Raw genomic sequence first — 57,671 nt, 5'->3', positions numbered from 1 at the left:
TTCCGCACCATCGAGGAGGCCGTCGGCCACGCCGAGCTCCTCGACACCGAGCGCGCCGTCAAGCACTGGAAGGCGCAGGGCCTCGACCTGGAGCCGCTCTTCCACGTGCCGTCGCTGCCCGGCGGCGCCGTGCGCCACCAGATCGCGGTCCAGGACCACGGCCTGGAGAAGGCGCTCGACAACGAGCTGATCAAGCTCGCCGCCGACGCGCTCTCCGCCTCCGGCGCGAGTGACGCCCAGCCGGTCCGCGCGCAGGTCGCGATCCGCAACATCAACCGCACGGTCGGCACCATGCTCGGCCACGAGGTGACGAAGAAGTTCGGTGGCGCGGGCCTGCCCGACGACACCATCGACATCACCTTCACCGGCTCGGCGGGCCAGTCGTTCGGCGCGTTCGTGCCGCGCGGCGTGACCCTGCGCCTGGAGGGCGACGCCAACGACTACGTCGGCAAGGGCCTCTCCGGCGGCCGGATCATCGTCCGCCCGGACCGCGGCGCCGACCACCTCGCCGAGTACTCGACGATCGCGGGCAACACCATCGCGTACGGCGCGACCGGCGGTGAGCTGTTCCTCCGCGGCCGCACGGGCGAGCGGTTCTGCGTCCGCAACTCCGGTGCGACCGTCGTGTCCGAGGGCGTGGGCGACCACGGCTGCGAGTACATGACCGGTGGCCACGCGGTGGTCCTCGGCGAGACGGGCCGCAACTTCGCGGCCGGCATGTCGGGCGGCATCGCGTACGTCATCGACCTCGACCGGGACAACGTCAACGCCGGTAACCTGGGCGCCGTCGAGGCCCTGGACGACTCCGACAAGAAGTGGCTGCACGACGTCGTGCGCCGCCACCAGGAGGAGACGGGCTCGACCGTCGCCGAGAAGCTGCTCGCCGAGTGGGACTCCGCCGTGGAGCGCTTCAGCAGGATCATCCCCAGCACGTACAAGGCAGTGCTCGCCGCCAAGGACGCCGCCGAGCGAGCCGGTCTCTCCGAGACCGAGATCACCGAGAAGATGATGGAGGCGGCGACCAATGGCTGATCCCAAGGGCTTTTTGAACCATGGCCGCGAGGTCGCGCAGACCCGCCCGGTCGGCGAGCGCGTCCGGGACTGGAACGAGGTCTACGTTCCCGGCTCCCTCCTCCCGATCATCTCCAAGCAGGCGTCGCGCTGCATGGACTGCGGTATCCCGTTCTGCCACCAGGGCTGTCCGCTGGGCAACCTGATCCCGGAGTGGAACGACTTCGCGTACCGCGAGGACTGGTCGGCCGCCTCCGAGCGGCTGCACGCCACGAACAACTTCCCGGAGTTCACCGGGCGCCTGTGCCCGGCGCCCTGTGAGTCGGCGTGCGTGCTCGGCATCAACCAGCCGGCCGTCACGATCAAGAACGTCGAGGTCTCCATCATCGACAAGGCGTGGGACACCGGCGACGTGCTGCCCCAGGCGCCCGACCGGCTCTCCGGCAAGACCGTCGCGGTCATCGGCTCGGGCCCGGCGGGCCTCGCCGCCGCCCAGCAGCTGACGCGGGCCGGTCACACGGTCGCCGTGTACGAGCGCGCCGACCGCATCGGCGGCCTCCTGCGCTACGGCATCCCCGAGTTCAAGATGGAGAAGCGCCACATCAACCGCCGCATCGAGCAGATGCGCGCGGAGGGCACCAAGTTCCGTACGGGCGTGGAGATCGGCCGTGACATAGACGCGGTCAAGCTGCGCAAGCGGTACGACGCGGTGGTCATCGCCGCGGGCGCCACGATGGCACGCGACCTCCCGGTCCCCGGCCGTGAGCTCAAGGGCGTCTACCAGGCGATGGAGTACCTGCCCCTGGCCAACAAGGTCCAGGAGGGCGACTACGTCACCACCCCGGTCTCGGCCGAGGGCAAGCACGTCGTCGTCATCGGCGGCGGCGACACCGGCGCGGACTGCGTGGGCACCGCCCACCGCCAGGGCGCGGCCTCGGTCACGCAGCTGGAGATCATGCCGCGTCCGGGCGAGGACCGCAGCGCCAACCAGCCGTGGCCGACCTTCCCCATGCTCTACAAGGTGACCTCCGCGCACGAGGAGGGCGGCGAGCGGGTCTACTCCGTCTCGACCACCCACTTCGAGGGCGACGAGGACGGCAACGTCCAGTTCCTGCACCTCACCGAGGTGGAGTTCATCGACGGCAAGCTGACCCCGAAGCCGGGCACGGAGCGCAAGATCCCCGCCCAGCTGGTCACCCTCGCCATGGGCTTCACGGGCACGGACCGTGAGAACGGTCTGGTGGACCAGTTCTCCCTTGACCTCGACGAGCGCGGGAACGTCGCCCGTGACGCCGAGTTCCAGACGAACGTGCCCGGCGTCTTCGTCGCCGGTGACGCGGGTCGCGGCCAGTCGCTCATCGTCTGGGCGATCGCCGAGGGCCGTTCCGCCGCGCGGGGCGTGGACCGCTTCCTGACCGGTGCGAGTGACCTGCCGTCACCGATCCGCCCGACGGACCGTTCCCTTATGGTCTAGTACGCACCCCTATACGTCCCGTACAACGGCGTACGGAACTGAGCGACGCCCGCCTCGTCCCCGACCGGACTTGGGCGGGCGTCGTGGCGTTTCAGGCCGCGACCCCCGGGGGAATCCGTTGCAGCCAGTGCAACGTGCATTGCTTGCAACGCAAATCACGTTTCGGACCCCTTAGCCGAATGGGTCTAGACCGCGCCCTGGGCCTGTGTCCACAATCGCTCCCACAAACGGATCGGCGCAGTGACAGCACGTACCCATGAGGGGGCCGGTATGAAGCGACGGGTCATCGCGGCAGGTATCGCCATGACGCTCGGACTGACCGCGACGGCATGCGGCGGCGATGACGGGAGCGACAGCGGCGGCAAGGCGACGGACGGCAAGGGCAAGACGCTCACCGTCTGGATCATGGAGGGGACCAACCCCGACGCCAGGCCCTTCTTCAAGGAGGCCGAGAAGGCGTTCCAGAAGAAGACCGGCGCCAAGATCCACGTCGAGTACCAGCAGTGGGCCACCGCCCAGAAGAAGTTCACCACCGCCATCGAGGGCGGCGAGGACCAGGTCCCCGACGTGGCCGAGGTCGGCACGACCTGGGTGCCGCAGTTCGCCGAGACCGGCGCCCTCGTCGACGTGACCGACGACGTAAAGAAGTCGGGCCTGAACGACGACCTCGTCGAGGGCCTCGCGGACGCGGGCACGCTCGACGGCAAGCAGTACGGCATGCCGTGGTACGCGGGCGTACGCAGCATCGTCTACCGCAAGGACGTCTTCGAGAAGCACAAGCTGAAGGCGCCGACCACCTGGAAGGAGCTTCAGTCCGCGGCCAAGACGCTGAAGGACAAGGAGCCCGGGATGATCCCCTTCCCGGTCGCGGGCGGCGCCGAGATGTTCGCCACCCCCTTCATCTGGGGCGCCGGAGGCGAACTCGCCACCGAACAGGGCGGCACGTGGAAGTCCGGCATCAACTCGCCCGAGGCCGTCAAGGGCATCGAGTTCTACACGGGCCTCGCCACCAAGGACAAGGTCTCCCCGGCCAAGGTGAACACCTGGACGGAGAAGGAGGTCGGCGACGCCTGGGGCAAGGGCCAGGTCGCGATGTCGGTCAACGGCAACTGGACCCCGAAGGCGATCGTCGAGGCCAACCCGGACCTCAAGGGCAAGCTCGGCGCCGTGCCGATCCCCGGCCAGACCGGCGGCATGAGCAAGTCCTTCCTCGGTGGCTCCTACCTGTCCACGTTCAACACGGACAAGAAGGACCTCGCCTGGGAGTTCGTGAAGATGCTCACCACCGGTGACTTCGCGGCCAAGTGGGCGGCCGAGACCAACTACTTCCCCGGCCAGAACTCCGAGCTGAAGAAGATCGAGGCGAAGAAGGACCCGCTGGTCGAGCCGTTCGCGAAGCAGATGCTGGAGGCCGGCGCGACCGTCCCCAAGACCAAGGCGTACGGCGAGATCCAGGCGTCGAAGGTCATCCCCGGCATGGTGCAGTCGATCCTGACCGGCAAGTCCTCCGTCCAGGAAGCGGCGGACAAGGCCGCCAAGGACATGGACGCGATCTTCGCCAAGGACAAGTAGGCAAGGGCGAGTCGACGCCATGAAAGACACGCTGGTGGGGGACGGGCCGAAGGTGACCGAGATCCGTCCCCCCTCCTCCCCCCGACCGGAACACGAAGCGGCCCTCCGCAAGAAGAGGCTGGTCGGTCTCGCCCGGCCGTGGCTGCTCCTCGCGCCCTCCCTCCTGGTCCTCGCGGGCCTGCTGCTCTGGCCGCTGATCCAGGTCGGCAAGCTCTCCATGCAGGACTACGCCGTCAAGTTCGGCGGCGGAGTGGGGGCCTTCACCGGATTCGACCACTACACCGACCTGCTCGGCAGCGGACTCCTGTGGAAGACGGTCCTGCCCAACACGGCGTTCTTCGCGATCGCCTGCGTCGGCCTCACCGTCGCGCTCGGCACGCTCGTCGCGCTGCTGCTCAACCGCCTGGGACCCGCCTGGCGGCTGATCTGCTCCATCGCGATCCTGGCGGCGTGGGCCATGCCCGCCGTCACCGGGACGTACGTCTGGATCTGGCTCTTCCAGCCGCAAGACGGCATGGTCAGCCAGATCGCGGGCTCGATCGGACTCATCGACCCCGAGACCACCAACTGGTTCACCGAACGCGGGCCGTTCTACGCGATCGCGACCTTGAACGTCGTGCACCACGGCTTCCCGTTCGTCGCCATCACCGTCCTCGCGGGCCTGATGACGATCCCCAAGGAGCTCTACGAGGCGGGGGAGCTGGACGGCGCCAACGCCTGGCAGCGGTTCTGGAAGATCACGGTGCCGACGATCAAGCCCGTCTTCCTCGTGGTGACCATCCTCTCCACCATCTGGGACTTCAAGGTCTTCACCCAGATCTATCTGATGCCGGGAGGCGACGGCGCCAACGAAGAGGTCTACAACCTGGGCGTCTTCTCCTACATCCAGGCGTTCGCCAAGAACGACTACGGCACGGGCGCGGCGGCAGCGGTCCTGCTGACCCTCCTGCTCCTCGCCATCACGATCGTCTACATCCGCACGCTGTTCCGGCAGGGGGAGGAGGACCTGTGAGTACGCGCCGCACCACACCCGCCGCACGTATCGGCCTGCCCGTCGCGGTCGCCGCGCTGTTGCTCTTCACGCTCTTCCCCGTGTACTGGATGATCTCCACGGCACTCGACCCGAAGGCGGTCACCCGCGGTTCGGACGTGCTGCCCAGCGGCCTCAGCTTCGAGCACTTCACCTACGTGTTCGAGAAGGGCAACTTCGGCACCTACCTGCTGAACTCGGCGCTCGTCGGCTTCGGCACGATCCTTGCCGCCGGGGTGCTCTCGCTCTTCGCGGCCATCGCCGTGGCCCGCTTCAAGTTCCGGTTCCGCACCTCTGTGCTGATCATGGTCCTGATAGTGCAGATGGTGCCGCTCGAGGCGCTCGTCATCCCGCTCTTCATCCAGATGCGGGACTACGACATGCTCAACTCGCTGCTCGGCCTGACGATCGTCTACGTCGCGCTCTCGCTGCCCTTCGCGATCTGGACCCTGCGCGGCTTCGTCCAGACCGTGCCCAAGGAGGTCGAGGAGGCCGCGTACATCGACGGGGCGTCCTGGTTCCGGATGTTCCGGTCGGTGCTGCTTCCGCTGGTGGCGCCCGGACTCGTCGCGACCTCGATCTTCGCCTTCATCACGGCGTGGAACGAGTTCGTCTTCGCGTACACGTTCATGAAGGGCAGCGACAAGTACACGGCCGCCGTGGGCATCTACCAGTTCTTCGGCGAGAACTCCACGGCCTGGGGCCCCGTCATGGCCAGCTCCACGCTGGTCACCGTGCCGGTGATGATCTTCTTCGTGATCGTGCACCGGAAGCTGGGCTCGGGCCTGGCGGCGGGTGCCGTGAAGGGCTGAGCGGCTGGGCGACCGGGGGACGTTCAGGGTTACGGGACCTTGAACGTCTCCCCGTACACCTTCCAGGTCAGCGGCGTCTTCAGGGCCAGATTGCCGTCGTAGAGGAACTGCCGCTGGGCGGTCTCGACGCGGGTCGTGTCGCGGTGGGCCTTCTTCTCCTTCATCGCCTTGGTGCGGACGTCGAGGAAGATGTCCAGGTAGGCCTTCTCCTTGCCGCCCTGCGCGGGCGTGTTCGCCTCCTTCAGCGCCGCCTCGCGCAGGCCGTAGAAGCCGCGCGGCCCGGTGCCGGGGCCGTGCAGGACCATCGCGTCGTAATAGATGAACTGGCCCAGCGTGCCGAGCCCGTCGAGCTTGGCCAGGCGCACCGCCGGATCGAAGTAGACGCGGTCGCGCGTCCTGTCCTGGGCCTTCTGGAACGCGGGCTTCTGGGCCTCCGCCTTCCACGCCTTGGTGAAGCCTGGGTCCAGGCCCTCGTGCGAGTCGCTGCCGTCCACCTTGCGCAGGGCGGGCAGATAGCGGGCCAGGCCGTTGTCCGGGTGGTCCTTCGTGTAGCGCTCGACGAGGGTCAGCAGGTCGTTGGTGCCGGTGCAGAAACCGATGATGCCGGCGGTGTAGCCGTTCCCGTCGCCTATGTCCTCGATGTAGCCGTACTGGCCGCGCCAGTTCAGCGTGGAGTTCTCCGCGCTCGTCACCAGCTTCTGGGCCAGTTCCTTCTTGGCCGGCGTCGCGAGGCCAGGGGGCAGGCTCGCGATCAGCTTGTCGTCGGCCTTGATCTCGTCCGCCGACTTGTCCTTGTCGTAGGGACGCTGGGTGCCGGGCCCGTGCGGACCGGCGGCGGCATCGCTGTCCGAGTCCCCGCCCAGGAGATAGACGGCGACCGTGGCGACCGGGGCGACGGCGAGAAGGAGGAGGCCTGCACGTTTCATTCGCACAAGAGTACGTGCGGTTTCGCGGTAGCGCGCCTTCCGCATCCGACTCTATTGACTATTAGTCAATTTCGCATCAGTCTCAGTGGCCCTACCCGGCCGGCCATGGGAGGCCCGATGAGCACCGAAGCGCGGGAGCGGCTCGGCAAGGAGCTGCGGGACGCACCACCGAAATCCTTCGACCAAATGAGCCCGGAGCAGCTGACCCTGCTGGCCGACGCCTTGCGGCGCGAACGCGAGAGCCGGGCGTCAGGCCTGAACGAGGCCGCGGAGGAGGCGCTGAAGCTGGTGCCGGCGCTGGCCCGAGGTCCCGTTCGCCGGATCTTGTTCCGGTAGATCCGTCGAAGCCGATAGATCGGACAGGGAGGGGCAGGCCATGGACAAGCTGCGGAGCAGGGCGGAGACCCTGAAGATCGCGCGACTGCTGAACGTGGAGCCGGACGAGCTCGCCTTCGTCGCGGCACTCCCCGTCGAGGACGTACGCCGCTTCCGCGAAAGCTGCGTCGCGGCGCTCTTCGACCGTACGCCCGAGATGCTGGACCGGATCGCGTCGGCGACGAAGCTGGTGCCGTCCGGGGTCGCGGCCGCGATCTCGCAGAAGGCGCTCGGCCCGCGGCTCGCCGCCGGGGTCGCCGGGCGCCTCGAACCGGCACGGGCCGCGGACATCATCGAGAAGCTGCCGGTGCCGTTCACCGCGGAGTCGTGCGGGCATCTCGACCCGCGCAGGATCAAGGGCATCGTCGACCGGCTCGACGAGGGCCTGATGGTGCGGATCGCGGTGGCGCTCGCCGAGCGCGGCGACCACCTGACGATGGGCCGCTTCGTCGGCCACCTGTCGGACCCCGTGCTGCGCCGGATCCTGCCGCAGGTGGACGACGCGGCCGTCCTGCGGACCGGCTTCGCGATCGACGTGCCCGAGCGGCTCGGCCAGATCATCGACCTGATGGGCACGGAACGGCTCGCGTCGGTCATCGCCTCGGCGTCCGGGGAGGGGCTGTGGCCGGAGGCGCTGGCCGTGGCCGGGATGGTGACGGGGGAGCAGCGGGGCCGTATTGCCTCGCTCGCCGCGGCGCGTCCCCAGGATGAGCTGGACTCCCTGGTCGTGACGGTGAGCGAACAGGACCTGTGGGAGTCGCTGCTGCCGCTGGTCGCGTTGCTGGGGGAGGGGGAGCGGCGGGTGGTCGCGGGGCTTCCTTCCCTGCGGGACGCGGGGGTGCTGGGTGGGGTGGTGCGGGCGGTGGTGGCGACGGGGCTCTGGGCGGAGTTCTTGCCGTTGGTGGGGGTGCTGCCGGAGGAGTCCCGGAAGGTTGTCGCCGATGCGGCGGGGGCGTTGCCTGTGGCTGACTTGGATGCGCTTGCCCTGGAGGTGGACAAGCGGGATCTGTGGGAGCTGGTGATGCCGCTGGTGGAGCTGATGGACGACGACGCGAAGGTGCGGATCTTTGAGTTGCCGGCGTTTCAGGGGCAGGTGGGGTAAGGACCTTTTTCCTTCCCCAACCCCGCCCCTTCCCGAAAACTCGCTCTGGCGCGAGGGCCTTGGTGGCGCCAATCACCGGCTTCGCCGAGTTCGTCCTCAAACGCCGGACGGGCTGGAGATTCAGCTGCGGGGCAATCGGGTGGGTGGGCGGGAAATATAGCCCCTCCGGCGTTTGAGGAGCGGGGTCTGGGGCGGAGCCCCAGTATCGGGAAGGGGTGGGATTGGGGAAAGCCCCGCAGGGAACGCCCCTACCCCGCCGTGGACCCCCCGTCCACCGCGAACTCCGCCCCCGTGACGTACGAGGACGCCTCCGACGCGAGGAAGAGGATCAGCTCCCCCACCTCCTCGGGGCGTCCCATCCGCCCCAGCGGTAGATGGGACCAGTCCCGCCCCGCGGACGCCGAGGAGATCATCGGAGTGTCGATCGCCCCGGGGTGAACGGAGTTGACCCGTACCCCATACTCCGCGAGGTCCAGCGCCGCACTCCGCGTAAGCCCCCGAAGCCCGAACTTCGTGGACCCGTACGCCGCATGCCCCCGAATTCCCACCAGCCCCGCCGTCGAGGACACGTTCACGATCGCCCCGCCCCCCACCTCCCGCAGCGCAGGCAGCACCGCCTGGATGCCCAGGAACGGGCCGAGGAGATTGACCCGGATCAACGCGTCGAAGTTCTCGTACGTCTCCTCCTCCACGGAAGCCGTCCGCCACAGCGCCGCGTTGTTCACCAGCGTGTCCAGGCGGCCGAAGGCCTCGAGGCCGGCCGTCACGGCCGACGCCCAGCTCGCCGCGTCCGTGACGTCATGGCGTACGAAGAGGCCCTGCGAGCCAAGGGACTTGGCGACGTCCCGGCCCTCCTCCTCCCGGACGTCCGTCACCACGACCCGCGCCCCCGCCTCCGCGAAGAGCCGCGCCTCCGCGGCCCCCTGCCCGCGGCCCGCGCCCGTGATGAGTACCGTCTTGCCCGCAAGCCCGTATGAGATCACGTGACCGCCAAGAGCGGACCGGAGCCGAGAGAATGGGGCCGCACATGGGACCGGCGATCAGCCTGAGCAAGGTGGAAGAGGCGGCGCCCGCCCTCGTGAACCTCTACAAGACCGCCGGGGCCAGCCTCGACAAACACGGACTGCACGGCGAACGCGCCGCCGTCTACCTCGTCGTCGACTACTCCGGCTCCATGAAGCCGTACTACAAGGACGGCACCGTCCAGGCCCTCGCCGACCGCGTCCTCGGCCTGTCCGCGCACTTCGACGACGACGGCACCGTGCCCACGGTGTTCTTCTCCACGGACGTCGACGCCGTCACGGTGATCGCCCTCGACCGTCACCACGGGCGCGTCGACGAGATCGTCGCCGGGCTCGGACACATGGGCAAGACCAGCTACCACCTGGCGATGGACGCCGTGATCGACCACTACGTCGACAGCGGTTCCACGGCGCCCGCCCTGGTCGTCTTCCAGACCGACGGCGGCCCCATCAACAAGCTCGCCGCCGAGCGGTATCTGTGCAAGGCGTCGAAGCTGCCGCTGTTCTGGCAGTTCATCGGCTTCGGGGACGCGAAGAGCAAGCAGTTCGACTACCTCCGCAAGCTCGACGAACTCGCCGTCCCCGCCAAGCGCGCCGTCGACAACGCGGGCTTCTTCCACGCGGGGCACGACCCGCGCAGCGTCCCGGACGACCGGCTGTACGACCAGTTGGTGGCGGAGTTCCCGGCCTGGCTCGCGGCGGCGCGGGCGCAGGGGATCGTGACCACCTGATCCCCGCGGCGCCCGCCCGCCGGTGTGTCTAGCCGACCATGCGCTGCCGCAGCGCGAGCATCGTCCGCGTATCAAGCCCGAGTCCCTTCCTCAGATAGCCGTTGAGGCTGCCGTACTCCTTCTGCACCTCGGTCAGGGCCGCCTCCAGGTAGCCGGTGCGGACCTCCTGGAGCGGGATGAGCAGATCGGGGTTCTGCATCAGACCGCCCTGCTTCAGGCCCTCGCGCACCTTCGCGTCGTACGCGGCGCGGTAGGTGTTGGACGCCAGGAAGTCGCGTACGACGGTGTGCTCGGGGACGCCGACGGCGCGCAGCAGCAGATAGCTGCTCCAGCCGGTGCGGTCCTTGCCGGCCGTGCAGTGGTAGAGCAGCGGTGACGCCTTGCCGCCGTGCGCGATGTCGCGCAGGGTCGCCGCGAACTGCGCGCGGTTGGGGCCGTCGGTGACGAAGGTGCGGTAGACGTCGCGCATGAAGGCGTCCGCCCTGCCGTTGCCCAGCATCTCCTCCTGCTTGACGGGGTCCCGCGAGCCGATCACGGTCATCAGGGTCGTGAAGAGGCCGTTGTCGCTGACGGGGCGGGCCGTGGGGGCGAGTCCGGCGGGCAGCCGGTCGGGCCCGTCGTACTGGACCTCGGCGGGCACCCGGAAGTCGACGACCTTCTTCAGGCGGAGCCCGGCGAGGGTGGCGACATCGGCATCGGTGAGCTTGGTGAGGGCGTCGGCGCGGAAGACCTGGCCGTAACGCACCTGCTCGCCGTCATAGGTGCGGTAGCCACCGAGGTCTCGTACGTTGACGGCGCCCTGGAGGGGGATGTGGCGTACGCCGTCGTACGCGGGCCCGGGGTGGTGCGGGGCGTGCCGGGCCGTGCCGCGCTCGGGCGCGGCAGGACCGGCGTGGGCCGCCCAGGCGGGCAGGGTGCTCAGCGTGAGCGCGGAGACCGCGACTCCGACTGCCGTACGGGTTCGGGAGATGCGCATCGGGCCGCCTTCCTCGGTAGCGGTCGCCATGGCCACACGTCGCTCAACCAAGCGATTGTTTGGTTGAAGGTAGCGGGGTGATCTTGCAGGAGGAAGGTGCGTGCGGCAGGTATCTCGCGGACCGGGGCGGACGGGGGGTCCCTCGTCCGTGTTAGGCTTATGCGTCGCAGTTTTGGTACCCATGAACTTTATGTGCGCCTGACGGGAATGCTCCGAAGGCGCACTATTGTTTTTTTCCGGTTCTCTCCGGGATGGGGGTCATTGCAGCGCTTGGAAACCACAATTCCGTGGCTTTCCTTACTCTGCCCCTGTTGAGGAGATTGACATGGCAACCGGCACCGTTAAGTGGTTCAACTCGGAAAAGGGCTTCGGCTTCATCGAGCAGGACGGCGGCGGCCCCGACGTCTTCGCCCACTACTCGAACATCGCGTCCTCGGGCTTCCGTGAGCTCCTCGAGGGCCAGAAGGTCTCCTTCGACGTCACGCAGGGCCAGAAGGGCCTGCAGGCCGAGAACATCGTTCCCGCCTGAACGTCGTAGCACGCGAACCTCATAGCCGGGGCCCGCACCAGAAAGGTGCGGGTCCCGGCTTGTGCTGTCACCAGGTCCAGGAAGGCATTTCCGTATGAATCGCTCCGAACGCCCTGCGCGTCCTGCCCGCAGGCGCTCCACGAACGCACGCGGAAAGGCCCCGGTGGCCGGCGGCGGCCAGGCGAAGGGCGCCGCGAAGAAGCCGGGCCGCGCCAAGCCGAGGCCCGTCGGCGGTGAATTCGCGCTGCCCGAGAGCATTGAGCCCGCGCTGCCCGCGGTCGAGGCGTTCGCCGACCTGGACATGCCCGAGGCCCTCCTGAAGACGCTGGCCGCGCAGGGCGTGACCGAGCCCTTCCCGATCCAGGCAGCCACGCTCCCCAACTCCCTCGCGGGCCGCGACATCCTGGGCCGTGGCCGCACCGGCTCCGGCAAGACCCTCGCCTTCGGCCTCGCGCTCCTGGCCCGCACCGCGGGCCGCCGCGCCGAGCCGCGCTCGCCCCTCGCCCTGGTCCTGGTCCCCACGCGTGAGCTCGCCCAGCAGGTGACCGACGCGCTGACGCCGTACGCGACGTCCGTGAACCTGCGCATGTCGACGGTCGTCGGCGGCCTGTCCATCACCAAGCAGGCGGGGACGCTGCGCCGCGGCGCCGAGATCATGGTGGCGACGCCCGGCCGTCTCAAGGACCTCATCGAGCGCGGCGACGCCGATCTCTCGCAGGTGCGCACGACGGTCCTCGACGAGGCCGACCAGATGGCCGACATGGGCTTCATGCCGCAGGTCACCGCGCTTCTGAAGCAGGTGGAGCAGGGCGGTCAGACGATGCTCTTCTCCGCGACGCTCGACAAGAACATCGACCGCCTGGTGCGGATGTTCCTCACGGACCCCGTCGTGCACTCGGTCGACCCGTCCGCGGGCGCGGTCACGACGATGGAACACCACGTCCTGTACGTGCAGGACGAGACCGACAAGAAGGCCGTCGCCCTGCGCATCGCCGCCCGTGAGGGCCGCGTGATCATGTTCCTGGACACCAAGCGCGCGGTGGACCGCTTCACCAAGCGGCTGCTCGCCAACGGTGTACGGGCCTCCGGGCTGCACGGCGGCCGCTCGCAGCCGCAGCGCAATCGGACCCTGGACCAGTTCAAGACCGGGCAGGTCACCGCGCTCGTCGCCACGAACGTGGCGGCCCGTGGCATCCACGTCGACGACCTCGACCTCGTCGTGAACGTCGACCCGCCCACCGACCACAAGGACTACCTCCACCGCGGTGGGCGTACGGCGCGTGCCGGTGAGTCCGGCAGCGTCGTCACGCTCGTCCTGCCGGACGAGAAGCGGGAGATGACGCGTCTGATGTCCGACGCGGAGATCAGCCCGAAGACGGCGCGGGTGAAGTCCACGGACGAGGAGCTCTCCCGTATCACCGGGGCGCGTGAGCCTTCCGGGGTGCCCGTGGTGATCGAGGTTCCGCAGCAGCAGCAGGCCTCGCCGCAGCGGGGGCGGCGTCGCCCTGCCGGGCAGGGTGGCGGTCAGCGCCGCTCGCGTCCCCAGGGGCAGTCGCAGTCCCAGGGCGGCCAGGGTCAGCCCCGGTCCCAGTCCGCGTCGCGGTCCCAGCCCCCGGCCCAGGGCGGCAGGCCGTCCGCCGGTGGGGGCCGCCCCTCCGCCGGTGGCGGCGCCGGTGGCGGCCGTGCCCGGCGTGGTGGTCGCCCCTCCGGTGGCGCGGGGCGCAAGGCGGCGTAGTGCGTGACCCTGGCGGGGGGCTTGGCCCCCTGCCGGGGCGGGCGCTCGCAAGGGAGGATCTGATGACTGACAACGAGAAGCATCCCCGGCGTCAGCTCCTGCCCGTCGTGGAGGGCGACGGCCGGCGGGATCTGCGCGCCGACTGCGGGAGTTGCTTCGGGCTCTGCTGTGTGGCCCTCACCTTCTCCAAGTCGTCGGACTTTCCCGTCGACAAGGCGGCCGGCACCCCCTGCACCAACCTCCGGCAGGACTTCCGCTGCGGCATCCACGAGAAGCTGCGCCCGAAGGGCTATGCGGGCTGCACGGTCTACGACTGCTTCGGTGCCGGGCAGAAGGTCTCCCAGGCCACGTACGGCGGCGTCGACTGGCGGCAGGACCCTTCCACCGCCCGCCAGATGTTCGACGTCCTCCCGGTGATGCGCCAACTGCACGAACTGCTCTGGTACTTGACCGAGGCGATCGCCCTGCCCCGGACCCGCCCGATCAGGGCGGAGCTGCGGAGTGCGCTGGAGCAGACCGAGCACCTCACCCAGGGCACCCCGGCCGAAGTGGCCGGGACGGACGTGGCCGCACACCGTGCGGACGTCAACGTCCTGCTCCTGCGCACCAGTGACCTGGTGCGCGCGGACATCCGCAGGAAGAAGAAGGACCGCAGGGGAGCCGACCTCTTCGGCGCCCGTCTGCGCGGCGCCGACCTCCGCGGTGTCACCCTCCGCGGCGCCTGCCTCATCGCCGCCGACCTCAGCGGCGCCGACCTGCGGGAGAGCGACCTGATCGGCGCGGACTTCCGGGACGCGGACCTGCGGGGCGCGGACCTCACCGGCAGCATCTTCCTGACGCAGTCGCAGGTGAACGCGGCGAAGGGCGACGCGGAGACGAAGCTCCCGCCGGCCCTGGCCCGCCCCGCGCACTGGGGTTAGGCCGAACCCCGGCCTGCGCTCAGGGCTTCACGTGTCGCACTCGAGGACCGTCCGGCACAAGGTGCACCGCGCCCGCATCCGTCCCCGGGCGGGCAACCGGATCCGCTGGTGACACGTGGGGCAGGGGAACGACACCCGCAGCGGCTCGGCGGCTCCGCCTGACCCGCGGGAGAAGGAGTACGTTCCGCCCCCGGCGGGAGTCCCCGGTCCACCGGAGCCGAGCGCATGCCGCCGGTCCTTCGCGTACCGCCGCCGGCCCGCCCATCCCGCCGCCGTCAGCGGTGGCTGCTGTTCGTCGCGCCGGGCCTGCTCGAGGCCCTTCGTGTAGGCGGTGTACGCCTGCGCGCTGGTGAACCACGTCTCCGGTGCCTCACCGAAGGCGATGGCCCGCTTGGCCAGGACGTACCCGAACTCCTCCGGCGTGAGATAGCCGAGCTTCTGGGACGAGGCGCCGTCCTCGCGGTAGGCGTCCAGAAGGAGCCAGCCCGCCCCCAGATACGTGGTGGCGGTGTCCGTGAGGATCTCGTTGTCACGGGTGCCGGGGAACGCCAGATCAAGCCGGTGCAGATACACGTGCATGATCTCGTGGGCGAGCGCCGCGCCGATGTCCCTGCGGTGCGTGCGGAACCGGTCGTTGAGTTCGATGAAGTACTCGGGCCCGGCGGTGAGTTCGACGTTCGCCGCGTGCTCCATCCCGCGGAAGCTGACGATCACGCGGGCGTCCGGGAGCCGCAGGTGACGCACCATCTCGCGGGCCACGCGCTGCACGCCCAGATGCAGGTCGTCCTGGTCGGAGAAGGCGACGTCGGCGGGGGCGACGCTGGTGCCGAAGGTGTGCACGGTGTCGTACGACAGGCGTTTGTAGAGCGCGGTGATCGCGGAGCGCACCGTGTCCAGGTGGGGGTAGCCGTGCACCACCGGCCCGCCGTCCGTCATGCCGGCACCCCCTGGAGACGTCCTCAACTCGCCTCCACTGTAAGGCGGGTCACCGTCGGCGGAACCAGACGGCGCGGACGGTGCTGGCCGAAAACCGCCCCTTGCTCTATGCGGACACCGATCTCCATAATCCGCAACAACGCTTTGGCGGGCTCATGCCATTTCCGCCGTCGCGTGCAACCCCCCACGAGACCCCCCACGAACCCCCCACGAAGGAGTACCCGTTGAACACCAAGCTGCGTGGAGTCAAGAGAGCCGCCACCCTCGGTGCCATCGCCCTCGCCGCCGTCAGTCTTCAGCCCTTCGCCGCCTCCGCGGCCCCGCACCCGGGCCCCACCCCGGGTGAGCGCGTGGTCGGCGGCACCCCCGCCGAGCAGGGTGAATTCCCGTTCATGGTCCGCCTGTCGATGGGCTGCGGCGGCGCGCTGTACGCCCAGGACGTCGTGCTGACCGCCGCCCACTGCGTGGACGGCTCCGGCGACAACACGAGCATCACCGCCACCGGTGGAGTCGTGGACCTGGAGAGCCCGGACGCCATCAAGGTGAAGTCCACGAAGGTCCTGCAGGCGCCGGGTTACGACGGCAAGGGCAAGGACTGGGCGCTCATCAAGCTGGCGAAGCCGATCGACCAGCCCACGCTGAAGATCGCCAAGGACACCAAGTACAACGAGGGCGAGTTCGACATCGCCGGCTGGGGTGCCGACAAGGAGGGCGGCGAGCAGCAGCGTCACCTCCTCAAGGCGAAGGTCCCCTTCGTGAGCGACGCGGACTGCGAGGCCGCGTACGGCGCCGACCTCACCCCCGGTGAGGAGCTCTGCGCCGGGAAGCTGGCGGAGGGCGGCGTGGACACCTGCCAGGGTGACTCCGGCGGCCCCATGTTCCGCAAGGACGAGGCCGGCGAGTACATCCAGGTGGGCATCGTCAGCTGGGGCAACGGGTGCGCGCAGCCCAAGTTCCCCGGCGTCTACACCGAGGTGTCGACGTTCGCCGGTGACATAGAGAAGGCGGCGTCGGAACTCTGAGGTTCCGCTGGACGCGGGGTCCGACCAGTGCTGGTCGGGCCCCGCGTTCGTATGGGCGCTCCCGGCCGCCGGGGCCTGAGGGACCCCGTTAGTCCAAGACCTGCCTCCCCTTTGTCCATGGGCGCGCCAGTCCCTTCCGGCGCAGGGTGACCGCACCGAATTCCGTCCCACGGAGGGGTGCCATGCAGCCGTCAGACACGTCCGGACCGAGCCGCAGAGCCGTAGTCGCCACGGGCGCGCTGGCCGGGGTCGGTGCCGCCATCGGCCTCGGGGGCGCCGCGACCGCCGCGGCAGGCGAGGTCGTCCTTCGCTCCGCCGAGCTCGAGGTACGCGTCGCCACCGACTTCCCCCGCGTCGTCTCGTACACGGACCGCGCGTCGAAGGCGGTCCTGCACGCGCAGTCGGAGGCCGTCACCACGCTCCTGGTGGACGACGTGACGCACACCCCGAAGGTGACCTTCAAGGACGACGGGGGCGGCCGGGCCGAGTACGTCCTCGCGCTCGGCGGCGGGACCACCCTCACCGTGGAGATCGTCGTCGTGGGGCGCCAGGTGCGGTGGCGGGTGACGGAGATCGACGACACCGACGCGCTGCGCGTGGGCACGCTGCGCATCCCCGGCCTCGCCCTCCTCGCCGTACGCAGCGATCAGCCGGGCGCCACCCTGCTGGCCGCCAAGGTCCAGCTCGACAAGGCCAAGAGCGGGGACACCGAGGTCAAGCTGTCGTCGGGCACCGCCGCCGAAGCGGCCACCGGATGCGCGTACGCCGTCGTCGCGCACGACACGCTGGGCGGCGCCGTCGAGACCAACACCGTCTACGACAAGCCCACCGGCGAGGCCGGGACGACCTGGGACAACGGCCGCCTCTGGCGGGAGACCGTCAGGAAGAGCGGGTACGTGGAGGCCAGGCTGACCCCCGGCCAGTGGACGCACCGCGCGGCCACCGCCGCCGTCGGCGACACCGAGCCCCTCCCGTATGCCACCGTCGTCATCACCGGCGACCGCAACGGCGACGGCAAGGTCGACTGGCAGGACGCCGCGATCGCGTTCCGCGACATCATGGTGAAGCCGCTCGGCGCGGACGAGCAGCATCTGCGCGTCGTCCCGCACATTCCGTTCAACTTCGCCTCGCAGGCGACGAATCCGTTCCTGACGACGCTCGACAACGTCAAGCGTATCCATCTGGCGACGGACGGGCTGCGCCAGTACACGCTGCTCAAGGGCTATCAGTCCGAGGGGCACGACTCCGCGCACCCCGATTACGCGGGCAACTACAACACGCGTGCGGGCGGCCTCGACGACCTCAACACCCTCGTCAGGGAAGGCAAGAAGTGGAACAGCGACTTCAGTGTGCATGTGAACGCCACGGAGTCCTATCCCGTCGCGAACGCCTTCTCCGAGAAGCTCGTCGACAAGGCGAACGAGCAGTGGGACTGGCTGGATCAGAGCTACCGCATCGACCAGCGCAGGGACCTGGTCTCCGGTGACATCGTCAAGCGGTTCGCCGATCTGCGGGACGAGGTCGACGGCGGACTCAACGCCCTCTACATCGACGTGTTCCGCGAGTCGGGCTGGACGTCCGACCGGCTGCAGCGCGCACTGCGCGAGCAGGGCTGGATCGTCACCAGCGAATGGGGGCACGGCTTCGAGCGCTCGTCCGTCTGGTCGCATTGGGCGACGGAACCGGATTACGGCCCCGACACCTCCCGGGGCATCAACTCGCGGCTCATCCGCTTCATCCGGAACCATCAGAAGGACGTGTTCGCCGACAAATGGCCGACCCTTCTGGGAATTGCCCGCATGGGCAATTTCGAAGGGTGGGTCGGTAAGACGGACTGGTCGTATTTCTACGATCTGATCTGGACGGATTCGCTGCCCGCGAAGTATCTCCAGGCTTATCCCATCAAGTCCTGGGGCGAGCACGAGATCAGTTTCTTCGGGGAGAGCGGGACGACGGTTTCCGACGCGGACGGCACCCGCCGGATCGTGACCGACGGCCGTGTCGTCTACGACGGGGGCAGCTATCTGCTGCCCTGGGAACCCCGCAAGGCCACCGACCCCGGCAAGCTCTACCACTACAACCCCCAAGGCGGTAAGGGGAGTTGGCGCCTGCCCCGCGGCTGGGCCGGGCTCTCGAAAGTCGCGCTGTACCGGCTCACCGACCAGGGGCGGGTCTTCGTCGCCGATGTTCCGGTGCGCGGCGGCAAGGTCACTCTGGACGCCAAGGCCAAGCAGCCCTACGTCCTCTACCGCCGGCGCGCCGCCGCGCTGCCCGACCCCGGCTGGGGGCAGGCCACCCCTCTGCACGACCCCGGCTTCAACTCCGGGTCCCTGCGGGGGTGGAAGGTCTCCGGGCCCGCCTCGGTGGAACTCAGCAAGCTCGGTGACCACGAACTCGTCATCGGTCCGGGCGGCAAGGCGGCCGTCGGGCAGCGGCTGCGCCGTCTGAAGGCGGGAGCGTACGTGGCCTCCGTGCAGGTCGAGGTCGGGGAGAAGGCGGGCGACGAGCGCAAGGCCGTCCTCGAGGTGCGCACCGCCGACGGCGTCACCGCCGCCAACTGGACGCGGACCTCCACGGCGGGCAACTACGTGGCGGCCGACCGCAAGCACGGCACCCGCTTCCAGCGGATGTCCGTCCCCTTCACCGTCCCCGAGGGCGGCGGCCCCGCCGAGCTGACGCTGCGGGCCGACGCGGGCCACGCACGCGTGCGCTTCGACAACGTACGGATCGTCGCCACCACGCGAGCCGGCGCCCCCGGAGAGGGCAGCCTCGTCTCCGAGGACTTCGAGCACGTGCCGCAGGGGTGGGGGCCGTTCGTGAAGGGCGACGCGGGGAACGTCACCGACCCGCGCACGCACATCGCGCAACGCCACGCCCCCTACACGCAGCGGGGCTGGAACGGCAAGGTCATCGATGACGTCATCGACGGCTCGCAGTCCCTCAAGTCACGCGGTGAGAACGCCGGGCTCGTCTACCGCACCGTCCCGCACACCGTCCGCTTCGAGGCGGGCAAGCGCTACCGCGTCTCGTTCCGGTACGAGAACGAGAAGGCGGGGCAGTACGCGTGGATCACCGCCGTCGACGAGCCCGGAGCCCGTGAGCTCGACCGCAAGGAGCTGCCCGTCGCGACCGGACCCACCGCCTTGACCTACGAGTTCACGGCCCCCGCGCAGGGTGAGGCGTGGGTCGGGCTGCGCAAGAGCGGCGACGACGGGACCGCCGAGTTCGCGCTGGACGCCTTCGAGGTGCGAGAGGTGGGGGAGGCCTGATGCTCCGCCGGGCGGGCCGATCTCCCGGCCCGCCCGGCGTCGAGGCCGCTGCTCACCGTCCGGCGTAACCGACCTCGGGAAGGGGCGGGAGGGGGGAAAGGGAGACCGTCCCCGCCTCGGCCGCCCCCGCCTCGGCCGTCCCTGCCTCGGCCGCCCCCTCAAGCTCGAGCACCCACACCTCGTTCTCCCCCTCCCGGAGCACCGCTCCGGGGACGTACAGCGAGGTCTGCGGACCCACAGCCCAGTACCGGCCCAGGTTGAAGCCGTTCACCCACACGAACCCCCGCGTCCAGCCCGGCAGTTCAAGGACCGCGTCCCCGGCGCCACGGACCACCGCCGAGCCCCGGTAGAGCCCCGGGCGCCCGGCCTCGGCCCCGGTGGCGGGCACCCCCCTGACGGCCTCCGCCGAGCAGAACGCGTCGAGCCGCAGCCCCCGGGCCCGCACTCCGTGCAGATACTGCCGCTCATGCAGCACCCCGCCGGTGATGCCCTTGGCCTCGCCGGTCCGCGGCCCGTAGTTGACCCTCCCCAGGGACTCCACCCAGAGATCCACGCGCGCGTGCCCCGCGACAGGCTCGGCCAGCGCCGGTTCCTCCTCGGTCAGGACCCCGGCCCGCACCCCGTCCACGTACACCACGGCCAGGTCCCGCAGCCCCCGCACCCGCAGCGGGTAGGGCCGCCGCGGGCCCGGCACGGTCAGCGCGTACTGGACGAGGCCGCGGTCCACGTCGAGCTCTTCGAAGGTGGGCGGTACGGCGTACTCCGCGAACGGGCCGCCGAGCGCGTCCATGACGGCCGACAGCGGCGCCCACCGCGGCAGGCCGACCGAAGCGCGCTCCCCGAGTACGGGCAGCGGCGCGGGCGGCTCCGGCAGCGGACCCTCCGCGTACGGGGCGAGCACCTCACGGAAGAGCCAGAACTTCTCCGTGGGGCGCCCGAACTCGTCGATGGGCGCGTCATAGTCGTACGAGGTGACGTCCGGCTCCAAGGCGCCGTCGTGCAGGGCGCCGCCACCGCGGTTCGCCCCCGCCCACCCGGCGAAGTTCGTGCCGCCGTGCGCCATGTAGAGGTTGACCGAGGCCCCGCACTCCAGGATCTCCCGCAGCGCGTCCGCGGCGTCGGCCGCGTCCCGCACGACATGCTCGGCGCCCCAGTGGTCGAACCAGCCGCACCAGAACTCCATGCACATCAACGGCCCCTTCGGACGGTGCCCGCGCAGCGTCTCGAAGCCCGCGCGGGCCTGCGAGCCGAAGTTGGCCGTCGCCAGGACACCGGGAAGGGAGCCGCCGGTCAGCATGTGGTCCTCGGGGCCGTCGGAGGTGAACAGGGGCACGGTCACACCCTCGGCCCGCAGCAGATCGGCGAGATGGCGGAGGTAGACCTGGTCCGAGCCGAAACTGCCGTACTCGTTCTCCACCTGCACCATGATCACGGGGCCGCCCCGGTCGTGCTGACGCGGGACGACCTGCGTCAGGAGACGGCCGAACCAGCGCTCCACATGCCCCAGATACTCCGCGTCGCGGGTCCGCGCGCGCCGGCCCACCGCGCCCGTCAGCCAGTGCGGAAGCCCGCCGTTCTCCCACTCGGCGCAAATGTACGGGCCGGGCCGCACGATCGCCCACAGGCCCGCGTCCCGGGCGGCGTCCAGGAAGCGGCCGAGCGCCTCGACGTCGCTGAACTCCCCGGGACGCGGCTCGTGCAGGTTCCACGGGACGTACGTCTCCACACAGTTGAGCCCCATGGCGCGCAGCATCGCCAGGCGGTGGCCCCACTGCGCCTCGTGCACCCGGAAGTAGTGCAGCGCACCGGAGAGCAGCCGTACGGGCCGCCCGTCCAGTTCGAAATCGTCCTCGCCCACCCTGAAGCCGTTCATCTTTTCCCTGTGTCCCTCTCGCTCACATGACCCCTCCACCACGATCACCTCTGGCGGGTGGCAGGGTCCATGGACAAAGATCTAGGCGGGTTGGACGCAGCGAGCAGGCCACGGCCCGGACGGAAACGGACGAAGGGGGCACCAGCGGATGTACCACACGTGGATGCGGTATTTCACGCCGAGCCCGGCCCACCACCGCCTCGGCCTCGCCTGCCTCGGGGTCGGACTGCAGCACGGCCTCCTGCCGACCGTGGGCCCGCGCACCCTCGACCACCACGTGGCCGTCGTCATCAGCGCCGGCGGCGGCTGGTTCCAGAACCCCGACGGCAGGCGTTCGACGGTGACGGCGCCCGCCCTGATCTGGCTCACCCCCGGGGTGCGCCACCACTACGGGCCCGACCCGGAGACCGGCTGGGACGAATGCTTCGTCGACTTCACCGGGCCCGCCACGACGACGTACACCGAACTCGGCTACATCGAACCCGACCGGCCCGTGGTGCCGCTCTCCGACGCCACCGGGGCGCGGGCCGCCGTAGGGCGCATCGCGCGCGCGGCACGGCGCGGCAATCCGCTCCTGGAGGTCGAGACGGGCGCCGCCGTCCACGAACTGCTCGTCGCGCTGCGCAGGGCCCGCGCCGACATCGCCCCCGACGGCGACCCGGTCCTCCAGGCGCTTGCCCGCGACGCCTTCCAGCCACTTTCCGTCGCGGGGCACGCGGCACGGCACGGCATGACGCCCGCGGAGCTGCGCACGGCGGTGCGCAGGGGCGCGGGCTGCAGCCCCAAGGACTACCTTCTCGGCATCCGCCTGGGACGTGCCAAGGAACTCCTCGCGGCCACGGAGCTCCCGGTCGCGGCCGTCGCGCGCCGTGTCGGCTACGACGACCCCGCGTACTTCTCGCGGCTCTTCACGCGCCGCGTGGGCATGGCACCCGTCCGCTTCCGTGAGCAGCAGGGACGCGCGGTCCCCGGCGGCTGGTCGCAGCAGATTCCCGACCCGGACCACCCGCCGATTCTGCGCTCTTCCGCCGTCGGCGGCGAAGGACCGGCAACGTAGGCTCGTGGACCATGACCACCAGCCACACAAGTGACGCGAACGGCGCCGACGCCGCGTCCGCCACGGACGCAGCCGTGCGCGCCGAGCTGTCCCGCCTGCGCGACAGCATCGACAACATCGACGCCGCCGTCGTCCACATGCTCGCCGAGCGCTTCAAGTGCACCCAGCAGGTCGGCCACCTGAAGGCCAACCACCACCTCCCGCCCGCCGACCCGGACCGCGAGGCGCGGCAGATCGCCCGGCTCCGCCAGCTCGCGGAGAGCGCGAAGCTGGATCCGGCGTTCGCCGAGAAGCTGCTCAACTTCATCATCGCGGAGGTCATCCGCCACCACGAGACCATCGCCAAGTCGTCGTGAAGCGGACCACCGGGACTGCTTGTCGGTGACATCAGGCAGCATGGACCCATGCCCGTACTGACGCGCGACGAAGCGCAGACCCGAGCCCGGCTCATCGACGTCCAGCGGTACACGGTCGAGCTCGACCTGACCCAGGGGGCCGAGACCTTCGACTCCCGCACCGTCATCCGGTTCACGGCGCTCGGCGAGCCCGCGGCCACGGTGGACACCTTCGTCGAGCTGAAGCCGGCCGAGCTGCGCTCCGTGACCCTGGACGGGCGGGCCCTCGACCCCGGGGGCCTCGTCGAGAACCGGCTCGCGCTCACCGGGCTCACCCCGGGCGAGCACGAGCTGCGGGTCGACGCGGCCATGCGCTACTCGCACACGGGCGAGGGCATGCACCGCTTCACCGACCCCACGGACGGCGAGACGTACACGTACACGCAGCTGTTCATGGAGGACGTGCAGCGGGTCTTCGCCGCCTTCGACCAGCCCGACCTGAAGTCCGTCTTCGAGCTGACCGTCACCGCCCCCGAAGGCTGGACGGTCCTCGCGAACGGCGTCACCGAGCACCTCGGCGACGGGACGTGGCGCGCGGCGGCCACCCCGCTGATCTCCACGTACCTCGTCGCCGTCGCCGCGGGACCCTGGCACTCCATCCGCACCGAGCACCGCGGGCTGCCCTTCGGCATCCACTGCCGCCGCTCGCTCGCCCCCTTCCTGGAGGCCGACGCGGACGAGATCCTCGACGTCACGCGCGCGTGCTACGACCGGTACCACGAGAAGTTCGAGGAGCCCTACCCCTTCGACTCGTACGACCAGGCGTTCGTCCCCGAGTTCAACGCGGGCGCGATGGAGAACCCCGGACTCGTCACCTTCCGCGACGAGTTCATCTACCGCTCCGCCGTCACCGAGACCGAGCGGCAGACCCGCGCCATGGTCATCGCCCACGAGATGGCCCACATGTGGTTCGGCGACCTCGTCACCCTGCGCTGGTGGGACGACATCTGGCTGAACGAGTCCTTCGCCGAGTACATGGGCTTCCAGACCACCGCCGAAGCCACGCGCTTCGCGGACACCTGGACGGACTTCGGGGTCGCCCGCAAGGCCTGGGGGTACGACGCCGACCAGCGCCCCTCCACGCACCCCGTCGCCCCCGACCCGGACGCCGTGCCCGACACCGCGTCCGCGATGCTCAACTTCGACGGCATCTCGTACGCCAAGGGCGCCTCCGCCCTGCGCCAACTCGTCGCCTGGCTCGGCGAGAAGGACTTCCTCGCCGGCATCAACACCCACATCGCCCGGCACAAGTTCGCCAACGCCACCCTCGCCGACTTCATCGAGTCCCTCGCGCACCACACCGACCGCGACGTGCACGGCTGGGCCGACGCCTGGCTGCGCACCACCGGCGTCGACACGCTCACCTCGACGGTCACGCACGACGCCCGGGAGTGGAGCCTGTCCGTCGACCGCGACGGCAGCCGCCCCCACCGCGTCGCCGTCGGCGTGTACGACCGCGACCTCACCGACCCCCAGGGCCTGGTGCTGCGCGAGCGGTACGAACGGGACGTGCCCCACGCCGGGACCACCGCGCCGCGTGACGGCGGGCGCCCCGCCCTGATCGTCCCGAACGACCAGGACCTCACGTACGCCAAGATCCGCCTCGACGAGAACTCCATGGAGACGGCCCTGCGCAGCCTCTCCCGCGTCCCGGACGCGCTCACCCGCGCCGTCCTGTGGAACAGCCTGCGCGACATGGTCCGCGACGGCGAGCTCGAAGGCATGGCCTACCTGGAGACTGCCCGCGCGCATCTGCCCGACGAGACCGACCTTGCCCTCGTCCAGGGCGTCCTCGCCTTCGCCTCCACCTACGTCGCGGACCGCTTCCTGCCCCCGGCGCTGCGGCCGGTCGCCCTCACCACCCTCACCGAGCTGTGCCGCGACCTGATCCGGCGCACGGAGGACGGCTCCCACGCGGGCCTGCGGCTCACCGCCGTGCGCGGCCTCATCGACGTGGCGTCGCGGCCCGACCCGCTCCAGGAGTGGCTCACCGAGGGCACCGTCCCCGGCGGCCCCGAACTCGACCCCGAGTTGCGTTGGCGCGTCCTGACCCGCCTCGCCGTCCTCGGCGCCGCCGACGAGTCCGCGATCGCCGCCGAGCTGGAGCGTGACCCCAGCGCCACCGGGCAGGAGGGCGCGGCCCGCTGCCGTGCCGCGCTGCCCGACCCGGAGGCCAAGCGCCGCGCGTGGGAGGCGATGTTCGCCTCCGACGACCTCTCCAACTACCTCCTCACCGCCACCGCGCAGGGCTTCTGGCAACCCGAACAGGCCGATCTCGTACGGGAGTACATCCCCCGCTACTTCACGGACGCGGTCGCCGTCGCGTCCCGCCGCGGCCCCGCCATCGCCGACGTAGCGGGCCGCTGGGCCTTCCCCGCCTCCGCGGTAACCCCCGAAACACTCCGCCTGGGCAAGGAATGCCTACGCGACGCCGCCCCCATCCCCGCCCTACGCCGCAAACTCACCGACCAACTGGACGACCTGGCAAGGGCGCTGCGAGTACGGGGATCGAACCAGGCGCCCCGCTAGAGGCGCGGACAACGGCGCACCAAGCCACAACGCACTCGCGCCCCGTCAGGGGCGCGAGGAACGGCGCGCCAAGCCAGGACGCACCCGCAGGGTTGAAGCAGCACCCGGGCCCCGTCAGGGGCGCGGGGAATGGCGCGCCAAGCCAGGACGCACCCGCAGGGTTGAAGCAGCACCCGGGCCCCGTCAGGGGCGCGGGGAACGGCGCGCCAAGCCACGACGCTCCCGCAGGGCTGAGCAGCACCCGGGCCCCGTCAGGGGCGCGGGGAACGGCGCGATAAGCCCCCACGCACCCGCAGGGACAGAGCGCCGCGGCCCCGTCAGGGGCGCGAGGAACGGCGCGGCAAGCCCCCACGCACCCGCAGGGACAGAGCACCGCTGCCCCCGCGGCGGCCGCTGCCCCGCAGGGGCAGTACACCGCCAACCCGCGAAGCGCCTAGCACCCCCGCCCCCGCCAACACGCCCTCTCCACGCAGCAGTACCACTTTCGGGTTCGGATCGTTGAGCTCTTCGGGCGTGCCGTCCGCTCGGCGGACAGGCTGGTTGTCCCCGCCCGCGCGCACCCGAAGGACGTCGCCCCATGAGCACTCCGCCGCCCCTCGCCGGAGGAGCCCGTGGCCCGGACGCGCTTCGCCCCTTGCTCACCGCCGCCCTGGACGCCCTGCGCACCGGGGCGACCGCCCGCGGGGGCCCGCTCCCGGCAGGCGGCCCCACCGCGGTGGCAGCCAGGGTGCGCGAGGCCGCGGGCGAGATCCTGCCCGCCCGCGGCGAGGGCGAAGAAGCGGCCCTGCGCACGCTCGTCCACGCACTGGCCGAAGGCGCCGCCGACCCCGCGGACGCCCTCTGCGCCGCCCACCTGCACTGCCCGCCCCTCGCGGTGGCCGTCGCCGCCGACCTGGCCGCGTCCGCGCTCAACCCCTCGATGGACTCCTGGGACCAGGCCCCCGCCGCCTCCGAGATCGAAGCCCTGGTCACCCGCGCCCTCACCACGGAGGTCTACGGCACCGGCGGGGGAGACGCCCTCGTCACCACCGGCGGCACCGAAGCCAACCAGCTCGCCCTGCTCCTGGCCCGCGAACGCACCGCCACGCACGGCCCCGTCCAACTGGTCGTCGGCGAGAACGCCCACCACTCGCTCGCCCGCGCAGCCTGGCTGCTCGGCATGCCCGAACCGGTCACCGTCCCCGCGCCCGCCGGAGTCCTCGACCCGGCCGCGCTCGACGAGGCGCTGTCCGGGCTCACAGGCCCGCCGGACTCGTTCCTCGTCGCCGCCACCGCGGGCACCACCGACGCGGGGCTCATCGACCCCCTCGACCAGATCGCCGCCCTCTGCGCGGACCACGGCGCCCGCCTGCACATCGACGCCGCGTACGGCGGCCCGCTCCTCTTCAGCGACGTACGAAGAGGACTCCTGCACGGCATGGAGCGCGCCGACAGCATCACCTTCGACCTGCACAAACTCGGCTGGCAGCCCGTCGCGGCCGGGCTGCTCCTGGTCCGTGACGGCCGCGACCTCACGGCACTCGGCCACCACGCCGACTACCTCAACGCCGATGACGACACCGAAGCGGGCCTGCCCGACCTCCTCGGCCGCTCCCTGCGCACCACGCGCCGGCCCGACGTCCTCAAACTCGCCGTCACCCTCAAGGCCCTCGGACGGGAGGGCATCGGCGCGCTCGTCGATCAAGTCTGCCTTCAGGCGCAGGAGTTCGCCGGACTCGTCGCCGCACATCCCGGCTTCGAGCTGTACGACCGGCCCGTCATCAGCACGGTCCTCTTCCGGCCCGTCGGCGCCGACGACGACCACATCGCGTACATCCGGCGCGAACTCCTCGGCCAGGGCCGGGCCGTGCTCGGGCGGGCCGGCATCGACGGACGCCGCTGGCTCAAGGCCACCCTGCTCAACCCGTACACCCGGCCCGGCGACCTCGCCGAGCTCCTGAAGCTCGTGGAAGGAACCACCCCCCGATGACCGGCCAGAACGACAAGCCCGCCCCGCCGCTCACCACCCCCGAGGAACCCCGGGACCTGGTCGGCATCGGCATCGGCCCCTGCAACCTCTCCCTCGCCGCCCTCGCCCAGCCCCTCGCCGGACTCGACGCCGCCTTCTACGAACAGCGGCCCGGCTTCCACTGGCACCCGGGGCTCCTCATCGACGGCGCCAGCCTCCAAGTGCCGTTCCTCGCCGACCTGGTGACCCTCGCCGACCCGGCCAGCCCCTGGTCCTTCCTCAGCTACCTCAAGACCCGCGAGCGGCTCTTCCCCTTCTACTTCGCCGAGCGGTTCCACATCCAGCGCGCCGAGTACGACGCGTACTGCCGCTGGGTCAGCGAGAACCTCACCGCGCTGCACTTCGGGCACCAGGTCGACGCGGTGCGCTGGAACGCCGAACGGGACCTCTTCGAGGTCGACTTCACGCAGCTCGACGCCGAGGGGGAGGCCGAGGCGCTCGGCCGGACGTACACGAAGAACATCGCCGTCGGCGTCGGCACCGCGCCCTACATCCCCGAACCCCTGAAGCCGCTGGCCGACGCCCCCGCCGTGCCCGTGATCCACTCCGCGGACTATCTCCTGCACCGCGACCGGCTGCTCGCCGCCGACCACATCACCGTCATCGGTTCGGGCCAGTCCGGCGCGGAGGTCTTCCTCGACCTGCTCAAGCACCGGCCGGTGGGCGCCGAGAAGATCCACTGGCTCGCCCGCACCGAGGCCTTCGCGCCCATGGAGTACTCCAAGCTCGGCCTGGAACACTTCACCCCGGACTACACCCGCTACTTCCACTCCCTGCCCGAAGCCGTGCGCGACGGACTCGTCCCCCAGCAGTGGCAGCTCCACAAGGGCATCGACGCCGACACCATCGCCGCCATCCACGACGAGCTCTACCGGCGCACCCTGCACGGCGGCTGGCCCGACGCCGTACTCACCCCGGGCGTCTCCGTGCGCACCGCGGGCCGCGTCGCCACCACCCGCGTGGAACTCCACCTGGAACACCTCCAGCAGGGCACCCGCTCCCGCCTCACCACGGACGCGGTCGTCCTCGCCACCGGCTACCGCGAGCGCCCCCTGGACCAGCTCCTCGCCGGCCTCGACCCGTACATGCGCCGGGACTCCGCCGAGCGCCCCCGCATCGACGAGCAGTACCGCCTCGTCCTCGACCCCTCCGTCACCGGCACCGGCAGCAACGTCTACGTACAGAACGCCGAACGCCACACCCACGGCGTCGGCGCCCCCGACCTGGGTCTCGCCGCCTGGCGCAGCGCCACCATCCTCAACGACCTGATGGGGGATCCCCCTTACCCGCTCCCGCAGCGCACCGCCTTCACCAGCTTCGGCCTTCAGGACACCCAGGTCCGCCGCGCCACCGGCCTGATCGGCGAGCAGCGCGGCAACCTCGTACGCCTCAAGAACTGACGGGGGTCAGAACACCGGAGTGCCGTCCCGGGTCAGCTTCCAGTCCACCGACGCGAACTGGGCCGGGTCGACCGTCCCCTTGGCCTGCACCCACTGGATGATCGTGTTGCGGATCTCGTCGGAGTTCGCCCACAGCTGCTTGGCACCGGCCACATGCGGGAAGTTGCCGCCGCCGCTGGCACGGTAGTTGTTGACCGCGAGCACGAACTCGGCCTTCGGGTCGATCTCCTTGCCCTCGAAGCTCAGCTTCGCGATGCGGGAACCCACCGGCTTGGCGATGTCGATCTCGTACGTCACGCCGTACAGCGCGTCGTAGTTGTAGTCCGGGATGTTGTCCGCGTTCGTCAGCTTCGCCGGGTCCACCGGGCCGCCGGCCGCCGTCTGCACGTAGTAGCGCGCCGAGAACTCCAGGTACTCCTTGAGCTGGGCGCCCGTGACGAGCCGCGCCTCGAGGGTGTTCTCGAACGGGTAGAGCCCCGCCGCGTCCTTGATCGTCACCTCGCCCGCCGGGATGCCCGCCGTACGCGAGAAGCACGAGGCCTGCGAGAGCACGGGAAGCGCCGCGTACTGGCCGCCCTTGAGGGCCTCCTTGACCGTCTCCGCCTGGACATGGCTGATCAGGTCGATGATCGCGACATCCTTGTACGGGCCCTCGGCCGTGCTCATGGCCTGCGTCGACGTACCGATGACCTGGTTGACGTACGCGACGACCTTCTTGTGCTCGTCCGCGAGGAGCCGGGTGATTTTCCTGTCCTCCGCCGCCGTGTTGGAGTTCAGGACCTGCGCCCCGACCTTCTCCACCGTCCAGCGGCCCTTGGCCCACACCAGGTCGAAGTCGAAGAGGGTGAGGCGCTGGCCCCACTTCAGCGGCTCGGACAGGACGACCTTCTTGCCGGTCTCCTTGTTCTGGACGAAGTACTCGGGGATCTCCGTGTGCGCGTGCCCGACCAGGATCGCGTCGATGCCGGGCACCTGCTCGGCCACCAGACCGGCCGCGTTCTCGATGTGCGGGAGCTGGTCGCCGTACGAGGACGTGCCGCTGGAACCGGAGTGCGCCGAGACGATCACGACGTCGGCGCCCATGGAGCGCAGCTTCGGCACCCACTTCGCCGCCTGCTCCTCAAGACCCGGGAACGTCATCTTGCCCTGCACGTTCGCCTTGTCCCAGATCGCGATGCCGGGGTTGGTCAGACCGAGCACCGCCACCTTCACGTCACGGCCGTGCGGGGTGCGCAGGCGCCTCATGAAGTACGGCGGGAAAGCGGGCCGCTGCGTCTTCGCGTCCAGGGCGTTGGCACCGAGCAGCGGGAAGTCGCACTGCTCCTCGAACTTCCGCAACACGGGAATGCCGTAATTGAACTCGTGATTTCCGAGCGCCGCGGCGTCGTAGCCGATGCTGTTCATCGCCTGCGCCATCGGGTGGACCGGGCCGTGCTTGGCCGTGATCGGGTCGATCTTGGCGTAGTAGTACGAGAGCTGCGTGCCCTGAATGGTGTCGCCCGCGTCGATGAGGAGCGTGTTGCGGCGCCCTCTCTCCTCGCGGATCTCGTTCACGAGGGTGGAGATCTTCGCCAGGCCCACGTCGTTGTGGTCCTTGTCGTCGAATTCCTTGTCCGTGAAGTAATCCCAGTTGAAGACATTGCCGTGCAGATCCGTCGTGCCCATCACGGTGAACGAATAGCGCTTCTTCCGCTGGGCGGGCTTCCCGGGCGCCTGCGCGGACGCGGAGGGGGCGGTGGCCGCCCCGCCCGCGAGCGCCACGCCCGTGACGGCGGCGGACCTGCCCAGGAACTTCCGGCGGTTCAGCGGCATTTCGTACTCCCCTTGGACCCATGGTCGATCGGTGTAACGCGCGTAGATAACGCGCGTAGATTCTGACCCCGACCGGCCCGCCGGCAACAGACCCCGCAGGTTTCGATCCGATGACTGTCCGGTGCACTGTCCGGTGCCGTGTCCTTTCCCTGTCCGCCGCCTCCCCCCAGTGCGAGAGTGACCGCATGGACGAGACCACCCCCACCCCGGCCCCCTACGGCACCCCCGGCGCCCCCCGCCTGGCCGTCAAGGGCGAGGCACACCTCGAAGTCGACCCCGAGATCGCCCGCATCGGCATCACCGTCAGCGCACGCGGCACCGACCGCCGCGAGGCCCTGAACGACCTGACACGCCGCAACGCCACCGTCATCGACCTGGTGAAGACGTACGGCGAATCCGTCGAGACCCTGGAGACCGGCGCCTTCTCCATCAGCCCCGAACTGACCAAGCACGGCCGCGGCGAGCGCATCCGCGCCTACCACGGCCGGGTCCACGTCACCGCCGAACTCACCGACTTCACCGCGCTCGGCGAGCTCACCACCCGCCTCGCCGACCTCGAACTGACCCGCGTCGACGGCCCCTACTGGGCGCTGCGCCCCGACTCACCCACCCACCGCCAGGCCCGGCAGCAGGCGGTCAGGGAAGCGGTGCAGCGCGGCAGGGAGTACGCCGAGGCGCTGGGGACCACGCTCGCCGCCCTCGTCGAGCTCGCCGACATCGGCGCCGAGAACGCCCAGCCGTTCGGCTACGGCGGCCCCACGCCCGCCATGCGCACCGTCGCCTACGGAGGCGCCGCCGACATGGTCCAGGAAGCGGCCCCCCTCGACCTCGAACCCCAACGGCAACACGTCTACGCACAAGTCAACGCGCGCTTCACGATGACACCCCCGCGGCTGTAGTCACGGAGTGGCTTTACGTGGCGGGGCGCCCGGTAAATCGCTCATCAGAGCAGCGCCCCGCACAATTCAACACTTGTCAATAACCTTTCACGCAAAGGTTGTTGAGTAGTCATGCCCAGCCAATTCTCTACCGGCCGGTAAGCCCTAGGCTCGAACCATGCGCCGAGCGAAAATCGTCTGCACCCTGGGCCCCGCCACCGACTCGTACGACCAGATCAAGGCACTGGTCGAAGCCGGAATGGACGTCGCCCGCTTCAACCTCAGCCACGGCACCTACGCCGAGCACGAGGAGCGCTACCAGCGCGTACGGAAGGCGTCCGACGAGACGGGCCGCAGCGTCGGCATCCTCGCCGACCTTCAAGGCCCGAAGATCCGCCTCGGCCGCTTCAGCGAAGGACCCGTACTCCTTGAACGGGGCGACGAGTTCACCATCACCGTCGAGGAAGGCGTCGAAGGCGACCGCCAGACCTGCGGCACGACCTACGGCGGCCTCGCCGACGACGTCACCCCCGGCGAACGCATCCTCGTGGACGACGGCAAAGTGACCCTGGAGGTCACCGCGGTCGACGGGCCCCGAGTCACCACCACCGTCGTCGAAGGCGGCATGGTCTCCGACCACAAGGGACTCAACCTCCCCGGCGTCGCCGTCTCCGTCCCCGCCCTCTCCGACAAGGACGAGGCGGACCTGCGCTGGGCCCTGCGTTCGGGATTCGACGTCATCGCCCTGTCCTTCGTCCGCAGCGGCCGCGACATCGAGGACGTGCACCGCATCATGGACGAGGAAGGCCGCCGCCTCCCCGTCATCGCCAAGGTGGAGAAGCCGCAGGCCGTCGAGAACATCGACGACATCGTCGCCGCCTTCGACGCGATCATGGTCGCGCGCGGCGACCTCGGCGTCGAGATGCCCCTCGAACAGGTGCCGATCGTGCAGAAGCGCGCCATCAAGCTCGCCAAGCGGAACGCCAAGCCGGTCATCGTCGCCACCCAGATGCTCGACTCGATGATCGACAACTCCCGCCCCACACGCGCCGAAGCCTCCGACGTCGCCAACGCCGTCATCGACGGCACGGACGCCGTGATGCTCTCCGGCGAGACCAGCGTCGGCAAATACCCCATCGAGACCGTCCGCACGATGGGCCGCATCGTCGAGGCCGCCGAGGAGGACATCCTCGCCAAGGGCCTGCCACCGCTGACCGAACGGAACAAGCCCCGCACCCAGGGCGGCGCCGTGGCCCGCGCCGCCGCCGAGATGGGCGACTTCCTCGGCGCCAAGTGCCTCGTCGCCTTCACGCAGTCCGGCGACACCGTCCGCCGCCTCTCGCGCTACCGCTCCCCGATCCCCCTGCTCGCCTTCACCCCGGACCGGGCCACGCGCTCGCAGCTGAACCTCACCTGGGGCGTCGAGACCTTCCTCGGCCCGCACGTCGAGTCCACCGACGCCATGGTCCGCCAGGTCGACGAACTGCTCCTGAAGTACGGGCGCTGCGAGAAGGGCGACGTGGTCGTCATCACCGCGGGCTCCCCGCCCGGAGTCGCCGGCTCCACCAACCTCGTACGCATCCACCACATCGGCGAGGACGACAGCCCCAAGTAGGCGGACGGTGTACGTGGGACGAGGGGCCGATCCGGGGGGATCGGCCCCTTGCTCGTACGGGCGCGCCTAGGGCGTGACGATGGCGAACCTCGGATCAGGCTTGTCCACCACACCGAGCAGATCCGTGAGCAGCGACGCGTCACCCTCCACCTTGATGTCCCCGAGCCCCTTGCCGCCCAGCATCGCGAGCAACTGAGGCTTGGCCATCGTCAGCGTGACACCCGCCTCCGCGTCCCTCTTCGTGTCGCTGCGATACGTCAACACACCATGCCGCAAGGTCAGATGCCACACCTTGCCCAGCGCAGGCAGACTCCAGTCCATCCGCAGCCTCAGATCCCACGCCTTCGGACCGTTCACCCGGATCGCCACGGAGTCGATCAACTGATCCACGGAGAGCGCCATCAGCATGTCCGCGCTGGCCACCGTCGTGGGGGAGTCCCGTACACCCTCACGCAGCTCCTGCGCACCCGACAGATAGAAGTTCCGCCACACGGCGTTCTCGGAGGCCTGCCCCAACTTCACGTACAGCTTGGCGAGTTCAGCCTTCGCCGTCTTATGCCCCGGGTCCGCGAACACCACATGATTGAGCAGCGTCACGGCGAACCGCAGATCGCCGCTCTTCGCGAACGACCTGGCCTTCGCGACCGTCGCCGTACGACCCCCCATCGCCTTGACGTACCGCTTGGCCTCCTCGACGGGAGGGTGCTCCCACAGGTGGGCCGGATTGCCGTCGAACCACCCCATGTACCGCTGATAAATGCCCTTCACGTTATGGCTCAGCGACCCGTAGTACCCACGATTCGCCCACACGCCGGCGAGCGCGGGCGGCAACTCGATCTCCTCGGCGATCTCCCGCCCCGTCATCCCCGCATTGATCATCCGCAGCGTCTGATCATGCATGTACGCGTACAGGTCCCGCTGCTGCTCAAGCAGCTCCACGATGGTGTCGCCACCCCACGTGGGCCAGTGATGCGAAGCGAACGCGACATCGACGCGCCCATCGAAAAGCACCACAGACTCGCCCAGGTAATGGGCCCACTGCCGGGCGTCCCGCACCTGCGCGCCACGCAACGTGATGATGTTGTGCATCGTGTGCGTCGCGTTCTCCGCCATACAGACGGCACGCAGGTCCGGCAGCACGAAGTTCATCTCGGCAGGGGCCTCGGTCCCCGGCGTCATCTGAAACTCGAACCGCACCCCGTCCACGGTCTCGACCTGACCGGTCTCGGTGATGTCCCTGGTCGGCGGAATCAACCCGATCGACCCCAGGGACACGGTCTGCCCGAGCCCACAACCGATCTGCCCGGCGGGCGACTTGGGCAGCAACGCGCCGTACATGTACCCGGAGCGCCGCTGCATGGCGGTCCCGGCGTAGACGTTCTCCGAGACGGCATGCTCCATAAAACCGTCGGGAGCGAGGATGGGCACATCACCGGCCCCGTCCGGCAGCACACCACGACAACCGCCGAAGTGATCGACGTGGGGATGGGTGTAGATGAGCCCGGTGACCTTCTTGGGGCCGCGGTGCGCGCGATACAGCTTGAGCGCGGCGGCAGCGGTCTCCGCCGAGATCAGCGGATCGATGACGACGACCCCACGGTCACCCTCGATGATCGTCATGTTCGACAGATCAAGCCCACGCACCTGATAAACACGGTCAGTGACCTTGTAGAGCCCCTGCTTCGACACAAGCTGCGACTGCCGCCACAGACTCTTGTGCGCGGTCTTGGGCGCGCCCTTCTCCAGGAAGTCATACGCGTCGGCGTCCCAGACGACCTGCCCCTTGGCGTTCTTAACTACCCCCGGGGTGAGGGCGGCGATGAACCCCTTGTCGGCATCGGCGAAGTCGTCCCCGCCCTTGCTGCTGCCCTCGCGGTCGATCGCGAAGGCGGTCTGAGGATTCATGGCCACGGCCGCCGCGGCGGCACCCGCGGCGGCGGCAACGAAGGTACGCCGGTTCAAGGGAGTCATGCGGCCGAAGATCGCAGCGGGCCCCGGGACGGGGCAAGGGTTTCCGGGGGATTTGGGTCAGCTCCCAGGGAGGGCGGGGGAGGGGAGTGACGCGTCCTATTGCCTGGACGGCGTGCGATGGGTGCGCGGGCCGGTCGCGCGGTTGTACGGCTACTGTCTGTGATGAAGCCGGGGGGCGCGCACCAGAAAAAAAGCGGGCGCCCACGAAATCGTGGGCGCCCGCTTTTTCCTGCGATGTGCCGGGTGCGGGATTCGAACCCGCAAGCCCTTTCAGGCAGAGGTGTTTGAGACCTCCGTGTATACCGTTCCACCAACCCGGCAGGCACTGCCGGAACTATACCGGGTCACCGCCGGACGCTGCAGCTAGGTAGGCTGGCGAGGCAGCAGTACCTGCCCGGCCCGTAACAAGGAGCCCCCGTGACTTCCCCCGAGTCGCCCCAGCCCGTAGCCGATGACGACGACAAGTCGCATGTGCCTCCGCTGACGACCCGTGTCGTCATCGCCGAGGACGAGGCTCTCATTCGGCTCGACCTCAAGGAGATGCTCGAGGAGGAGGGCTACACCGTCGTCGGTGAGGCCGGTGACGGTGCGAAAGCCGTCGAGCTGGCCCGCGAGCACAAGCCGGACCTGGTGATCCTTGACGTGAAGATGCCCGTCATGGACGGCATCTCGGCGGCCGAGAAGATCGCCGAGGAGAGCATCGCCCCGGTGCTCATGTTGACCGCCTTCTCGCAGCGTGACCTCGTCGAGCGGGCCAGGGACGCCGGCGCGATGGCGTACCTCGTGAAGCCCTTCAGCAAGACCGACGTGGTGCCGGCCATCGAGATGGCCGTCTCGCGCTACACGGAGCTCAAGACGCTGGAGAGCGAGGTCGCCGACCTCACCCTGCGTCTGGAGACGCGGAAGCTGGTGGACCGCGCGAAGTCGATCCTGCAGACCGAGTATGGCTTGACCGAGCCCGCCGCCTTCCGCTGGATCCAGAAGACGTCGATGGACCGGCGCCTTTCGATGCAGCAGGTCGCGGAGGCGGTCATCGAGGACGCCGACGAGAAGAAGGCCGCCAAGGGGCAGTAGCCCGCGCGGACGTACGAGGAAGGCCCGCACCCCGAAGCCGGGGTGCGGGCCTTCCTCGTACGTATGCCGGGACGGAGTCCTAGTCCTCGCCCAGGTACGCCTTGCGCACGGACTCGTCGTGCAGCAGGTCGTTCCCCGTTCCGGACAGGACGATCTTGCCGACCTCCATGACGTGACCGTGGTCGGCGAGCGAGAGCGCCGCCTGGGCATTCTGCTCGACGAGGAGAATCGTCGTGCCCTGGGACTTGAGCTCGGCGATCGTCGCCATGATCTTCTGCATCATGATCGGCGAAAGTCCCATGGAGGGTTCGTCGAGCATGAGCAGTTTCGGCTGGGACATCAGGGCGCGCCCCATGGCGAGCATTTGCTGCTCGCCGCCGGAGAGCGTGCCCGCCGCCTGCTTTCTGCGTTCCCCGAGAATGGGGAAGAGGTCGTAGGCGCGCGCGATGTCCTTTTCGATGCCGCCCTTGTCGTTGCGCAGATATGCGCCGAGCCGCAGATTGTTCTCGATCGTCATGCGCGGGAAGATGTGCCGGCCCTCGGGGGAGTGGGCAAGTCCGAGCGAGACGATCTGGTCGGCGCGGTATTTCCGCAGTGCTTTTCCGTTGAATTTGATGGAGCCGCCGACCGGCTTGAGCAGTCCGGACAGCGTGCGCAGCGTGGTGGTCTTGCCTGCGCCGTTGGTGCCGATCAGCGTGACGACCTCGCCGGCCTCGACCTTGAAAGAGATGCCCTTGACGGCCTCGATCTTGCCGTAGGCGACCTTGAGGTCCTCGACTTCGAGCAGTGCGGTCATCAGCTGGTCTCCTCGTTGCCCGTGGCGTCGGCTTCTGTGCTGCCGGGGGCTCCTTCGAAGGGCTCGCCCAGGTAGGCGGCGATGACGCGGTCGTCCTGCTGGACGGTCTCACTGTCGCCCTCGACGAGTTTCTCGCCCTGGACGAGTACGGCCACGCGGTCGCACAGGTTGAAGATGAAGCGCATGTCGTGCTCGATGACGAGGACGGCGATGCCCATGTCCCGGATGGCGAGGACGAGTTCCTCGGTGGCGCGGGTCTCCTGGGGGTTCATGCCGGCGGTCGGCTCATCCAGGAGGAGCAGGCCGGGCTCGCTCGCCAGCGCGCGGGCGATCTCCAGCTTGCGCTGTTCGCCGTAGGGCAGGTTGCGGGAGAGGTGCTCCGCCTTCTCGGCGAGGCCGACGAATTCGAGCAGCTCCATGGCGCGTTCCCTGGACTTGGCCTCCGCCTTGTGGAAGCCCGGCCCGCGCAGGAGGGCCGACCAGAGGCCTTCCTTCGTACGCGTGTGGCGTCCGACGAGGACGTTCTCCAGGACCGTCATGTTCGCGAAGAGACGGATGTTCTGGAAGGTGCGGGCCACGCCGGCCGCGGTGACCTTGAAGGACTTGCTGGGCAGGACCTTGTCCTTGTACCGGACTTCGCCCTCGGTGGGGATGTAGAGGCCGGTGAGGCAGTTGAAGAAGGTCGTCTTGCCCGCGCCGTTGGGTCCGATGAGGCCGACGATCTCGCCGCTGTTGACGGTGAGGTCGACGGAGCGCACGGCGGTGAGGCCGCCGAACCGCATGGTGACGCCTCGGGCGTCCAGGACGGTCTGCCCGGCCGGCGTGGCGGCGGGGCTGTCCTTGCTGGTGGTGGTGTCGGTGGTCATGGCTCAGGCCCCTGTCTTGCTGAGGACTGTGGGTGGCGGCGTGTCGCCGGGTGCCAGGTCGGCCTCGTGGAATTCGAGCTGGCGGCGGCGGTTGGGGATGAGGCCCTCGGGGCGGAAGCGCATGAGGAGTACGAGCGCGAGGCCGAAGGCGAAGAGCTGGTAGTCGCCCAGGAACGAGAGCTTGCTCGGGATGAGGTAGAGCAGTGCCGCGCCGACGAGGGGTCCGCTGATGGTGCCCATGCCGCCGAGGACGACCGCGGCGAGCAGGAACGCCGAGTTGGGCGGGACGGTGTTGGCGAACTGGTACTGCTCGGGGGTGACGGTGTAGGTGACGTGTGCCTGCACCGTGCCCGCGAGTCCGGCGAGCGAGGCGCCGAGGGCGAAGGCGATGAGCTTCACGCGGAAGCCGTTGATGCCCATGGCGAGCGCCGCGGTCTCGTCCTCGCGGATGGCGACCCAGGCGCGCCCGATGCGGGAGTCGCCGCTGCGCCGGAAGACCAGCACGACGACGAGGGTGATGAGCAGCATCAGGAAGAAGTAGTTCGCGAAGCGGCCGATGGTGACGCCGAAGATGGTGTGCTCGATGCCGAAGTCGAAGCCGAGGATCTTCAGGTTCGGGATCGAGGAGATGCCGTTCGAGCCGTTGGTGATGTCCGGGCCGGACGTGCCGTCGGAGTTCATGGCGACGAGCCGGAAGATCTCACCGAAGCCGAGGGTGACGATGGCGAGGTAGTCGCCGCGCAGCCGCAGGGTCGGGGCGCCGATGAGTACGCCGAAGACCAGTGAGGCGCCGGCGCCGACCAGGATGGCGCCCCAGAACGGCAGGTGGACGTCGAAGGGCGAGGAGGGCGATCCGGAGACCATGGATGCCGCGTAGGCGCCGACGCCGAGGAAGGCGACGTATCCGAGGTCGAGGAGGCCCGCGAGGCCGACGACGATGTTCAGGCCGAGGGCGACGGTGGCGAAGATGAGGATGTAGACGCCGATGGTGGCGTACTGGTCGTCGCTCTGGGTGAACGGGAAGGCGGCGGCGGCCACGAAGGCGCCGATGAGCGTGATGTTGCGGTGCCGTGCGGTGTACGTGGAGACCTGGGCGACAAGGCCCGCCTTGGAGAGTGCGGCGAAGCTGAACGCGACGGTGATCAGGAAGCCGATGAAGAGTTCGTCGTACTCGGTGCCGATGCCGTAGGTGAAGACCAGGAGGCCGACGGCGAGGGCGGCGACGATGATCAGGATCTCGAGGTAGCTGGGCAGCTTGCGCGGCGTGGGCGGGGCCTCCGCGGCGAAGGCGCCCTTGAAGATGATCATGCCGTTGCGCAGGCGGTGCTTGAGCTGTTCGCCGCCGCTGTCCTCGGGGTCGACCGCGTAGGTGTGCGGCCGTACGAAGGGCAGGGCGAGGGCGCCGACGAAGGCGGCCAGGGTGGCGATGGCGGCGACCCAGCCGCCGGGGTCCAGGTTGGCGAGGCCGCCGAGCTGATAGCTGATCGAGATGACCGTGTACCAGGTGGTGGCGAAGGCCGCGAGGGCCGCGTACTTCAGCGCGGCGTCGGCGCCGCCGGGGGCCAGCGTGCGGACGCCCTTGACGCCGTAGGAGGCGAGGCCGAAGAGCGTGGTCAGGATGCCGGCGATCAGGACGAGCACCTGGAGGCCGCCGGGGTAGCCGTAGACGGTGAGGTCGCCGGGGAACGCCGCGGTCCAGGTCCATGCCATGAACGTGGAGACGATGGTGAGGATGCCGCCGCAGGTGGCCAGTGCGCGGGCGGGGCCCTCGGGGATGGCGATGAGGCCGGTGGCGGTGTGGTCCTGCTTGGGGCTTGGCGTGTCGGCCGCAGTGGTCTGTGTGGTCATGGTTCTCACGCCCTGTCCGCGACGCGCTCGCCAAGGAGACCTTGTGGCCTGACGAGGAGTACGACGATGAGGAGTACGAAGGCCCAGACGTCGGCCCAGGACTGCCCGCCGAGCTGGCTCATGCCGGGGATGTCGTTCATGTAGGCGGTGGCCATGGCTTCGGCGATGCCGAGGACGAGGCCGCCGATCATCGCGCCGTAGATGTTGCCGATGCCGCCGAGCACGGCCGCGGTGAAGGCCTTGAGGCCCCAGAGGAAGCCCATGCGGAACTGGACCTCGCCGTAGCGGAAGCCGTAGGCGACGGCGGCGATGCCGGCGAAGGCGGCGCCGATCGCGAAGGCCACGACGATGACGCGGTCGGTGTTGACACCCATGAGTTTGGCGGTGTCGGGGTCCTGCGCGGTGGCCTGCATGCCGCGTCCGACGCGGGTCTTCATCACGAAGTAGCCGAGGGCGAACATGCAGATCGGGGCGGTGATCAGCAGGAAGATGTCGCCGGGCTGGATGGTGACGGAGCCCAGGTGGATGGAGTCGCCGGGCATCTCGGGGAAGGTGCGGGACGACTTCGCGTTGGGGTACCAGGCCCAGACGGCCTGCTGCAGCGCGAGCGAGAGGCCGATGGCGGTGATGAGCGGTGCGAGGCGGGGTGCGCCGCGCAGCGGGCGGTAGGCGAAGCGTTCGGCTCCGACCGCTATGAGGGTGGAGACGATGACGGCGCCTATGAGCATGAGCGGCAGGGCGATCCACATGCTGGTGCCGCCGGGCAGCCACAGCCAGACGGTGAGGGCGCCGAACCCGCCGACCATGAAGATCTCGCCGTGGGCGAAGTTGATGAGCTGGACGATGCCGTAGACCATTGTGTAGCCGATGGCGATCAGGCCGTACATGGATCCCAGTAGCAGGCCGTTGACCAGCTGTTGCGGCAGTTCGTGCACCGCAGGTCCTCCGAGTCTTTCGGTGTCGTTCGGCCGGGGGGCGGTGGCGGTGGGCCTCGCCGGACGGACGGCTTAGGTGACGGATGCGACGCCGCGCGGGGCGCTGCAGAGGCAGCGCCCCGCGCGGTGGTGTCGTTGGCTGCGGGGTTGGATCAGCCGGTGAACGTGCCGGACTTGACCGGCTTCCAGCCCTTGGCCGGGTCCTCGGTGGACTTCACCTCGTACACGGTGAGCTGCTTGTTGGTCGCGTCGCCGTACTCGTCGAAGGAGACCTTGCCGGTGACACCGTCGAAGGAGACGTCCTGCATCGCCTCGACGATCTTGGCGCGGGCGTCGTCGGGCAGCTTGCCGTCGTTGTCCTCGACGACCTTCTTGACCGCTTCGATGATCGCCCAGGCCGAGTCGTAGGAGTAGCCGCCGTAGGCCTCGTAGGCCTCCTTGTAGCCGGCCTTCTCGTAGTTCGCGATGAACTCCTTGGCGGACGGCAGCTGCTCGACGGGCTGGCCGATGGAGGTGGCCATGTCGCCCTTGCCCTCCTTGCCGGCGAGCTTGACGAAGTCGGCGCTGTAGATGCCGTCACCGCCGACGAGCGGGATCTTGGCCCCGGCCTTCTTCATCTGCTTGCTGAGCGGGCCGGCCGCGGGGTACTCGCCGCCGTAGTAGACGACGTCCGCGTCCGAGTTCTTGATCTTGGTGGCGACGGCGCCGAAGTCCTTGGTGTCCGGGTTCACGTGCTCGGTGCCGGCGACCTTGCCGCCGAGCTTCTTGAACTCGTCCGTGAAGGTGGCGGCCAGGCCGGCACCGTAGGTCTTCTTGTCGTCGACCACGAAGACCTTCTTCTTCTTCGCGTCGTTGTACAGGTACTGCGCCGCGAACGGCCCCTGGACGGCGTCCGTGGTGGCCGTACGGAAGTAGGCCTTGTACGGACGGACCTTCTTGCCGCCGTTCCAGTCCTGGCCCTGGGTCATGGCCGGGTTGGTGTTGGCGGGGGAGACCTGGACGAGCTTCGCGTCGTCGAAGACCTTCTGCATCGACTCGCCGACGGAGGAGTTCAGGGGGCCGACGGCGCCGAGGATTTCCTTGTTCGCGACGAACTTGGTCGCGTTGGTCTGGCCCGAGGCGGGCTGCCCCTGGTCGTCGGCGGACTCCACCTTGAAGGTGATGCCGTCGACGACCTTCTTCTCGTTGGCCTGCTTGGCGGCGAGCTGCACCGAGTTGCGGATGCCGAGGCCCAGCGCGGACAGGTCGCCGGTCAGCGGCGCGTCGACGCCGATGACCACGGTGGTACCGCCGCCCGCGTCGTCTCCCTTGTCCTTGTCGTCGCGTGAGCCACAGGCGGTGAGGGTGAGTGCCCCCGCGGTGAGTGCAGCGGTGATGGCTATGAGCGAACGTTGACGCACGATCAGTCCTTTCCCCTGGCACGGCCGTCCCCTGTTGGGTGGCCGAGTCGAGCGCAGAACCGAACTGACAGGAATCCGGTGGGCGCGGTGACTGGCCGTGACTCTAAGGGCCGCTTTGTTCCTGGTGGAGTGGTCAGGCCAAAGGTGTGACGCTCTTGTTATGCCACGGAGTATTCCGCGGTGGAACTCAGGGGGTGGTTGGGGTGGAATACGCCGTCTTCGGCGCATCCCGCATGCTGAGAACTTGCAGGACTGTCAGGGTGTTTTACTCATGACATCAGTGTTCGGGGGGCATGCGGCTGTCAGGGCCCGAGAAAGATCTTTCGCGTACCTCTCGCCGAGGATGAAGGCCTGTAACTGCATTGCGCGCACATTACGCAGTGTTACGACCAGGAAAGGGAGTCCGGCATTCCGTTGCACCTTTCCGCATTCGCGAATGTGCATCGTGATTCGTGCCGTACGAGGGCTTCCCGTTTTTACGGTGAATGGGGTATGGGGGGCGACGGTGACCGACAGCGCCGCCGATGGCTGCGTGATCCGTCGGACGGACACCGGAGGTCCCTCGTCCTGGCGCAGGGCGATGGTGAAGCTGAACGTCCGGTCGCCGGTCCGCGGGTGTGTCATGTCGCCCCTGTAGGTCACGGAGACGGTCTGGGACGGGTGGAGCGGTGGCGGGGGCGCGGGAGGGCGCGGGCGGGTCAGGTAGAGGCCGAGACCGGCCGCGGTGACGATCACGGCCGCGGCGAGGGCCAGGACGGTGCGTCGGCGCCGGGTGAAGGGCGATCGGGCCCGGACGGGGGCGGTGGCCGGATCCGTGGCGGTGGCGCCGGCGGCTCGGGTCTCGTAGGTGTCGTCGCCGGGCTCGATGGGGCCGATGGCGTTCACACCCACGGCCCGCCGCTCGGCTGCCCGTGGCGGTAGCGCTCGGCGCAGCGCTCATGTGCCTGACGGGTGATCAACTTCCGTCCGGCGTCGGCTCCTTGGCGCTTACGCTCGGCACGGGCCCGGTCGAGGGTGTCCCGCAGGATCATGTACTGACCGTTGGAGAGGCCCATCGACTGGTAGTCGCCGTAGGTCTCCTTGCCCGAGTCGTAGATCTGCCGCGCCCACTTGGTGATCAGGGCCGTGCAGAGGTCCTCGGGGGAGGTGGTGGCGGGGGAGGGTGCGGGGGTCTCGGCGGACGGTTCGTTCTCGCACCCGGCGGTGGTGAGGAGGGCGGTGAGGGCGAGCGCACAGAGCTGTTTCCGGTGCCTCATGCACCGACGCTAGACCGGGGCCACGCGCCCCGACAATGCGTGGGGCGCGCCTGCCTCGGTCAGGTTCCGTCGGGCGCGCCCGCCCACAACCCCCTTATGCGGCGGAGCCGTTGGGCTGCACGTCGCGCAGCAGGCAGGTCAGCCGCGCGGTGCACACCCGCTTGTCCTGCTCGTCGGTGATGACGATCTCGTACGTCGCCGTGGAGCGGCCCCGGTGCACGGGCGTCGCCACGCCGGTGACCAGGCCCGAACGCGCGCCGCGGTGATGCGTGCAGTTCAGGTCGACGCCGACGGCGAGCTTCTTGCTGCCGCCGTGCAGCATCGAGCCGACCGAGCCGAGGGTCTCGGCGAGGACGGCGGAGGCACCGCCGTGCAGCAGGCCGTACGGCTGGGTGTTGCCCTCGACCGGCATGGTGCCCACGACGCGGTCGGCGGAGGCCTCGACGATCTCGACGCCCATCCTGGTGCCCAGGTCACCCGCGGAGAAGAGGGCGGGCAGGTCCACACCGAGCGCCGCGTACTCGTCGATGACCTCTTGCGGGAACTTCACGCTGTGCTGCTCGCCCATGGGACCCGGCTCCGTTCGTCGTCCTCACCGTCACTGAGCGAACGCTCAGTCGGTCCCCGATTGTTCCAGGCGCACGACGACGGACTTGCTGGCGGGGGTGTTGCTGGTGTCGGCGGTCGCGTCCAGCGGGATCAGCACGTTCGTCTCCGGGTAGTACGCCGCCGCGCAGCCCCGGGCCGTCGGATAGTGCACGATCCTGAAGCCCGGCGCGCGCCGCTCGACGCCGTCCCTCCACTCGCTCACGAGGTCCGCGTACGACCCGTCGGCGAGGTTCAGCTCGCGGGCGTCGTCGGGGTTGACCAGGACGACCCGGCGGCCGTTCTTGATGCCCCGGTAGCGGTCGTCCAGGCCGTAGATCGTGGTGTTGTACTGGTCGTGCGAGCGCAGCGTCTGCAGCAGCAGGCGGCCCTTCGGCAGGGCCGGGAACTCCACCGGCGCCGCGGTGAAGTTCGCCTTGCCGGTGGCCGTGGGAAAGCGGCGCTCGTCACGCGGGGCGTGCGGCAGGGCGAAGCCTGCGGGGTCCGCCACCCGGGCGTTGAAGTCCTCGAAGCCGGGGATCACGCGCGCGATGCGGTCGCGCACCGTGGCGTAGTCCTTCTCGAACTCCTCCCAGGGCGTGGCCGATCCGGGTCCAAGGACGCGGCGGGCGAGGCGGCACACGATGGCCGGCTCGGAGAGCAGATGCGGGCTCGCGGGCTCCAGGCGGCCGCGCGATGCGTGCACCATGCCCATGGAGTCCTCGACGGTCACGAACTGCTCGCCGCTCCCCTGCAGGTCCCGCTCGGTGCGCCCGAGCGTCGGCAGGATCAGGGCGCGCGCGCCCGTGACGGCGTGCGAACGGTTCAGCTTCGTCGACACGTGGACGGTCAGGCGGGCCTTGCGCATCGCCGCCTCCGTCACCTCCGTGTCGGGCGAGGCCGCCACGAAGTTGCCGCCCATCGCGAAGAACACCTTCGCCTTGCCGTCCCGCAGCGCCTCGATCGCGCGGACGACGTCCAGGCCGTGCTCGCGCGGCGGCGCGAAGCCGAACTCCTTCTCCAAAGCGTCGAGGAAGGCCGGCGCGGGCCGCTCGAAGATGCCCATCGTGCGGTCGCCCTGCACGTTCGAGTGCCCGCGCACCGGGCAGACGCCCGCGCCAGGACGGCCGATGTTGCCGCGCAGCAGAAGGAAGTTGACGACCTCGCGGATGGTCGGCACGGCGTGCTTGTGCTGGGTCAGGCCCATCGCCCAGCACACGACCGTGCGCTTCGACGCGAGCACCATGGCGAGGGCTTCCTCGATGTTCTCGCGGGTGAGGCCGGTCGCGGCGAGGGTCTCGTCCCAGTCGGCCGTGCGCGCGGCCTCGGTGAACTCCTCGTACCCATGGGTGTGCTCGCGGACGAACTCCTCGTCGACCGCCCCGTCCGTCTCCAGGATGAGCTTGTTGAGGAGCCGGAACAGGGCCTGGTCGCCACCGAGGCGGATCTGCAGGAAGAGGTCGGTGAGGGCGGTGCCCTTGAGCATGCCCTGCGGGGTCTGCGGGTTCTTGAAGCGCTCCAGGCCGGCCTCGGGCAGCGGATTGACCGTGATGATCTTCGCGCCGTTGTTCTTCGCCTTCTCCAGGGCGGAGAGCATGCGGGGGTGGTTCGTGCCCGGATTCTGCCCCGCGACGATGATCAGATCCGACTTGTAGAGGTCCTCCAGGAGGACGCTGCCCTTGCCGACGCCGATCGTCTCGGTGAGCGCGGAGCCCGACGACTCATGGCACATGTTCGAGCAGTCGGGCAGATTGTTCGTGCCCAGCTCACGGGCGAACAGTTGGTACAGGAACGCCGCTTCGTTGCTGGTGCGGCCCGAGGTGTAGTAGACGGACTCGTCCGGGCTGTCCAGCGCCGCCAGTTCCTCGCCGATGATGTCGAAGGCCCGCTCCCAGGGGACGGGTTCATAGCGCTCGGCGCCCTCCGCCAGATACATCGGGTGGGTGAGGCGGCCCTGCTGACCCAGCCAGTACCCACTGCGGGTGGCGAGGTCGGCCACGGGGTGCGCGGCGAAGAAGTCCGGGGTGACGCGGCGCAGCGTGGCCTCCTCGGCGACCGCCTTCGCGCCGTTCTCGCAGAACTCCGCCGTGTGCCGGTGCTCGGGCTCGGGCCAGGCGCAGCCGGGGCAGTCGAAGCCGTCCTTCTGATTGACCCGGAGCAGCGTCAGCGCCGTGCGGCGCACACCCATCTGCTGCTGGGCCATGCGCAGCGAGTGACCGATGGCGGGAATGCCCGCCGCGGAGTGCTGCACCGGCGCGACCTGCGGCGCGTCCTGGACCGGATCACCCTTGGGCGACTTCCTTGCCATGGTCGGCTCCCCTTCGAGCACGTGCGTGAGCTACGTCTCCGATCCTCCCACGCGCCGCCGGCGGAGCCCCCGCGGGTGAGGGTTGGGCCTGAGTGTCAGTGGGGCGTGGCAGGATCGGGGACGTGGCAGAAAAAGCAGCGAAGAAGAAGTCCGAGACCGCGACGAAGCCGAGTGGCGAGCAGCGTCCGCGCCTGCTCCTCATGGACGGGCACTCCCTGGCCTACCGGGCGTTCTTCGCGCTGCCCGCGGAGAACTTCACGACCGCGACGGGCCAGCCGACGAACGCGATCTACGGCTTCGCGTCGATGCTGGCGAACACCCTGCGCGACGAGGCGCCCACGCACTTCGCGGTCGCCTTCGACGTCTCGCGCAAGACGTGGCGCTCCACGGAGTTCCCCGAGTACAAGGCGAACCGCTCCAAGACCCCGGACGAGTTCAAGGGGCAGGTCGAGCTGATCGGCGAGGTCCTCGACGCGATGAACGCCGTGCGGTTCGCGGTGGACGGCTTCGAGGCGGACGACGTCATCGCCACCCTCGCCACCCAGGCCGAGGCGGCCGGCTTCGACGTCCTGATCGTCACCGGCGACCGCGACTCCTTCCAGCTGATCACCGACCACGTGACCGTGCTGTACCCGACCAAGGGCGTCTCGGAGCTGACGCGCTTCACCCCGGAGAAGGTCGAGGAGAAGTACGGCCTCACGCCCAGCCAGTATCCCGACTTCGCGGCCCTGCGCGGCGACCCGTCCGACAACCTCCCCGGCATCCCCGGGGTGGGCGAGAAGACCGCCGCGAAGTGGATCAACCAGTTCGGTTCCTTCGCGGAGCTCGTCGAGCGCGCAGAAGAGGTCAAGGGCAAGGCCGGACAGAACTTCCGCGACCACCTGGACGCGGTGAAGCTGAACCGCCTCCTCACGGAGATGGTCCGCGACGTCGAGCTCCCCAAGACGGTCGCCGAGCTGGAGCGCGCTCCGTACGACCGCACGGCCCTCGCCATGGTCCTGGACACCCTGGAGATCCGTAACCCCTCGCTGCGCGAGCGCCTCCTGGCCGTCGACCCGGGCGCGCAGGAGGCCGACCAGACCCCGGCCGAGCCCGGCGTGGAACTGGACGGCACGGTGATCGGCGCGGGCGAGCTCGCCCCGTGGCTCGCCGAGCACGGCAACGCGGTCCTCGGCATGGCCACGGTCGACACCTGGCAGCTCGGCACGGGCTCGGTGACCGAGGTCGCCCTCGCCGCGGCCGGCGGGGCGGCGGCCTGGTTCGACCCCTCCCGCCTGGACGAGGCCGACGAGAAGGCCTTCGCCGCCTGGATCGCCGACCCGAAGAAGCCCAAGGTCCTGCACAACGCCAAGGCCACGATGCGGGTCTTCCCCGAGCACGGCTGGTCGGTGGACGGCGTCAGCATGGACACGGCGCTCGCCGCGTACCTGGTCAAGCCCGGCCGCCGCTCCTTCGCCCTGGACGCCCTGTCGCTCGAATATCTGGGCCGGGAGCTGGCGCCCGCCTCGGCGGCCGAGGGCCAGCTCGCCTTCGGCACCGAGGAGGACGACCAGGCCGAGGCGGACGCGCTGATGTCGCAGGCCCGCACGATCCTCGACCTGGGCGCGGCCTTCGGCGAGAAGCTCCCCGAGGTCGGTGCCGGCAATCTCCTCACCGACATCGAACTGCCCACGTCCATCCTCCTCGCCCGCCTGGAGCGGCACGGCATCGCGGCCGACCGCGCCCATCTGGAGGCGATGGAGCAGCAGTTCGCGGGCGCGGTGCAGCAGGCGGTGAAGGAGGCGCACGCGGCGGCGGGCCACGAGTTCAACCTCGGCTCGCCCAAGCAGCTCCAGGAGGTCCTCTTCGGCGAGCTGAACCTCCCCAAGACGAAGAAGACCAAGACCGGTTACACCACGGACGCCGACGCCCTGGCCTGGCTCGCCGCCCAGACGGAGAACGAACTGCCGGTCATCATGCTGCGCCACCGCGAGCAGGCGAAGCTGCGCGTCACGGTCGAGGGCCTGATCAAGTCGATCGCCGCGGACACCCGCATCCACACGACGTTCAACCAGACCGTCGCGGCGACGGGCCGCCTGTCCTCCACCGACCCGAACCTGCAGAACATCCCCGTCCGCACGGACGAGGGCCGGGCGATCCGCCGCGGTTTCGTGGTCGGCGAGGGCTTCGAGTCCCTGATGACGGCGGACTACAGCCAGATCGAACTGCGCGTGATGGCCCACCTCTCCGAGGACGAGGGCCTCCTGGAGGCGTTCGGCTCGGGCGAGGACCTGCACACGACGGTCGCCTCCCAGGTCTTCTCCGTCGAGGGCTCCGCGGTCGACGCCGAGATGCGCCGCAAGATCAAGGCCATGTCGTACGGCTTGGCGTACGGCCTCTCCGCGTTCGGCCTCTCCCAGCAGCTGAACATCGAGGCGGGCGAGGCCCGCGCCCTGATGGACACCTACTTCGAGCGGTTCGGCGGCGTACGCGACTATCTGCGCCGAGCCGTCGACGAGGCCCGCGCGACGGGGTACACGGAGACGATGCTGGGTCGCCGCCGGTATCTCCCCGACCTCAACAGCGACAACCGCCAGCGACGCGAGATGGCCGAGCGGATGGCTCTGAACGCCCCGATCCAGGGCACGGCCGCGGACATCGTCAAGATCGCCATGCTGAACGTGCACCGCGCCCTGACGGAGGCGAAGCTCGACTCCCGGATGCTGCTCCAGGTGCACGACGAAATCGTCCTGGAGATCGCTCCGGGCGAGCGCACCGAGGTGGAGGAGCTCGTCCGCCGCGAGATGGCGGGCGCGGTGTCGCTGCGGGCGCCGCTGGACGTGTCGGTGGGCGTGGGGCCGGACTGGGAGTCGGCCGCGCACTGACCGCGTCCGACACCGACGGTTCGGCCGCGTCCGAACAGGACGCGGCCAACCGGTGAAAATCGGGCACGAACGGGTGTCTGGGCGCCGGAAGTTGTCGTAGTGTCGCCTGCGTCGGCCCGCTGGGGAGCAACACGGGGAGCACAACAGGGCGGGGCGGCGACACACACAGTCGTCAAGGGGAGGGGTTCACGGTCATGGCGGCGGTATTCGGCAGGCGGTTGCGCAGGGGAGCGGTGACCACCGCGGTGGCCGCGGCGGCGGTGGCCGCGCTCGCGGCCTCCCAGGCCCCGGGCGTGACGGACATCCCCCGCGACGAGCGGGCGGGGGCATCCGGCGCCACGCCGCCGGCCGAGGAGTCCGCGACCGGCAACTCCCCTTACTACACCGACCTGCCGGAACTGAAGAGTCCCGTCCCGCCGACCGGAGCGCCCGAGGGCGGCACCGGTGACGCCGAGACCGACTCGGAGATCCCGGCCACCGTCCTGGACGCGTACAAGAAGGCCGAGGCCTCCCTGGCCACCTCCAAGCCGGGCTGCAACCTCCCCTGGGAGCTGCTGGCCGCGATAGGCAAGGTGGAGTCCGGGCAGGCGCGCGGCGGCCGCGTGGACGCCAACGGCAGGACGATCGGCGAGATCCTCGGCCCGCCCCTCAACGGCAACGGCTTCGCGAAGATCACCGACACCGACAACGGCGCGTACGACGGCGACAAGACGCACGACCGCGCGGTCGGCCCCATGCAGTTCATCCCCTCGACGTGGGAGACCTGGGGGCAGGACGGCAACGCGGACGGCAAGTCGGACCCGAACAACATCTACGACGCCGCGCTCGCCGCCGGAAGCTACCTCTGCGCGAACGACCGCGATCTGTCCGTCGACGCCGACCTGCGCAAGGCGATCCTCAGTTACAACCACTCGACGGACTACCTGAACACGGTCCTGAGGTGGCTGGAGCACTACCGCAAGGGCATCAGCGAGATCCCCGACGGCACGGGCGACCTGCCGCGCGACCGCAGCGACAGCAGCATCCCGGGCACGAGCCCCACGCCCACGCCCCCGGCATCCCATGCGCCCTCGCCGAAGCCGCCCAAGTCCGGCGCCGACAAGCCCGGCTCCGGCGGCAAGGAGCCCGGCAACGGCGGAGGCAGCGGCGGCTCGACCACGCCGCCGCCGTCGAACGGCGGCGGCTCCGAGAGCCCCTCTCCCACCCCGACGCCCACCGACCGGGTCGCACGCCTGGAGGACGCCGGCACCGGCAAGCTCGCCGCGACGGCGGGCGACGCCTTCGCCGAGCGCGTCCAGGTGCGTACGGAGGCCACTTCGGGCTCCGGCGTGGCCAAGGCCAAGGTGCGGTTCGTGATCGTCGGCGACACCGACGCGCGGTTCTCCGGCGGTGCCACCAGCGCCACCGTCACCACGAGCGCCACGGGCAAGGCCACCGCGCCGGTCCTCAAGTCGGGCGAGAAGACCGGTCAGTTCACGGTCCGGGCCACCGTCGTGGGCCGGTCACTGCCCGGCCTCAATTACACGGCGACGGTCACCGCCCGCCAGGCCGACGCCCTGACCAGGACCAGCGACAAGGCCCTGACCTGTGAGCCGGGCAAGGAGTTCGCCGAGCAGCTCGAGGTCAAGGCGACGTACAAGGGAGAGGCCGCCGACCGCGTGGCGGCCACCGCCACCATGATCACGTCGGCGGCGGACGCCACGGCCAACGACAAGGGCCCGTACTTCAAGGACGCGGACGGCAAGCCGGTCCGCACCCTCAAGGCCCTGAAGACGGACGCCAACGGCGTGCTCAAGCTCCCCAAGATGTACGCGGACGACGCGGCAGGCACGTATCTGCTGCGCGTCACCACCGCGGGCGGCGCGACGCTCACGGTCGAACTGAAGGTGGCGGCGCCCGCGGCCTAGCCCCGGACGGCTCCCTGCGCGCTCCCGCGCGCCTGTGCACACGACGCCCCCGCGCCCTCCCGGCGCGGGGGCGTCGTTGTGTGTGCAACGTGTTCTCATCTGGCCGCCGCGTTGCTACGGTGCCCCAGCCCTGACGACCTGTCAGTTCATGGTCGGCGCCCTCGACGCCGTCTGTGCCCCGCCTCGGGAGGATCCGCATGCGCGCTCTCATCGCCGCCGCGACCGGTCTTGCCGTCGCCCTCGCCCTGGTCCTGACGATCACCGCGATGGGGGCCCCGCCCGGCGAGACCTCGCCGGAGCCGCTGCTCACCACCGTCCCCGAGCACCCGTGACCGTCGACCGGTCCCTGACCGTCCACCGCCCGTCTCCGTAGGGAGGGCCGCCGCGATGCGCCGCAAGGCCAGCCTGATCCTGCTCGCCTTCGCCGTGTTCTTCACGGCGATGTCCCCGCTCACGCGCTGGTACGCCTTCCCGCGCCTCGCCAAGATCCCGCCGAGCCAGTACCAGGAGGCGGTGCTCGAGGCGAAGAACCCGACCCTCATCGACTACGGCAGCATGCAGGCCAAGAAGATCGACAAGGTCACCATCGTGCAGACGCTCAAGGGCAACGTGGAGGCCTCGGAGAGGATCGAGAAGACCGACGGAAGCTCTTCCCGTGACGTCGTCGTCTGGGACGCCCTGTCCTACGTGCAGGACGGCGACGGAAAGATGGTGTCCAAGGTCCCCGAGCGCTACATCTTCGACGCGCACAGCCAGGAACCGGTGCACGCGACCGGCGAGATGGTCGACGGAGACCCGGTCAAGCGCGAGGGCATCGAGTTCAAGTGGCCCTTCCTCACCGAGAAGCGGGACTACGAGTACTTCGACGCCCAGGCCCGCGTCACCAAGCCCATCCACTACAAGGGCACGCAGACCTTCCGTGGCGTCGACGTCTACTACTTCGAGCAGGTCATCCCCTGGACCAAGGTGCCCTTCCCCAAGACCATGCCGGTCAAGGGCATCACCCCCGAGTCCCTCGCCAAGACCGGCACCACGCGCTGGTACACCACCGTCCGCAAGTTCTGGGTCGAGCCGACCACCGGAGCGCCCGTCTACGGCGAGGAGATCCAGAGGAACGAGCTGCGCGGCGGCACGCTCCTCGGTGACCGCGACAAGGTCACGGTCTTCGCGGGCCACGTGAAGATGCGCGAGGACTACATCAGGGACACGGTCGACCTGGTCAAGTCCCAGCGCGTCCTCGTCCTGCTCATGACGTCCTATCTCCCCTGGGGCTTCCTGGTCCTCGGACTGCTTCTGCTCTCCCTCTCCCTCTGGCTGGAGGCCCGCAGCCGCAGGCCCGGCAACCCGGAGGCCACGGCGGCGAGCGAGCCGGAACCGGTCAACGCCTGAGCCGGGCGTTGGTGAACCGCGTCGCCTCGGCGGCCGCCGGGTCCTCGGGCCACGGATGCTTCGGATACCGCCCGCGAAGCTCGGCCCGCACGGCCCGGTAGCCGTCCCGCCAGAAGGAGGCGAGATCGGCGGTGACGGCGGCGGGGCGCCCCGCGGGGGAGAGCAGATGCACGAGGAGGGGCACGCCGCCGTCCGCGATCCGCGGGGTCTCGGCGAGCCCGAACATCTCCTGCAACTTCACCGCGAGCACGGGCTGTTCGGGGTCGGAGTAGTCGATCCTGATCCTGGAGCCACTGGGCACCGCCACCCGCTCCGGGGCGAGCGCGTCGAAGCGGGTCGCCTCACCGGTCGCCCACGGCAGGAGCCGGCCCAGGGCCTGCCCCGCGTCGATGCGCCGCAGGTCGGCCCGGCGCCGCGCCTTGGAGAGCTCGGGCTCCAGCCACTCGTCCACGCGCGCGTGCAGGGCGCTCTCGGAGACGTCGGGCCAGGACGGGCCGAGATGCCGGTGCAGAAAGGCGAGCCGCTCCCGCAGCTCCCGTGCGCCCTGGGACCAGTTCAGGAGGGCGGTCCCCTCTTCCCTGAGCCCCGCGAGCAGGCCTTCGCGTACGAGGCCGGGGGCGGGCTTCTTGAGCGGCCGCACCGCCAGCTCCACGGCACCGAGCCGCTCCACGTGCCGCGCGACGAGATCCCCGTCGACCCAGGCGACCTCGTCCCCCTCGCCGTGCAGCGAGGCGGCCGCGCTCCGTGCGACGTCCTCGTCGATGTGCCCGCCGAGCAGCACGCGCGCGTGCCCGGCGCCGACGGGCCGGTCGGCCACGGCCACGGCGATCCACTCCGCACCGGTCAGCGCGGACCCCGCCCGCACCTCGGCCCGGGTCCCGTTGACCATGAGGTACGTTCCGTCGCCGCGCCCCTGGGCCACACGCTCGGGAAAGGCGAGCGCGGCAACGAGCCCGGAGACGCGCTCATCGCTCCAGCGACCCTGCGGCTCCCGCCCCGCCCGCCCGCCACTTCCCCGGGATGATCCGGCACCGTCTTCTTCCCGCCCGTCCGCCCGTTCTCCGGCTTCGAGCGGCAACTCGGCCACCTCCGGAGCATCGCCGTCGGCTCCGGGGTTTCGGGTGGGCGGGTGGGAGAGATCCCGCGCCGGAGGCGCGGGCTCCGAAGCTGCCGGTTGCGGCGTCCCAGCTCCCGGCGGCGAAGCCTCAGCGGCAGCGGCCAGCCTCCGCACCTCCGTGCGCCACCGCGCCGCGTACCCGTCGCCGCCCCGCCGGGCCACTCGCCAGGCCGCCGCGAGGTCGTCCCCGTACGCACGCGGCGGCTCCTCGCTCAGGAGGGCCACCACCTCGGCCGCGCGGCGCGCACCCACCAGGGGAGCCGCGTCCAGCAGGGCTCGCGCAAGGCGGGGGTGCAGACCGACCCGCGCCATCCGCGCGCCCCGCTCCGTGACCCGCCCCGCCCCTGGGGACACGGCCCCCACCGCCGTCAGGACGGAACGCGCCGCCGCCATCGCGCCGGCCGGCGGGGGATCGAGCAGCGCCAGACCGGAGGCGTCGGGATCGCCCCAGCAGGCCGTCTGCAGGGCGAACGCGGAGAGGTCGGCCAGCTTGATCTCCGGCGCCGGAAACCGCGGCAGACGCGCGTCCTCGGCCTCCGCCCAGCACCGGTACACGGCCCCCGGCGCCTCACGTCCCGCACGGCCCGCCCGCTGCCGGCCCGCCGCCTGCGAAGCCCGTACGGTCGTCAGCGCGCTCAGCCCCCGCGCGTGGTCGACGCGCGGCTCACGCGCAAGGCCCGAGTCCACGACGACCCGCACCCCGGGCACCGTCAGCGACGACTCGGCGACCGAGGTCGCAAGGACCACCCGCCGAGTGCCGTCCGAGCCCGCGAGCACCGCGTCCTGCACCGCGGCGGGCGCCCGCCCGTGCACCTGAAGGATCTCCGCCGGCACATCCCCCAGCTGTCCCGCGACCCGCGCGATCTCGCCGACCCCGGGCAGGAAACACAGCACGTCCCCGTCCCGCTCGGCGAGCGCCCGCCGCACCACCGACGCCACATGCGTGAGCAGCGCGGGATCCACCCGCATCCCGTGCGGCGGCCGCACCGGACGGGCCGGCGGCGCCCAGAGGACCTCGACCGGATGCGAGACGCCCCGCGCCTCCACCACGGGAGCGTCCCCCAGGATCCGCGCCCACCCCTGAGCGTCCGTCGTCGCCGACGCGGCCACCAGGCTCAGCTCGGGCCGCAGCGTCGCCCGTACGTCGACCAGGAAGGCCGCCACGGTGTCCGCGTCCAGATGCCGCTCGTGGCACTCGTCGATGATCACGACGTCCACACCGGCCAACTCCTGGTCGCGCTGCAGCCGCTGCAACAGGACGCCTGTCGTGACGACCTCCACGCGCGCGTGGCGGCCCACGACACGCTCACCGCGCACCGTGTACCCGACGCTCTCGCCGACCTTCTCGCCGAGCAGCCACGCCATCCGCCGCGCGGCGGCGCGGGCGGCGATGCGCCGGGGCTCGGCGACCACCACACGCCGTACGGGCGCGTCCCCGAGAAGTCCCGCGAGGGCCAGCGGCACCAGCGTCGTCTTGCCCGTACCGGGAGGCGCGCACAGCACGGCGCCGCCCGGCCCCTCCAGAGCGGAACGCAGCGCGGGCAGCGCGCCGCTCACGGGCAGGTCGAGGGCTTCGTCACGCAGTCGGGTCACGCACTCAGTCTCGTACGCACACGAAGATCGCCGAGCCCGGGATCAGGTTCCCGCGCAGCGGGGACCAGCCGCCCCACTCCTGGGTGTTCCACGCGGGCCACTCCGGCTCCACGAGATCGACGAGGCGGAAACCGCCGGCCACGATGTCCCGCACCCGGTCGCCGAGCGTCCGGTGGTGCTCCACGTAGACGGCGTTGCCCTGCTCGTCCTGCTCCACATAAGGAGTGCGGTCGAAGTAGGAGGCCGCCACGGAGAGGCCCTCGGGACCCGGCTCGTCGGGGAAGGCCCAGCGCATCGGGTGCGTCGCGGAGAACACGAAGCGGCCCCCGGGGCGCAGGACGCGCCGCACTTCCTTGAGTACCAGCACGGGGTCGGCGACGAAAGGCATCACCCCGTAGGCGGAGCAGACGAGGTCGAAGGCGCCGTCCTTGAAGGGCAGCACCCCGGCGTCGGCCTGGACCAGCGGAACGCTCCCGCCGATGCGCAGCGCGTGCTGCAGCTGGCGGTGGGAGAGGTCGAGGGCGACCGGGCGCGCGCCCTGCGCGGCGAGCCAGCGCGAGCACTGCGCCGCCCCCGCCCCGATCTCCAGGATGTCCTTCCCCTTCAGCTCCTCGGGCGGGCCCAGGAGCTCGGCCTCCACCTCGTCGAGACCTTCGGGACCCCACACGAACCGGTCGTCACCCAGGAAGGTGCCGTGCTCGATCTGGTAGTCGTCCGCGTTCCTGTCCCACCAGCCACGATTGGCGCGACTGCTCTCCGTGACCCCCGCGTCACGGCGGGTGGCCTCGGGCTCGGACGTCTCGGGCAGCTCGGACTCTTGGATGATCGGCTCCATCGTCGTACTCTTCCGTCTGGCTTCGTCGAGGCTCGTCGCGATGAGGCGCTCGCGGGACGCCGTGAAGGCGTCGCGACAGGGCGCTGTGCGGCCCATGTGGCCTCACGCGACAGCATTTGTGCCGGGTTTGCGGCCTTCCGCCCCGGGTGTGCGCCTTCGCGCATTGACCCTGTCCGGCTGCCCCCGTATGCTACAAGTTGCGCTGCGAGCCTGCCGTCCTCAGACCTAGCAGGATGCGCTCGCGTCTGTTGTATGTCCCCTCGGTTGTCGAGGCGCCTTCCGTTTCTTCGGAAACTCAGGAATCGGCGCTTCCCAGGCTGTCCGGCTTCTTCAGAGCGAAATCGGCTCCGGCGCTAGCAGTACCTACGACTTCTGTCCGTACCGGAGCCCTTTCCCACATGACGAGCAGCACCGAGACCACCGCCACCACTCCGCAGGTAGCGGTCAACGACATCGGTAACGAGGAAGCCTTCCTCGCCGCGATCGACGAGACGATCAAGTACTTCAACGACGGCGACATCGTCGACGGCGTCATCGTGAAGGTCGACCGGGACGAGGTCCTGCTCGACATCGGTTACAAGACCGAAGGCGTCATCCCGAGCCGCGAGCTCTCCATCAAGCACGACGTCGACCCGAACGAGGTCGTCGCGGTTGGTGACGAGATCGAGGCCCTGGTTCTCCAGAAGGAGGACAAGGAAGGCCGTCTGATCCTGTCCAAGAAGCGCGCTCAGTACGAGCGTGCCTGGGGCACGATCGAGAAGATCAAGGAAGAAGACGGCATCGTCACCGGTACCGTCATCGAGGTCGTCAAGGGTGGTCTCATCCTCGACATCGGCCTCCGTGGCTTCCTGCCGGCCTCCCTCGTCGAGATGCGCCGCGTCCGCGACCTCCAGCCTTACGTGGGCAAGGAGCTCGAGGCCAAGATCATCGAGCTGGACAAGAACCGCAACAACGTGGTCCTGTCCCGCCGTGCCTGGCTCGAGCAGACCCAGTCCGAGGTGCGCCAGACGTTCCTCACGACCCTGCAGAAGGGTCAGGTCCGCTCCGGCGTCGTTTCCTCGATCGTCAACTTCGGTGCGTTCGTGGACCTCGGCGGCGTCGACGGTCTCGTGCACGTCTCCGAGCTTTCCTGGAAGCACATCGACCACCCCTCCGAGGTTGTCGAGGTCGGCCAGGAAGTCACTGTCGAGGTTCTCGACGTGGACATGGACCGCGAGCGCGTGTCCCTGTCGCTCAAGGCGACGCAGGAAGACCCGTGGCAGCAGTTCGCCCGCACGCACCAGATCGGGCAGGTTGTTCCCGGTAAGGTCACCAAGCTCGTTCCCTTCGGTGCGTTCGTGCGCGTCGACGAGGGCATCGAGGGCCTGGTCCACATCTCCGAGCTGGCCGAGCGCCACGTGGAGATCCCGGAGCAGGTCGTCCAGGTCAACGACGAGATCTTCGTCAAGGTCATCGACATCGACCTCGAGCGTCGCCGGATCTCGCTGTCGCTGAAGCAGGCCAACGAGTCCTTCGGCGCCGACCCGTCGGCCGTCGAGTTCGACCCGACCCTGTACGGCATGGCCGCGTCCTACGACGACCAGGGCAACTACATCTACCCCGAGGGCTTCGACCCCGAGACGAACGACTGGCTCGAGGGCTTCGAGACCCAGCGTGAGGCTTGGGAGGGTCAGTACGCCGAGGCGCAGACGCGCTTCGAGCAGCACCAGGCCCAGGTCATCAAGTCCCGCGAGGCGGACGCCCAGGCCGAGGCCGAGGGTGCTGCTGCTCCCGCGTCCTCGACCGGTGCCCCGGCTGCCGGTGGCAGCGGTGGCGGCGGCGGTTCGTACTCCTCGGAGTCGGACGACAACTCCGGCGCCCTGGCGTCGGACGAGGCGCTTGCCGCGCTGCGCGAGAAGCTCGCCGGTGGCCAGAGCTG

44 protein-coding genes and 1 tRNA gene (2 of these 45 only partly in view) are annotated in these 57,671 nt (G+C 69.9%); 26 read left to right on the top strand and 19 right to left on the bottom strand.

Going from position 1 to position 57,671, the window contains the following annotated elements; all coding sequences use genetic code 11:
• From gltB to AB0M70_RS24140, 5 genes are all read left to right on the top strand, one after another.
• Nucleotides 1–1,032 carry the 3' end of a glutamate synthase large subunit gene (gltB, locus tag AB0M70_RS24160; protein ID WP_365822602.1) on the top strand. Its footprint begins 3,564 nt before the window's first position, so 1,032 of the gene's 4,596 nt are visible here — the last part of the coding sequence; its start codon lies off the left edge, out of view; it ends in the stop codon at nt 1,030–1,032.
• Entirely contained in the window at nt 1,025–2,485 is a 1,461-nt protein-coding gene (locus AB0M70_RS24155; RefSeq protein WP_365822600.1) for a glutamate synthase subunit beta, read from the top strand. The genes gltB and AB0M70_RS24155 overlap by 8 nt, the downstream gene beginning before the upstream one ends.
• A 270-nt stretch (nt 2,486–2,755) precedes the next feature.
• A complete protein-coding gene (locus AB0M70_RS24150; protein WP_365822598.1) occupies nt 2,756–4,057 on the top strand; it encodes a sugar ABC transporter substrate-binding protein in 1,302 nt (433 codons plus the stop codon).
• A 19-nt stretch (nt 4,058–4,076) separates the two neighbouring features.
• On the top strand, nt 4,077–5,069 hold the full coding sequence (locus tag AB0M70_RS24145) for a sugar ABC transporter permease (protein ID WP_365822596.1): 993 nt from the start codon (nt 4,077–4,079) through the stop codon (nt 5,067–5,069).
• On the top strand, nt 5,066–5,899 hold the full coding sequence (locus tag AB0M70_RS24140; protein ID WP_365822594.1) for a carbohydrate ABC transporter permease: 834 nt from the start codon (nt 5,066–5,068) through the stop codon (nt 5,897–5,899). The genes AB0M70_RS24145 and AB0M70_RS24140 overlap by 4 nt, the downstream gene beginning before the upstream one ends.
• Before the next feature lie 29 nt (nt 5,900–5,928).
• Here AB0M70_RS24140 and AB0M70_RS24135 read toward each other — a convergent pair whose 3' ends face one another.
• Nucleotides 5,929–6,825 (bottom strand): chitosanase, encoded by an 897-nt coding sequence (locus AB0M70_RS24135; protein WP_365822592.1) that lies wholly within the window; start codon nt 6,823–6,825, stop codon nt 5,929–5,931.
• 117 nt (nt 6,826–6,942) lie between these two features.
• Between AB0M70_RS24135 and AB0M70_RS24130 the strand changes: the two genes are divergently transcribed.
• Both AB0M70_RS24130 and AB0M70_RS24125 read left to right on the top strand, forming a co-directional pair.
• Nucleotides 6,943–7,161: a hypothetical protein gene (locus tag AB0M70_RS24130; protein WP_365822590.1), complete on the top strand. Its 219-nt coding sequence runs from the start codon at nt 6,943–6,945 to the stop codon at nt 7,159–7,161.
• Nucleotides 7,162–7,201: 40 nt separating this feature from the next.
• Nucleotides 7,202–8,302 (top strand): hypothetical protein, encoded by a 1,101-nt coding sequence (locus tag AB0M70_RS24125; RefSeq protein ID WP_365822588.1) that lies wholly within the window; start codon nt 7,202–7,204, stop codon nt 8,300–8,302.
• A gap of 248 nt (nt 8,303–8,550) precedes the next feature.
• Here the strand turns inward: AB0M70_RS24125 and AB0M70_RS24120 are convergent, their stop codons facing one another.
• Entirely contained in the window at nt 8,551–9,282 is a 732-nt protein-coding gene (locus AB0M70_RS24120) for a glucose 1-dehydrogenase (protein WP_365823171.1), read from the bottom strand.
• Between the two features lie 47 nt (nt 9,283–9,329).
• On the opposite strand from AB0M70_RS24120, the gene AB0M70_RS24115 reads away from it, so the two are divergent.
• Entirely contained in the window at nt 9,330–10,055 is a 726-nt protein-coding gene (locus AB0M70_RS24115; RefSeq protein ID WP_365822586.1) for a VWA domain-containing protein, read from the top strand.
• 28 nt (nt 10,056–10,083) lie between these two features.
• On the opposite strand, the gene AB0M70_RS24110 is transcribed toward AB0M70_RS24115, so the two are convergent.
• Complete coding sequence (locus AB0M70_RS24110; protein WP_365822584.1) at nt 10,084–11,031, bottom strand: tyrosine-protein phosphatase; 948 nt, start codon at nt 11,029–11,031, stop codon at nt 10,084–10,086.
• Between the two features lie 325 nt (nt 11,032–11,356).
• On the opposite strand from AB0M70_RS24110, the gene AB0M70_RS24105 reads away from it, so the two are divergent.
• From AB0M70_RS24105 to AB0M70_RS24095, 3 genes are all read left to right on the top strand, one after another.
• On the top strand, nt 11,357–11,560 hold the full coding sequence (locus tag AB0M70_RS24105) for a cold-shock protein (RefSeq protein ID WP_037661310.1): 204 nt from the start codon (nt 11,357–11,359) through the stop codon (nt 11,558–11,560).
• A gap of 94 nt (nt 11,561–11,654) precedes the next feature.
• Entirely contained in the window at nt 11,655–13,295 is a 1,641-nt protein-coding gene (locus AB0M70_RS24100; protein WP_365822581.1) for a DEAD/DEAH box helicase, read from the top strand.
• A 62-nt stretch (nt 13,296–13,357) separates the two neighbouring features.
• Entirely contained in the window at nt 13,358–14,215 is an 858-nt protein-coding gene (locus tag AB0M70_RS24095) for a pentapeptide repeat-containing protein (RefSeq protein WP_365822579.1), read from the top strand.
• Nucleotides 14,216–14,242: 27 nt separating this feature from the next.
• Here AB0M70_RS24095 and AB0M70_RS24090 read toward each other — a convergent pair whose 3' ends face one another.
• Nucleotides 14,243–15,151, bottom strand: coding sequence for a hypothetical protein (locus AB0M70_RS24090; RefSeq protein ID WP_365822577.1), 909 nt, complete (start codon nt 15,149–15,151; stop codon nt 14,243–14,245).
• A 224-nt stretch (nt 15,152–15,375) separates the two neighbouring features.
• Between AB0M70_RS24090 and AB0M70_RS24085 the strand changes: the two genes are divergently transcribed.
• Both AB0M70_RS24085 and AB0M70_RS24080 read left to right on the top strand, forming a co-directional pair.
• The gene (locus AB0M70_RS24085; protein ID WP_365822575.1) at nt 15,376–16,173 is read left to right on the top strand and encodes a serine protease; all 798 of its coding nucleotides are present in this window, start codon (nt 15,376–15,378) and stop codon (nt 16,171–16,173) included.
• Nucleotides 16,174–16,355: 182 nt separating this feature from the next.
• Nucleotides 16,356–19,442, top strand: coding sequence for an endo-alpha-N-acetylgalactosaminidase family protein (locus AB0M70_RS24080; RefSeq protein WP_365822573.1), 3,087 nt, complete (start codon nt 16,356–16,358; stop codon nt 19,440–19,442).
• A 52-nt stretch (nt 19,443–19,494) separates the two neighbouring features.
• Here the strand turns inward: AB0M70_RS24080 and AB0M70_RS24075 are convergent, their stop codons facing one another.
• Nucleotides 19,495–21,315: a beta-galactosidase gene (locus AB0M70_RS24075; protein WP_365822571.1), complete on the bottom strand. Its 1,821-nt coding sequence runs from the start codon at nt 21,313–21,315 to the stop codon at nt 19,495–19,497.
• A 148-nt stretch (nt 21,316–21,463) separates the two neighbouring features.
• Between AB0M70_RS24075 and AB0M70_RS24070 the strand changes: the two genes are divergently transcribed.
• The 5 genes from AB0M70_RS24070 to AB0M70_RS24050 all read left to right on the top strand — a co-directional run bounded on the left by AB0M70_RS24070 (nt 21,464) and on the right by AB0M70_RS24050 (nt 28,704).
• A complete protein-coding gene (locus AB0M70_RS24070) occupies nt 21,464–22,372 on the top strand; it encodes an AraC family transcriptional regulator (RefSeq protein WP_365822569.1) in 909 nt (302 codons plus the stop codon).
• Between the two features lie 11 nt (nt 22,373–22,383).
• Nucleotides 22,384–22,728, top strand: a complete 345-nt coding sequence (locus AB0M70_RS24065) for a chorismate mutase (RefSeq protein ID WP_365822567.1) — start codon at nt 22,384–22,386, stop codon at nt 22,726–22,728.
• A gap of 48 nt (nt 22,729–22,776) precedes the next feature.
• Nucleotides 22,777–25,296, top strand: a complete 2,520-nt coding sequence (gene pepN / locus AB0M70_RS24060; RefSeq protein WP_365822565.1) for an aminopeptidase N — start codon at nt 22,777–22,779, stop codon at nt 25,294–25,296.
• A 577-nt stretch (nt 25,297–25,873) separates the two neighbouring features.
• Nucleotides 25,874–27,265: an aminotransferase class V-fold PLP-dependent enzyme gene (locus AB0M70_RS24055; protein WP_365822563.1), complete on the top strand. Its 1,392-nt coding sequence runs from the start codon at nt 25,874–25,876 to the stop codon at nt 27,263–27,265.
• The gene (locus AB0M70_RS24050) at nt 27,262–28,704 is read left to right on the top strand and encodes a SidA/IucD/PvdA family monooxygenase (protein WP_365822561.1); all 1,443 of its coding nucleotides are present in this window, start codon (nt 27,262–27,264) and stop codon (nt 28,702–28,704) included. Before AB0M70_RS24055 ends, AB0M70_RS24050 begins: the two co-directional genes overlap by 4 nt.
• 6 nt (nt 28,705–28,710) lie before the next feature.
• Here the strand turns inward: AB0M70_RS24050 and AB0M70_RS24045 are convergent, their stop codons facing one another.
• On the bottom strand, nt 28,711–30,516 hold the full coding sequence (locus tag AB0M70_RS24045; protein ID WP_365822559.1) for a 5'-nucleotidase C-terminal domain-containing protein: 1,806 nt from the start codon (nt 30,514–30,516) through the stop codon (nt 28,711–28,713).
• 185 nt (nt 30,517–30,701) lie between these two features.
• Here AB0M70_RS24045 and AB0M70_RS24040 point away from each other — a divergent pair, with 185 nt between their 5' ends.
• Both AB0M70_RS24040 and pyk read left to right on the top strand, forming a co-directional pair.
• Nucleotides 30,702–31,415 (top strand): SIMPL domain-containing protein, encoded by a 714-nt coding sequence (locus tag AB0M70_RS24040; RefSeq protein WP_365822557.1) that lies wholly within the window; start codon nt 30,702–30,704, stop codon nt 31,413–31,415.
• A gap of 157 nt (nt 31,416–31,572) precedes the next feature.
• Entirely contained in the window at nt 31,573–33,009 is a 1,437-nt protein-coding gene (gene pyk, locus AB0M70_RS24035; RefSeq protein WP_365822555.1) for a pyruvate kinase, read from the top strand.
• Nucleotides 33,010–33,075: 66 nt separating this feature from the next.
• On the opposite strand, the gene AB0M70_RS24030 is transcribed toward pyk, so the two are convergent.
• Complete coding sequence (locus tag AB0M70_RS24030) at nt 33,076–34,980, bottom strand: alkyl sulfatase dimerization domain-containing protein (RefSeq protein WP_365822553.1); 1,905 nt, start codon at nt 34,978–34,980, stop codon at nt 33,076–33,078.
• Nucleotides 34,981–35,217: 237 nt separating this feature from the next.
• A tRNA-Leu gene (locus AB0M70_RS24025) sits at nt 35,218–35,300 on the bottom strand.
• 97 nt (nt 35,301–35,397) lie between these two features.
• Between AB0M70_RS24025 and AB0M70_RS24020 the strand changes: the two genes are divergently transcribed.
• Nucleotides 35,398–36,054 carry a response regulator gene (locus tag AB0M70_RS24020; RefSeq protein ID WP_363208152.1) on the top strand — a complete coding sequence of 219 codons (657 nt, stop codon included), beginning with the start codon at nt 35,398–35,400 and terminating at the stop codon, nt 36,052–36,054.
• Between the two features lie 79 nt (nt 36,055–36,133).
• On the opposite strand, the gene AB0M70_RS24015 is transcribed toward AB0M70_RS24020, so the two are convergent.
• The 9 genes from AB0M70_RS24015 to AB0M70_RS23975 form a co-directional block, all read right to left on the bottom strand.
• Nucleotides 36,134–36,850, bottom strand: a complete 717-nt coding sequence (locus AB0M70_RS24015; RefSeq protein ID WP_365822551.1) for an ABC transporter ATP-binding protein — start codon at nt 36,848–36,850, stop codon at nt 36,134–36,136.
• Entirely contained in the window at nt 36,850–37,716 is an 867-nt protein-coding gene (locus AB0M70_RS24010) for an ABC transporter ATP-binding protein (RefSeq protein WP_363208150.1), read from the bottom strand. The genes AB0M70_RS24015 and AB0M70_RS24010 overlap by 1 nt, the downstream gene beginning before the upstream one ends.
• Before the next feature lie 3 nt (nt 37,717–37,719).
• On the bottom strand, nt 37,720–39,564 hold the full coding sequence (locus AB0M70_RS24005) for a branched-chain amino acid ABC transporter permease (protein ID WP_365822548.1): 1,845 nt from the start codon (nt 39,562–39,564) through the stop codon (nt 37,720–37,722).
• A 5-nt stretch (nt 39,565–39,569) separates the two neighbouring features.
• Nucleotides 39,570–40,499 (bottom strand): branched-chain amino acid ABC transporter permease, encoded by a 930-nt coding sequence (locus AB0M70_RS24000; protein ID WP_363208148.1) that lies wholly within the window; start codon nt 40,497–40,499, stop codon nt 39,570–39,572.
• A gap of 152 nt (nt 40,500–40,651) precedes the next feature.
• A complete protein-coding gene (locus tag AB0M70_RS23995; protein WP_365822545.1) occupies nt 40,652–41,899 on the bottom strand; it encodes a branched-chain amino acid ABC transporter substrate-binding protein in 1,248 nt (415 codons plus the stop codon).
• 255 nt (nt 41,900–42,154) lie between these two features.
• Nucleotides 42,155–42,790: a Tat pathway signal sequence domain protein gene (locus AB0M70_RS23990; RefSeq protein WP_365822543.1), complete on the bottom strand. Its 636-nt coding sequence runs from the start codon at nt 42,788–42,790 to the stop codon at nt 42,155–42,157.
• Complete coding sequence (locus AB0M70_RS23985) at nt 42,781–43,155, bottom strand: hypothetical protein (protein ID WP_365822541.1); 375 nt, start codon at nt 43,153–43,155, stop codon at nt 42,781–42,783. Before AB0M70_RS23985 ends, AB0M70_RS23990 begins: the two co-directional genes overlap by 10 nt.
• A gap of 94 nt (nt 43,156–43,249) precedes the next feature.
• On the bottom strand, nt 43,250–43,723 hold the full coding sequence (locus tag AB0M70_RS23980) for a hotdog fold thioesterase (RefSeq protein ID WP_365822539.1): 474 nt from the start codon (nt 43,721–43,723) through the stop codon (nt 43,250–43,252).
• A 45-nt stretch (nt 43,724–43,768) separates the two neighbouring features.
• The gene (locus AB0M70_RS23975) at nt 43,769–46,048 is read right to left on the bottom strand and encodes an FdhF/YdeP family oxidoreductase (protein ID WP_365822537.1); all 2,280 of its coding nucleotides are present in this window, start codon (nt 46,046–46,048) and stop codon (nt 43,769–43,771) included.
• 122 nt (nt 46,049–46,170) lie between these two features.
• On the opposite strand from AB0M70_RS23975, the gene polA reads away from it, so the two are divergent.
• From polA to AB0M70_RS23955, 4 genes are all read left to right on the top strand, one after another.
• Entirely contained in the window at nt 46,171–48,912 is a 2,742-nt protein-coding gene (gene polA, locus AB0M70_RS23970) for a DNA polymerase I (RefSeq protein ID WP_365822535.1), read from the top strand.
• Nucleotides 48,913–49,106: 194 nt separating this feature from the next.
• The gene (locus tag AB0M70_RS23965) at nt 49,107–50,819 is read left to right on the top strand and encodes a lytic transglycosylase (RefSeq protein ID WP_365822533.1); all 1,713 of its coding nucleotides are present in this window, start codon (nt 49,107–49,109) and stop codon (nt 50,817–50,819) included.
• Nucleotides 50,820–51,016: 197 nt separating this feature from the next.
• On the top strand, nt 51,017–51,151 hold the full coding sequence (locus AB0M70_RS23960; protein ID WP_365822531.1) for an SPW_0924 family protein: 135 nt from the start codon (nt 51,017–51,019) through the stop codon (nt 51,149–51,151).
• 55 nt (nt 51,152–51,206) lie between these two features.
• On the top strand, nt 51,207–52,208 hold the full coding sequence (locus AB0M70_RS23955) for a DUF3068 domain-containing protein (RefSeq protein WP_365822529.1): 1,002 nt from the start codon (nt 51,207–51,209) through the stop codon (nt 52,206–52,208).
• On the opposite strand, the gene AB0M70_RS23950 is transcribed toward AB0M70_RS23955, so the two are convergent.
• Complete coding sequence (locus AB0M70_RS23950; RefSeq protein WP_365822527.1) at nt 52,198–54,918, bottom strand: ATP-dependent helicase C-terminal domain-containing protein; 2,721 nt, start codon at nt 54,916–54,918, stop codon at nt 52,198–52,200. The genes AB0M70_RS23955 and AB0M70_RS23950 overlap by 11 nt on opposite strands.
• A gap of 4 nt (nt 54,919–54,922) precedes the next feature.
• Nucleotides 54,923–55,753, bottom strand: a complete 831-nt coding sequence (locus AB0M70_RS23945; protein WP_365822525.1) for a class I SAM-dependent methyltransferase — start codon at nt 55,751–55,753, stop codon at nt 54,923–54,925.
• Between the two features lie 398 nt (nt 55,754–56,151).
• On the opposite strand from AB0M70_RS23945, the gene rpsA reads away from it, so the two are divergent.
• Nucleotides 56,152–57,671, top strand: the 5' portion of a protein-coding gene (rpsA, locus tag AB0M70_RS23940; RefSeq protein WP_365822523.1) for a 30S ribosomal protein S1. 1 nt of this gene lie beyond the right edge of the window; only the first 1,520 of its 1,521 coding nucleotides appear in the window; its start codon is at nt 56,152–56,154; its stop codon straddles the right edge of the window (only 2 of its three bases are visible, at nt 57,670–57,671).

The sequence above is a fragment of the Streptomyces sp. NPDC051214 genome (assembly GCF_040682375.1).
Lineage (GTDB): Bacteria > Actinomycetota > Actinomycetes > Streptomycetales > Streptomycetaceae > Streptomyces.
This window is presented reverse-complemented; position numbering and strand designations above follow the sequence as displayed.

Bases quoted from the DNA above. Each gene is read 5' to 3' on its own strand.
- AB0M70_RS23955 (WP_365822529.1), top strand. From the start codon at position 51,207: ATGCGCCGCAAGGCCAGCCTGATCCTGCTCGCCTTCGCCGTGTTCTTC.
- AB0M70_RS23965 (WP_365822533.1), top strand. From the start codon at position 49,107: ATGGCGGCGGTATTCGGCAGGCGGTTGCGCAGGGGAGCGGTGACCACC.
- AB0M70_RS24050 (WP_365822561.1), top strand. From the start codon at position 27,262: ATGACCGGCCAGAACGACAAGCCCGCCCCGCCGCTCACCACCCCCGAG.
- AB0M70_RS24110 (WP_365822584.1), bottom strand. From the start codon at position 11,031: ATGCGCATCTCCCGAACCCGTACGGCAGTCGGAGTCGCGGTCTCCGCG.
- AB0M70_RS23975 (WP_365822537.1), bottom strand. From the start codon at position 46,048: ATGGCAAGGAAGTCGCCCAAGGGTGATCCGGTCCAGGACGCGCCGCAG.
- AB0M70_RS23945 (WP_365822525.1), bottom strand. From the start codon at position 55,753: ATGGAGCCGATCATCCAAGAGTCCGAGCTGCCCGAGACGTCCGAGCCC.
- AB0M70_RS23960 (WP_365822531.1), top strand. From the start codon at position 51,017: ATGCGCGCTCTCATCGCCGCCGCGACCGGTCTTGCCGTCGCCCTCGCC.
- pyk (WP_365822555.1), top strand. From the start codon at position 31,573: ATGCGCCGAGCGAAAATCGTCTGCACCCTGGGCCCCGCCACCGACTCG.
- AB0M70_RS24075 (WP_365822571.1), bottom strand. From the start codon at position 21,315: ATGAACGGCTTCAGGGTGGGCGAGGACGATTTCGAACTGGACGGGCGG.
- AB0M70_RS23980 (WP_365822539.1), bottom strand. From the start codon at position 43,723: ATGGGCGAGCAGCACAGCGTGAAGTTCCCGCAAGAGGTCATCGACGAG.
- AB0M70_RS24080 (WP_365822573.1), top strand. From the start codon at position 16,356: ATGCAGCCGTCAGACACGTCCGGACCGAGCCGCAGAGCCGTAGTCGCC.
- AB0M70_RS24045 (WP_365822559.1), bottom strand. From the start codon at position 30,516: ATGCCGCTGAACCGCCGGAAGTTCCTGGGCAGGTCCGCCGCCGTCACG.
- AB0M70_RS24065 (WP_365822567.1), top strand. From the start codon at position 22,384: ATGACCACCAGCCACACAAGTGACGCGAACGGCGCCGACGCCGCGTCC.
- AB0M70_RS24095 (WP_365822579.1), top strand. From the start codon at position 13,358: ATGACTGACAACGAGAAGCATCCCCGGCGTCAGCTCCTGCCCGTCGTG.
- AB0M70_RS24070 (WP_365822569.1), top strand. From the start codon at position 21,464: ATGTACCACACGTGGATGCGGTATTTCACGCCGAGCCCGGCCCACCAC.
- AB0M70_RS24030 (WP_365822553.1), bottom strand. From the start codon at position 34,980: ATGACTCCCTTGAACCGGCGTACCTTCGTTGCCGCCGCCGCGGGTGCC.
- AB0M70_RS24145 (WP_365822596.1), top strand. From the start codon at position 4,077: ATGAAAGACACGCTGGTGGGGGACGGGCCGAAGGTGACCGAGATCCGT.
- AB0M70_RS24130 (WP_365822590.1), top strand. From the start codon at position 6,943: ATGAGCACCGAAGCGCGGGAGCGGCTCGGCAAGGAGCTGCGGGACGCA.
- AB0M70_RS24015 (WP_365822551.1), bottom strand. From the start codon at position 36,850: ATGACCGCACTGCTCGAAGTCGAGGACCTCAAGGTCGCCTACGGCAAG.
- AB0M70_RS24010 (WP_363208150.1), bottom strand. From the start codon at position 37,716: ATGACCACCGACACCACCACCAGCAAGGACAGCCCCGCCGCCACGCCG.
- pepN (WP_365822565.1), top strand. From the start codon at position 22,777: ATGCCCGTACTGACGCGCGACGAAGCGCAGACCCGAGCCCGGCTCATC.
- AB0M70_RS24090 (WP_365822577.1), bottom strand. From the start codon at position 15,151: ATGACGGACGGCGGGCCGGTGGTGCACGGCTACCCCCACCTGGACACG.
- AB0M70_RS24040 (WP_365822557.1), top strand. From the start codon at position 30,702: ATGGACGAGACCACCCCCACCCCGGCCCCCTACGGCACCCCCGGCGCC.
- AB0M70_RS24155 (WP_365822600.1), top strand. From the start codon at position 1,025: ATGGCTGATCCCAAGGGCTTTTTGAACCATGGCCGCGAGGTCGCGCAG.
- AB0M70_RS23985 (WP_365822541.1), bottom strand. From the start codon at position 43,155: ATGAGGCACCGGAAACAGCTCTGTGCGCTCGCCCTCACCGCCCTCCTC.
- AB0M70_RS24135 (WP_365822592.1), bottom strand. From the start codon at position 6,825: ATGAAACGTGCAGGCCTCCTCCTTCTCGCCGTCGCCCCGGTCGCCACG.
- AB0M70_RS24115 (WP_365822586.1), top strand. From the start codon at position 9,330: ATGGGACCGGCGATCAGCCTGAGCAAGGTGGAAGAGGCGGCGCCCGCC.
- AB0M70_RS24105 (WP_037661310.1), top strand. From the start codon at position 11,357: ATGGCAACCGGCACCGTTAAGTGGTTCAACTCGGAAAAGGGCTTCGGC.
- AB0M70_RS24005 (WP_365822548.1), bottom strand. From the start codon at position 39,564: ATGACCACACAGACCACTGCGGCCGACACGCCAAGCCCCAAGCAGGAC.
- AB0M70_RS24055 (WP_365822563.1), top strand. From the start codon at position 25,874: ATGAGCACTCCGCCGCCCCTCGCCGGAGGAGCCCGTGGCCCGGACGCG.
- AB0M70_RS24100 (WP_365822581.1), top strand. From the start codon at position 11,655: ATGAATCGCTCCGAACGCCCTGCGCGTCCTGCCCGCAGGCGCTCCACG.
- AB0M70_RS24125 (WP_365822588.1), top strand. From the start codon at position 7,202: ATGGACAAGCTGCGGAGCAGGGCGGAGACCCTGAAGATCGCGCGACTG.
- AB0M70_RS24150 (WP_365822598.1), top strand. From the start codon at position 2,756: ATGAAGCGACGGGTCATCGCGGCAGGTATCGCCATGACGCTCGGACTG.